The following is a 57145-nucleotide window of genomic DNA, read 5'->3' on the forward strand; positions in this document are numbered from 1 at the left end:
CGTCTTCGCTTCCGCCTGCGAGGATGACCGTATCCAGATCCACGGGCAGTTGCTCCAGCCCGACGGTCTCGCCGAACACAAGCCCTCCGGCAGAACTGCTCTTCACAGCCCCACCGGTTGGAGAAGCAAGAATGACTTCATAGGGCGCGACGCCCTGCGTCAGATGAAAGTTCGCCATCGCGAAAACTTCCATCGGACCGACAATGTCGAGCGCCTGAACGCCGTCATAACCGATGACAGCGACGCGCCTGGGATTATGTACTAGATCCTGCATTGGCGTAAACTGCGATATCTTTGACATTTCCGCCAGTCCGCCCAGCGACTATTTCTCTAGTCGAGAACATCGCAACTTCGGACAATCCCCATGTATCGCTTCTATCTGAGAGCATTCCTTCTGGCCCTGCTGGCGTTCGCAGTCGCCATCTGGGCTCCAGTCGCCTTCGCAGCGAGTGAAAACTCCCTCCAAATTCCTCAATTGAAAGCCGGTCGAACGCGGCCCCTGATCGTCATCGCCGCGGACAACCAAGGCACGGAGACGACGGATCTCGTCGTCCCCTATGGCATTATCCGCAGCGCCGGCGTCGCTGACGTACTCGTGGTTTCGACCCATGCGGGCGTGGTAGATTTGATGCCGGCCTTGAAAATCAAGCCCGACACAACGATGTCCGAGTTCGACCAGGCACATCCTGAGGGCGCCGACATTGTTATCGTCCCTGCCATGCACGATGACAGGAGCCGCGACGTCATCGCCTGGATCCGGCAGCAATCCTCGAAGCGCGCGATGGTCGTCTCGATTTGCGAGGGTGCCCGGCTTGCGGCTCGGGCCGGTGTTTTCGAGGGCAAGCGAGCCACCACCCATTGGTACGCTTTCGACGAGATGCGTCGCACCTTTCCGCACGCGCAGTGGGTCCGCAACCAGCGCTATGTCGTCGACGGCAATGTTATGAGCACCACGGGCGTCACAGCCTCCATCCCGGCCTCCCTCGCGCTGGTCGAAGCGATCGGCGGGACGGCCAAGGCGCAGTCGATCGCGGCGCGTCTTGGCGTCGACGGCTGGAGTGCGGCCCACGACGCGACGCCATTTCGAATGACGACTGGCCGGCTCTGGCGGTTCGCCGGCAACTATCTTGCCTTTTGGAACCATGAAACCATCCGCCTGCCGGCGCAGGATGGCTTCGACGAAATCGCCCTGGCGCTGACGGCGGACGCGTGGTCCAGAACCTTTCGTTCCCAGGCAGTCGTTGCGGAAAAGGCGGCATCCATCCGTTCGCGCAACGGTCTCGTGCTCGTGCCGGACTTTTCCTCCGACATCGGTGCTTCGGTTGTGGAAATTCCAATCCTTCCGTCGGCTCTAGTTCTCGACGACGCACTGTCTCAAATCTCCGAGCGTTACGGTTCACGGACGTCCGATATCGTCATGCTGCAGCTGGAATATCCGGCAAAGCATTGAGCCAAACGCAAGGAACGGCGACTTATGGGCGAGGCCGGCAGCAACGCGCAGATGCAAGACGCTTCCCGCAAAGCATGGAACAGACCAACCTTCGAGATGGCCCTAAGGTGTTTAAGCCGCACCCTTCGTGCAGTGCGGCTCGAACCCGACCTGCCCTTTAGAGCAGTTTTTCCAATGTAATCGGCAGGTCGCGAACGCGCTTGCCGGTCGCATGGTACACGGCGTTCGCGATGGCAGGTGCTACGCCGACGATACCGACTTCGCCGACACCCTTGCCGCCGAGCGCCGAGGCATGATGATCAGGCACGCCGACGGAAATCACCTGGACATCCGGAATGTCCGAATTCGTCGGCACGAGATAGTCGCCGACATTGTTGTTGACCGTTCGCCCGTTGCGAACATCGACCAAGCCTTCCTCGAGAAGCGCCTGGCCGATGCCCATGATGATGCCGCCCCGCCACTGGCTTTCGACGAGCTTGGGATTATAGAGGCGGCCGCAATCGAATGCGGAGACCATGCGGGAGACGCGCACCGTGCCGAAATCCTCGTCGACGCGCACCTCGGCAAAATGGGCGCACCAACTGTGCATGGAATAATCGCCCATGGTCGGCCCCTGAACCCTAGCCATGGTGGTCCAGGCCTGGAGCTGCTCCTGCGCGTTCGCACCATCCGGCAAAGTATTACGCCGGACTTCGATCTCCTCGCGCTTGAGCGCAGACATGAGCTCCGCCAACGTCAGCGACGGTGCCTCACCGCGGGGCGCTGCGATGCGGCCCTCGGCAAAGTTCAGCGTATTCGCACCCGTCTCGCGGAACGGCGAGTTGGCATCGCTGAGCGCAAGGCCGATGAGTTCGTCACGGGCCGCGACCGCAGCCTTGTGCACGGCCCCCATGATCGAGCCGGCGAGCATCGAACCGCCAGCGATCGCCGAGCCAGGCAGGCGTGAATCGCCGAGATGCACCTCGACCTGATCTACCGGAATGCCGAAGACTTCCGCGGCACTTTGGGCAAGGATCGTATAGGTCCCCTGCCCCATGTCGATGGCGCCACTGACGACCTCAACCCTGCCGCTGGAAAGGATGCGGATCATCGCCTCACTCGGCGCCCGGATGACCGGGAAGGTACCGCAGCCGATGCCCCAACCGATCAGGCTCTTGCCATCTCGCATGGATCGTGGCGCGTGGCTGCGCCGCGACCAGCCGAATGCTTCGGCGCCTTCGGTCAGCGCCTCGCGCAGCCGCCGCGTCGACCACGGCTTGCCGGACTGATAATCGTGATCTGCATAATTTTTCAGGCGGAGCTCCAGCGGATCCATGCCGAGCTTATAGGCGAGCTCCTCGATCGCGCATTCTATGCCGTAGGCGCTCGGATTCTTGCCCGGCCCACGCAAGGCCCCGGGGGTCACGCTATTAACAGGCACGATGCGATGCTGCGAAGAGAAATTCTCGACCTTATACAGCACCGCCGTCGCTGCTCCCGTCTGCTCCGGCCAATCGGCATAAATGGAGGTCTCGCTGGCGCCGCGATGAACAATCGCCTGCAGGATACCATCTTCCGTCGCGCCCAGCGCGATCTTCTGTCTGGTTCCGGCACGGCCGCCATAGCTGGTGAAATTCTGCGGGCGCGTCACCGCGAGCTTCACCGGCCGGCCGAGTTTTCTCGCGGCCGCGATTGCGACAGCGCCATAGGCAAGCGGCTGCCCTTTCGATCCAAAGCCGCCACCGATGAAGGGCGAGATGATACGGACATTTTCATAGGGCATATCGAACCATTCGGAATACATGCGCGCCATGCCGTGCGACCATTGGCTTGGCTCCCAGATCGTCAGCTGGTCACCATCCCATTTCGCCGTCAAACCATGCGGCTCCATCGCCACATGATATTCGCGCGGCGTGGAATATTCGGCCTCGATCCGCACCGGGGATGCAGCAAGTGCTGCCTCGGCATCGCCCCAGGCAGCCGAGAGCGGCTCCACCACCATACCCTCGCCGGCATTCGGATCGTTGAGATCGGCGACGTGCTTGCTCGCTTCGTAGGTGACGCGCACCAGCCTGGCCGCCTCCGTCGCCTGCTCGCGGCTTTCCGCCACGACAGCGGCGATCGACTGACCGTTGAACTGCACTTGTCGCGGCAGCGGATAATAGGGTCCATCGACCGGCTTGTTGCCGCCCCAGTCAGCGGACAGTTTCAGACCGAGATCGTCCTCCGGCGTCAGCACCAGAAGCACGCCCGGCATTGCGAGCGCCGCCGAAACGTCGACGTTGACGACACGGCCGGCCGGAATCGTGCTCTGGATAAGGACGGCATAAGCCAGGTTTTCGGCCGGATATTCCAGCGCATAAGTCGCCGCCCCAGTCACTTTCATATTGCCTTCGAAGCGCGACTGACGGCCGCCGACCGTACCGTCGGAAGCATCGCCATGTTTGCGTGGTTCCATCATGGTCATGCCAGGCCTCCCATCTTCAGAATGGCGCGGGCGATGACGCGCGGCGCAAGTTCGATCTTGTAACGATTGCCGCCATATGCGGCGGCGCCCTCCATGGCGAGCCGGCTGGCCTTTGCCACGGCCTCCGGAGTGAGCGCCTTGCCGACGAGCGCCTGCTCCACTGCTCGCGCCCGCCAGGGCTTGGTGGCGACGCCGCCAAGTGCAACGCGAATATCGCACACAGTCCTGCCATCCGCTTCGAGCGCAAGGCCGACGGCAGCACTCGCAGCAGCGAATTCGTAGGACTGCCGATCTCGGACCTTGATGTAGGTCGAGTTCCGGGCGGCGGCGGAAGCGGGAATGGTGACGGCGGTGATTATCTCGCCGCGCTGAAGGATCGTTTCCTTGTTCGGCGTGTCGCCCGGAACAAGGAAGAAATCGTCGACAGCAATCTTGCGGCTATCCGTCTCCACCGCCGCGTCGAATGCCACCAAAGCAACCGCAAGGTCACCGGGGTAGGAGGCGATGCAAGCCTTGCTCGTTCCGAGCACGGCGTGATTGCGTGTGACGCCGCCGATGGCAGAACAGCCGGAGCCGGGGTTGCGCTTGTTGCAGGCGGGGAAGGCGCCGGGATCGCGGAAATAGGAACAGCGCGTCCGCTGCAGGAGATTGCCGCCGATCGTCGCCATGTTGCGGAGCTGGGCGGATGCTGCAAGCGACAGCGATTCCGCAATCGCAGGGAATGCCGCGCGAATATCCCTATGGTCTGCGACCTCACTCATCCTCGCGAGCGCACCGATCGTGGCGCCAGCAGTATCGACCGTAATGTCGCTCATGCCGGAAAGATGGGTGATATCGATGACCGTCTCGGGCTCGCTGACACCGCATTTGGCAAGATCGAGCAGCGTCGTGCCGCCGGCAAGCAGCAGGGCGCCGGCCTGTTGTGCCGCTTGGCTGGCTTCAGTCGAGGAGTTCGCCCGTAAATACGAAAAGTTCCGCATTATGCCGCCTCCACAGCTTGGCGCACCGCCGCGACGATGCTGTTATAAGCCCCGCACCGACAGAGATTGCCGGACATATATTCACGGATCTCCGCATCCGAACCGGCATGACCTTCGCGGATGCAGGCGACGGCCGACATGATCTGGCCCGGGGTGCAATAGCCGCACTGGAAGGCGTCATGCTCGATAAACGCTGCCTGCACCGGATGCAGATCGCCGCCATCGCCGGCGATGCCCTCGATCGTCGTGATCTGGCGGCCCTCGGCCTGGGCTGCAAGCGTCAGACAGGAGAGCACGCGCTTGCCGTCGACATGGCAGGTGCAGGCGCCGCATTGGCCTTGATCGCAGCCCTTCTTGGTGCCGGTGAGCGAGAGATGCTCACGCAGCGCATCGAGCAGTGTCACACGCGGCTCGAGATCGAGTTCGTGTCGCTGCCCATTGATATCGAGTGCGATACGGATGGTTCGTGTCATGATAAGCTCCTGCCATCGTCACGAAGATGAGACCTACGAAATCTAGAAGAACCTGTTCGACGGTCTATCGGTTGCTGTATGATTTTCAGGAAGACGAGGCCGACGGCACTGGGACATAATGGCAGCCGCTCATCTGAATTGAGAAAATGTGCGCCCCACGTAAACGGAGGCGCCTCCGTTTAAATTAATGCCTGGCTTTATTTCGTCAAGCCCCGATGTCAGGACAAATCCGTTCGAGTTCGCCGGCGCGGCCTTGCCACGGGAGCGATACAGTTCTTCACGGAATCTGAGAACCGTTCTAACTTATTGTTTTTATGCAATTCCAGGCGGTCGGGACAAAACGACCTTCGATCATTCAGAGCTGGTGATTGTTTGGAATGAACATCTGAGAATGCGGATGCCTCGAATTGAGAGTGTATGTTTCTCAGCGTTCGGGCTGAGATCGTCCGCTTACGTGGCGACCACAGCAAGTCGCCAGTACGATTTAGCCTCATGAAAGCCGAAAGCCGGGACAAGCCCGGCTCTCAAATTTGTCATGGAATATCAACGTAATAGGAAGGCAGCGCCCGGCGGTCAGCCGTTCTGATCGCCGCTGTTGTCGGCGGCCGGCTGCTCTTCCTTTTCCTTCAGCACATCCGCCAGCTTGTTGACGCCTTCAAAGCCGGCGACCGCGGCGGCGGCTTTTGTCAGTATACCTGCATTCGGATCGACGGCTTCTATGGCGTCTTCCGCAGCGACAGCGCCTGCTACTTCTTCAATCAGCTTTCCGATACCCATTTTAAGCTCCAGATTATTTCGCTCCGCTGCTGGATTGCGACGATCGAGCGTTATGAACACCCCGCCCTCGACATCTGAAAGGTCACAGCGCCGAATACGACGGCAACCTTTCCGTCCCGGAGCGGGGCATGGTTCTCCCCGGCCCTTGCCATTTAGGCAACCAAGCTGAAAGCGGCCTTAAGCCGGAATGAAGCCAAACTGATATCGCCCGGTTGCAAGGCCGATACCGTCGACGGCTCTGGCTTCTCGCCCGTCATGCCGTCATAACCGCCTCACAGGCTCGGATTATGTTTCAGGGAATTTCGAGGAATGCCCAATCTATTTGAACAAGGGAATCTTTGTGCATGACAGTCTTCCGCCGCGTCACGGCCCTTGCCGTTTCTTTTCTTCCCCTCCTCTTCGCTCCCGCCTTTGCAGATTCCGAGGTGTTGTGGAAGATCGTGCATGACAAATGCGTCGTGCAGACCGCCCCGTGCCTCTCGGTCAACACAGCCGAGCACTATGCGATCCTCAAGGACCTGAGAGGCATCGCGCAGGTTCTTCTGATCCCCACGGACAAGATCACCGGGATTGAAAGTGCGGCGCTCCTCGATCCCGCGACACACAATTTCTTTGCCGATGCCTGGTCCGAACATGGCGATGTCGATGCCCGCCTGCCGCGGGCCGTCCCGCGGGATGGTCTGAGCCTTGCCGTGAACGCACAGCAGGCTCGTTCGCAGAACCAGCTACACATCCATGTCGACTGCCTCAGCGCCGAGGCCCAAGCCGCCCTGAAGGCGGACGCCGATCATATCGGCACGGATTGGGCGCCCCTACCCGATACCGTTGCAGGCCATCAGTTCACCGCACTGCGCGTCAAGGGGGAGACATTGGGCGATTTCAATCCGTTCCTCGCACTCGCCAAGACGCTGAAGGATCCTGCCAAGGAAATGGGCGACCACAACCTCGTTGTCGTCGGCGCAAACTTTGCCGATGGCCCCGGCTTCATCGTGCTGACGGACGTCGCCCGGCCCAGCATGGGCGGCGAAGACGTGCAAGATCACAGCTGCACGATCATGCATTAATTCCGACAACAGATAATGCGTCGGAGAGAGCGCTAAGAATTTGAAACACAGGTCGTTTCCTTGCATGATCCGCCACCTGCCCATGGCAGAAGGCGAAACCAACAGCCTGGAAACGACCGATGCCGAAGCCTTCGACCGAACAGATCAATACCGTTCTCACGCATGTCGACCGCACGATCGATGAAAGTCTGGAGCGGCTGTTCGAGCTTATCCGCATTCCCAGCATTTCGACCGATCCTGCCTATGGCGATCATTGCCGCCAAGCAGCAAAATGGCTTTCCGCAGAGCTGGCGGCCATCGGTTTCGATGCCTCCGTCCGCGGGCACCGGCGGATCGATCCCAATCATCGGCGAGTTCAAGCGTCGCCTTGGCTGCGATGCGCTATTGGTCGGCTTTGCCCGCTTCGACAACCGCGTCCACAGTCCGAACGAAAAATGCGATCTCTCGAGTTTTCATAAGGGCATCCGTTCCTGGGTGCGCATCCTCGCAGCTTTCGGCGATATTTGATTGAGGCATCTGCTGCCGAGCTATGAGATCGGGTTGGTTGCCCGATCTCACAGAGGATAGCTCTACGCCTCGATCGACACTTCCGACTGGTAGTTTACCGTCATGTAGATGACCGTTGCGGCGATGGCGATGAGGAACAGGCAGCTCGTATAGATAGTGCCGAAGCCGAGCCCTCCATATTCCGCGGGCTGCGAAAGATAATCCCCGAAGGAGGCTCCGAGCGGCCGCGTGAGGATGTAGGCCACCCAGAATGCCAGGATGGCGTTGAGCCTGAAGCCGAAATAGGCGATCGCGACTGCGACGATCACCCCTGCGAAGAGCAGACCGGTCGTTATGTAACCGAATCCGAATTGTTCCGCGATCAGGTCGCCAACCGCCGTGCCGAGCGCGAAGGTGAAGAGAATAGCCAGCCAATAGAACTGCTCGCGCCTAGCCGTGTAGATCGAGTGAATGGACAAAGTCCCTTCCATCCTCCACCAGACGAAGAAGGTGAGCGCCAGCGCAATACTGAAACCAACGGTCGACGCGGCCAGTGGCACGCCGAGATTGTCCGAGAGATTGTCGGTCAGCAGTGTTCCCACAACGCTGATCAGGACGACGGCGATCCAATAAGCCCAGGGGACGTAGCGCTCCTGCAGGAACTGGATCGCAAGCGCGCCGACGAGCACCGCAGCCATGATCAGCGACGTCAGCGTAAGGCCAAGCCCCATGTTGACGGCGAGATAATCCGCAGCGGTTTCGCCCATCGTTACCGCCAACAGCTTGATCAGCCAGAAATCGACCGTGACGCGCGGAACCCTGTTCAAGCGCGGCTCGAGGCCTGTTAGAAATTGCTGGGTCATGTTGCTTATGCCTCGCTGATCGGGATCACTTCTTCATCAGCTTCATCGCGTCGTCCAGAAAGCCATCGGCCCGCCTGTCGTCGTCGGCATTGCAGCGTTCGACCGCCTTTGCCTCGAGCGCATCGACCTTGGCCTTGTCGTCCGCGCTCAGCTTTGCGGTCGCTTTTGCGGCACGCATTTCCTTGAGCGCATCTTCGCACGGGCGGGGTGCCGCGGCATGAGCGGCAACAGGCAGCATCATGAGCCCCGCGAGAGCGACGAGGCGGACGCGTTGGGCGGCTTTGGACATATTCATGGGGATGGCTCCGGTTTGTGACCTACGGTCTCAGGTTGATCCGCCGACCGCATTTGCTGCGACGTCGACGCCATCCTTTCTATGGAGCCGCCTATACGTGGTCTTTGCGGGGAGCATACCGTTTCGTAAGGAGCCAATATTTGAGATCCGAGCGACCTTACGGATTTGTAAGCACCCGTTCAGGCTGCTGACACTTTCGGAAGCCATATTTCCGCGCGTATCACGATCAACGGAGCGCAGCCGAAGCATGAAAATACTCGTCGTCGAGGACGACCGGAAGACTGCCGATTATATCTCGCGCGGCCTCAGCGAAGCCGGGCACGTCTGCGATGTGATCCGCGATGGTACGGATGCGCTGTTCCAGGCAACCCGCGAACACTACGACGTGCTCATCGTCGATCGCATGATACCGGGGCTGGACGGCCTTTCGCTGGTCAAAGCCGCCAGGGCCGCCAAAGTCGAGACGCCGGCAATATTCCTGACCTCCATGAGCGGCGTCGAAGACAGGGTCGAGGGGCTCGAGGCAGGCGGCGACGACTACCTGACCAAGCCCTTTGCCTTTTCCGAACTGCTCGCACGGCTGAACGCGCTGGCGCGGCGACCGCCCGTACAGGATCGCAAGACGGTGCTGCGGATCGCAGACCTCGAGCTCGATGTCATAAAACGGCAAGTCAGCCGGCAAGGCACGCCGATCGATCTTCAGCCCCGGGAATTCACGCTTCTGGAGGTTCTGATGCGGGCCGAAGGCAGGGTGCTCACGCGAACCATGCTGCTCGAGCGGGTCTGGGACTTCCATTTCGATCCCAAGACGAGCGTGGTGGAAACGCATATCAGCCGCCTGCGAACGAAGATCGACAAGCCGTTTGACGTACAGCTTGTTCATACGGTCCGAAACACGGGATATTGCATGCATGCGCCGCGCTAGATTGCTGCGCAGCACGCCTTTCAGGCTGGCCCTATCCTTCGGACTTTTCTTCATCGTCGCCCTTCTGGTGGCGGGCGCGATTGCCTACGGGCTGATGGAACGGGAACTTGCCCGGGCCATCGATCGGTCCGTGGGCGACACCTATTCCGTCGTCGCTTCGACCTATTCGTCCAACGACCTTGAGGATCTCATCGCGGCCGTCGACACGTATTCCGCGCTCAAGAATGCCGAGGATCAGGTATTCCTTCTCTTGAACGAGCGAGGAGAGAAGCTCGCAGGCAACATCAGGACATCACAAATCAAGCCTGGACTTTCTACCATGCCGGCAGCCGATCTCGGACTAGGCGGCAACGACCCGATAAGGGTGATGGCGGGCAATGTCGGCGGCAACTCGCTCTTCGTCGGACAAAGCTACCGCGAGACCGACGCCATCGAACATATCGTCTTCGCAAGCTTCCTGTGGGCTTCCGGCCTCATCGTGGCCATGGTGATCGTCGGAGGCGCGCTGCTTGCCGGACGGGCGACAAAGCGGCTGGAATCCATCGAGCGCACCATGATTGAGGTCTCGGGCGGCAATCTCGCCTGCCGGATTCCGGTTCGCGGCAATGGAGACGACATCGACGTCGTTTCCACTCATATGAACCACGCGCTCGGCCGGCTCTCCAGCCTCGTGGAAAGCATGCGCCAGGTGAGCGCGGATATCGCCCATGATCTGAAAACGCCGCTCAATCGCCTGCGCATGACGATCGAGCTGGCTTTGCAGCGGCAAGGGCAGTCCGAGACCGTCGAGAGCCTGCTTCTCGACGCTCGCGAGGAATGCGACAGGATCGACGCGACATTCGGCGCGCTTTTGCGAATCTCGCAAATCGAGGCTGGTGCGGGCAAGGCCCGCTTCAAGTCTTTGGATCTACGCGAAATCATGGCCTCGGTGGCGGAAATCTATGAGCATGTTGCCGAGGACAATGCGCAGACGCTGGAATTGAAGCTGCAGGCATCCGTGCCGTCCATAATCAACGGCGACCGCGAGCTGCTGACCCAGCTCTTCGTCAATCTCATCGAGAATGCGATCACCCATTGCCCGGCCGGGACCCGTATCTCGATGACGCTGACAGTAACGGATCAAGCCTATCTCGCCTGCGTCTCGGACAATGGACCGGGTATTCCGGCAGAGGAACGCGAGCTGGTGTTCAGGCGGCTCTACCGCCTGGACAAGAGCCGCACGACACCCGGCAGCGGATTGGGATTGAGCCTGGTCAAGGCAACAGCGGACCTGCACTCAGCCCCGATCACACTGAAAGACGGCAGGCCTGGGCTCCAGGTCTGCCTGTCCTTTCCAAGAATCTGAAAATCGGCTGCCGTTTTCAGCCTATTTCACCGGCCGAACCTGCGACGCCAGGGCACGGCCGGATTTCTGTACGCTGTATTTTACCGAGACGTGCTCACCAACCTTCAGGGATTCGACTTCAATGTTTTCGGGTAGGTTGATGACCGTGCCCGAGGACAGAGTGATCTGATCCGCCTTTGCATCGATATTGGTAATCGTACCCTCTTCGTTGCGAGCCAATGCCGTGCCCGCCGCCAATCCGGCCGCAGAGATGATCCCGATCGCAAGCAACTTTCTGAACATGTTCCACTCCTTCGTGGTGAGTCTGGACTTTCGGCTCGCTTGAGCCGATGCGACCCTATCGCCCATTCCTGCCGCCCACTTTACCGGAACCTTACGGTTTCGAGATGATTGGCGAATGTGGCCAGTATAGCGGATCCCGACCAGGACTGCCCATCGAACGAGCGTCCTCTGCGCTTCAACGCCTCACCGCCGGTTAGTTGTACCCATGAAAATCCACGCGCAAATCCATCGAATTACGAAAATAATTTACATGAAGATATAAGAATTAACAAAAAGCCGTTGACAATGACGAATATCATGTCGTTATTAAGAAAAAAAATTACATAATAAGACATCAACGGGTGAACAGCGCAGCAGTAGGCCTTCCGAAAATGAACGCCGCCTAATTGCTGTCCATATTCGATCACCATGAGGCTGCGGGAGATCGCGGCGCCATGCAGGCAACGGCCACGCTTTGGCGAACCGCGATGCCTTGAACCTGACATCGACCGGGACAAAAGCCGGTTGCATGCATGCTGATTGACAAAAGCGACGGTCCTAAGAGGACGGCTGACAAAAAGGGGATGATGATGAAAAGCGCATTCGTTCTTCTCACGCTGGCTATGCTCGCCGGCACCAGCAATCTGGCGATCGCCCAGACGTCAGACGGCGTTCTGACTGTCGCCACCATCGGCGAATTGCCCACCCTTGATGCCATGCAGACGCCCACCGATATCGTGCTGACGGTCGATCAGCATATTTTCGAGACGCTCTACACCTACGATGGCCAATGGAAGTCCGTTCCGCTGCTGGCAGCTGCCATGCCGACGATTTCGCAGGATGGCCTCACCTATCGCATTCCGCTGCGCGAAGGCGTCAAGTTCCACGACGGCAGCGATTTCGGTTCCAAGGATGTCGTTGCCTCGCTGAAGCGCTGGATGAACGTCAATTCCAAGGGCAAGCAGGTTGCCACCATCGTCGACAGCCTGACGGCTGATGGCGATCACGCCGTGGTCTTCAAGCTGAAGTCGCGCTATGCGCCGCTGCTGGCGACGCTTTCCCAATCTTCGATCATCCTTCCAGCAGCCAAGGTCGCCGACACGATTACCGACTTCATCGGCACCGGCCCCTACATGCTGAAAGAGCGCAAGCCGGACCAGTATACGCAGCTCGTGCGCTTCGACGGCTACAAGTCGCCCGATGGCGAGCCGAACAATTATGCCGGCAAGCGCGAGGCCGTCGCCAAGGAAATCCGCTTCGTGCCGGTCCCTGATGCCAATACCCGCGTCGAAGGACTGATCTCCGGGCAGTTCGATTTCGCCGACTCCCTTCCCGTCAGCGCCTATGAGCGCATCGAAAAGAGCAACAACGCCAAGCCCGTCATCTTCGAGAATACCGGCTGGGTATCGCTCAACATGAACATGAAGCAGGGCCTGCTGGTCAAGAAGCCGCTGCGCCAGGCCGCGCAGGCAGCGCTGAATTCTTCCGACATGATGCTTGCCGCCTTCAACGATCAACGCTTCTTCAGCGTCGATGGCTCCATTTTCCCGAAGGGCTCGTTCTGGCACACTGAGGCCGGCGTTGCGCGCTATGGCGAAGGCGATCCCGAAACGGCGGCAAAGCTGCTGAAGGATGCCGGATACGACGGCACGCCGATCCGGCTTCTGACCAGCCGCCAGTACGAATTCCACTATAAAATCGGCGAGGTCGCCAAGGCCTATCTGGAGGCTGCGGGCTTCAAGGTCGACATGCAGGTCGTCGATTGGGCAACGCTGACGACCCGCCGCGCCGATCCGAAAGAGTGGGATATCTTCATCACCCACTCCAATTTCCCCGGCGATCCGACGACGATCAACACGATCACGGACAGCTATCCCGGCTGGTATGTCTCCGACCAGAAGGCCAAGGCCGTTTCGGCGTATATGGACGCGACGAGCGACGACGCGAAGCAGAAGGCTTGGGAAGGCATCCAGACCGTCATCTACGACGATGCGCCTCTCTACAAGGTCGGCAACTTCAACGCACTTTCGGGTATCTCCGGCTCGGTCACCGGCTACACGCCGACCTATTGGCCACACTTCTGGAACGTCACCCCGAAGAAATAAGGCTGAACGCACATGGCAAAGATCGCCCAGGCGCTTTTGCGACGTCTTGGAGGCATGGTGATCGTGCTCGCGCTCGTCGTGACGGTCGTCTTCATCATCGTCCGGGTCACCCCGGGCGATCCGGCCGCCGTCATGCTCGGGGCTGACGCCACGCCGCAGGACATTGCACAATTGCGGGCCAAGATGGGGCTGGACGCGCCGCTGCTCGTTCAATACGCGCAGTTCGTGCTCGGCCTGTTCAAGGGCGATCTCGGGCAATCGATCTTTCTCAACCAGCCGGTTACGCAGGCGCTGGCAGCCCGCGCCGAGCCGACCTTCTTCCTGACGCTGTTCTCCATCCTGATCGCCACGGCGATCGCGCTTCCCGTCGGGATCATCTCGGCGGTGAAGCGGGGAACGATCTTCGATCAGATCGTCGTCGTCCTCACCATGGTGGCTGCGAGCGTTCCGAGCTTCTGGCTCGGCCTGATGCTGATCCAGATCCTGGCCGTCGGCCAGGGCTGGTTTCCGGCTTCCGGCTATGGCGGCCCGGATACCGACTTCCTCGAGCGTCTGCATCACCTCGTCCTGCCGGCGATCACGCTGGGCGTCGTCAATTCGGCGATGATCACGCGCTTCACCCGCGCCGCCATGCTGGACGTGCTCGGCGACGATTATGTGCGCACGGCCCGCGCCAAGGGAGCGAGCGAAGGCCGCGTCATCCTGAAGCACGCATTGAAGAATGCCATGATCCCGATCATCACCGTCATCGGCCTTTCAGTCGCCATGCTCGTTGCCGGAGCTGTCGTGACCGAGACCGTCTTCGGCCTGCCCGGCGTCGGCAATCTCGTCGTCTCCGCCGTTCTGCGACGCGACTATCCGGTGATCCAGGGTGCGCTTCTGGTGGTCGCCGCCATCTACGTGCTCATCAATTTCGTCGTCGACATGCTCTATATTCTCGTCGATCCGAGGGTGCGCCTATGACCGTCGGCTCCTTCACCCTTCCTTTCGCCTCAAGCCTGCGACGTCTCTTCGGCAACCGGGCCATGCTCTTCGGCGCCATCATCCTGCTTGTCGTCATCGTCGCGGCCATCCTGGCGCCATGGATCGCCCCTTACGCGCCAAGCAAGCTTTCGATCGTCAACAAGCTGAAGGGGCCGTCGGCGGCCCATATCTTCGGCACAGACGAATTCGGCCGAGACATCTTCTCTCGTGCGATCTTTGCCGGCCGCATCTCGCTGCTGGTAAGCCTCGGTGTCGTCTGCATTTCCACCGTGCTCGGCGTGTTTCTCGGCGTTATCGCCGGATACTTCCGCCGGCTCGACGCACCGATCTCGCGCCTGCTCGATGCGATGATGTCCTTTCCCGATATTCTTCTCGCCATCGCGCTCGTCGCAGCGCTGGGACCATCGCTGGTAACGGTCATCCTGGCGCTCGGCATTACCTATGCGCCGCGTCTTGCCCGCATCGTGCGAGGCTCGACCCTGGTCCTGCGGGAACTGCCCTATATCGAGGCGGCGATCTCGATGGGCCTGCCGACCTGGCAGATTCTCGGGCGCCATGTCCTGCTCAACCTGGCGTCGCCTATTCTCGTGCAGGCGACCTTCGTCTTCGCCTCGGCGATGCTGGCCGAAGCAAGCCTTTCCTTCCTCGGCGTCGGCGTCTCCTCCGACATGCCGACCTGGGGAACCATGCTCGCCTCCGGCCGTGAATTCATGAACAACGCCCCCTGGCTCATGGTCTTCCCCGGCCTTGCCATCGTCTTCTCGGTCCTGTCGCTGCAATTGCTCGGCGACGGCCTGCGCGATCTGGTCGATCCGCGCCTTGCAAAGGAGAGCTGATCATGGCCGACACGATCCAACCGGTTCTCTCGATCGAAAACCTGACGACCTCGTTCAAGACGGCCGAAGGCTGGCGCGCGGTCATCCGCAACATCAATCTGCAGGTCTCAGCCGGAGAAACCGTCGCCATCGTCGGCGAGTCCGGATCAGGTAAGAGCGTGACAGCGCTCTCAACCATGCGCCTGCTGCCCCCGGGCAGAGCCCGATGCGTGGGCAAGATCCTGCTTGCGGGCAAGGATCTCCTCACCGTTTCGGAAGCGGAGATGCGCTCCGTCCGCGGCGGCTCGATCGGCATGATCTTTCAGGAGCCGATGACCTCGCTCAATCCGGTCTTCACGATCGGCAACCAGATCGCAGAGGCGCTGGTATTGCACCAAAACCTCTCGTGGAAGACCGCCGAGGCGGAAGCCCTGCGGCTGATGGAGCGTGTGCGCATTCCGGCGGCAAAGTCGCGGCTCAACGAGTATCCGCATAAATTCTCCGGCGGCATGCGCCAGCGCGTGATGATCGCCATGGCGCTTGCCTGCCGCCCCAAGCTGCTGATCGCCGACGAGCCGACCACGGCACTCGACGTCACCATCCAGGCTGAAATTCTCCATCTCATCCGCGAACTGCAGCGCGAAGAGAACATGGCCGTCCTCTTCATCACCCACGACATGGGCGTGGTGGCGGAAGTGGCCGACCGCACGATCGTCATGTTCCGCGGCGACATGATCGAGACCGGCCTCACGACGGATATTTTTGCGGCACCGAAGGAAGTCTATACCAAATCACTTCTTGCCTCGATCCCGCGCCTCGGCACCATGGGCGAGACCGAAGCACCGAGGCGCTTTCCGGAAGTCGATGCAAAGACCGGCGAGGCCACGGAAGGCCGCGAGATAAAGCCGGTGGCGCAAAGTGTTGCACCGATCCTCAAGGTCGACAATCTCGCCGTGCGCTTCGATCTGCCGAACGGCCGCATCCACGCCGTCGAGGACGTTTCCTTCGATCTTCGCCCAGGCGAAACGCTCTCGCTCGTCGGCGAATCCGGCTGCGGCAAGTCCACCACCGGGCGCACAATCATGCGCCTGATCGAGGCAACGGCAGGCTCGGTTGCCATCGACGGCAAGGACGTGACCAAGGCGGGAACGAAAGAGCTGCGGACCATGCGCCGCATGGCGCAGATCATCTTCCAGGACCCTTTCGCCTCACTCAACCCCCGCATGACGGTCGGCGCAGCGATCATCGAGCCCATGCTGTCGCACAAGCTGATGGGCCGGCGGGAAGCAAAGGAACGCGTGGCCGAGCTGCTCGATCAGGTGGGTCTATCGGCCGCCGTCGCCAGCCGCTATCCGCATGAATTCTCCGGCGGCCAGCGGCAGCGCATTTCGATCGCCCGGGCGCTCGCCCTCAACCCGAGATTCATCATCGCCGATGAGGCAGTGTCAGCGCTTGACGTTTCCGTCAAGGCGCAGGTCTCCAACCTGCTGCTCGACCTGCAAGAGAAGCAGGGGCTTGCATATCTCTTCATCTCGCATGACATGGCCGTCGTCGAGCGCATGAGCCATCGCGTCGCCGTGATGTATCTGGGCGAAATCGTCGAGATCGGCCCCCGCGCCGCCATCTTCGACAATCCGCAGCATCCTTACACCCGTCGCCTGATTTCGGCCGTGCCGATCCCCGACCCCACGCGACGCAGCATGCAGCCACAAACACAGCGCGAAGAGATCAAGAGTGCGATCCGGCCGCATGACTACGTGCCGCCAAAGCGGACCTATCAGGAAGTATCGCCTGGACATTTCGTGCAGGATACGGCCGCAACATGGTCAAAGAGCACCTCGGCCTGAGAACCTTGAGCCGCGAAGGACGATGTTCTTTCTGTCAGGCTGCCATTTCCACATCGAGGCCGGCTGCCTTCCACTCGGGAAAGCCGTCCTCCAGCCGACGAATGCGATAACCCTTTGCCCTTAGCGCTGCGACCGCCTCAAAGGACAGGATGCAATAGGGACCTCTGCAGTAGGCGACGATCTCCTGCTCCTTTGGCAAATCGGCAAGCCGCCGTTCCAACTCTTCCAGCGGGATATTGATCGCACCGGGCAGATGGCCGAGGGCAAACTCGTCATCCGGCCGAACGTCGAGAAGAGTGACATCCTTGTCTTTTAGCCGACTAACCAGCTCGACGCGCGTAACTGGCTCCAGCGCGTCGAGCTTGCCGAAATAGTCGGCAGCGATCTCGCGTACCTCCGCGCTGTTGCGCTCGGCATAACAGCGCAACGCCGAAAGCAGATCAAGAACGGGCCCATCGGCAAGTCGATAGAGAACATGCTTGCCGTCGCGGCGCGTTTTGACGAAGCCGCCTCTGCGCAGCTGCTGCAAATGTGCCGAGGTGTTGGCGACGGATAGGCCGGAAAGCTCTGCTAGCCGCTCGACCGGCCGTTCGCCCTGCGAAACATGCTCCAGAAGCTCCAATCGATGCGCATGACCCAGCACACGCGCCAACGCGGCGAATTGCTCGAACATCTGAATCTTTGCGCTTGTCATTGACGTGGAACCTAGCATTCTCTAAACATTCAAACAAGTCTTTGATCGTTTAAGTGATAGTCAAACATTTCGAGGAGACCGCCATATGACAGGCAATACGACGCACCGGCAGGTCTTGCTACTCGCGATCGCTCAGGCGCTATTTCAGACCGCGTCTGTCCTTGTCATGACTGTGGGAGGACTTGCGGGCGGGCAGATCTCGCCACGCCCGGAGCTCGCGACCATGCCGATCGCGGCGATGTTTCTCGGGACCGCAGCCTTCACCTTTCCGGCATCTATCTGGATGACGCGCGTCGGTCGGCGCACCGGTTTCGTCATCGGCGCATTGTCCGGCGTTGCCGGCGGCCTCTGCGCGGCATTCGGCATTTGGCTCAGCTCGCTGTCGCTGCTGTCCTTCGGCACCTTCCTCGCCGGCGCGTATCAGGCATTCGCGCAATTCTATCGATTTGCCGCCAGCGAGGTCGCGGACGAAGCCTTCAAACCACGGGCAATTTCCCTCGTGCTTGGGGGCGGTGTCGTCGCGGCACTGGCAGGCCCGATGCTCGGCCGTCTCGGCGGGCCGCTCCTTCATCCGGAATATGTCGGCTCTTTCCTGTTGCTGGCCCTCGTCTCCATGGTGGCTGCCGGCGTGCTGTTCGGACTGCACATACCGAACACAAAGACCACGCAAAATAGCCGCCAGAAAGGTCGGCCTTGGGCCACGATCATCACGCAACCCACCTATCTTGTCGCGCTTTTCGGCGCGGCAACAGGCTATGGCATCATGATCCTGGCGATGACGGCGACGCCGATCGCCATGACGCACCACCACCATGATCTCTCAGCCACCGCCACGGTTATCCAATTCCATGTGCTCGGCATGTTCCTGCCGTCCTTCTTCACCGGCTCGTTGATCGCCCGCTTCGGTGTGCTGCGCATCATGCTGGCGGGGCTCGCCCTGCTTGCCGGCCATGTCGCGATGTCGCTGACCGGCACCGGTTTCAGCTCCTTTGCCGGCGCGCTCGTGATGCTCGGGATAGGCTGGAACTTCCTCTATATTGGCGGGACCACGCTGCTGACAACGACATATGCGCCGGAAGAGAAAGGGCGCGCGCAAGCGACAAACGACATGACGATCTTCGCCGTCGGCCTTGCCTGCTCATTCAGTGCCGGAGCGCTGTTGCAGCATTTCGGATGGCAAACCCTCAACATGCTGCTGTTGCCGTGGATGGGCCTTGCCGCAGTCACGCTGATCTGGCTCGATTACCGTCAGCGACGAAGCCTCCGATCGGCCGCCGCTTGACGTCGCAATGGTGCTGCGTTCAGCTATAATATCGGGATGATCGTTGCGACGTGACGCCATGCGCACGCCCGGTTCAACCATCGGCGGAGATCGAAAATGAATGAGGCTTTTCCGGCGACCTCGATGCCGGATCGCGACTGGTGGTCGACGCTTTGGCCCGACCCGCAAGACATGTTTCAGAAGCTACGGATCACGCCGGAAATGACGATTCTCGATCTTTGCTGCGGCGACGGATACTTCACTGCGCCTCTGGCAAAGTTGGTGGCCGGGAAGGTCTGCGCGCTCGATCTGGATGAGGCCATGATCGAAACGGCAAGGGCCGAATGCCTGCGGCAAGGCGTGTCCGCAAAGGAATGGATATGCGCCGATGCACGCGATGTCGCGACATATCTTCCCGAAAAGGTCGACTATGTCCTGATGGCGAATACGTTCCATGGTGTGCCCGACCAGCCGGCACTTGTGCGCGTCATTCGCTCGGTTGTCAAATCCACAGGGCTGTTCGGCATCGTCAACTGGGTCAACAGGCCGCGGGAAGAAACGATAGTGCTTGGCCAGCCGCGCGGGCCCAGGACTGACATGCGCATGGCGCCCGAAGACGTCACGACTATCGTCGAAGCCGGCGGCTTCAGATTGCTGGCCGCTATAGAGCTGCCGCCCTATCACTATGGTGTCGTCTTCGCCGCCTCGTAAGAAATTGCCAAGCCTCGCTCCTCGACATCAAAAGGCAGCTGATCAACTCCATGGATCGCAGAATACAACGCAAGGTCTAATAATCTAGCTTCGTACAAGTTATGGAAGATATCAACTTGCGCGGGATGACGCACCCGCCCTCCCGGGAAGGGAAGTCCTCAAGCTAGACGATCACTGATGGCCGTTAGCGCAGACCTGGAGATTCGGCATGGTGAACAACATCAATTCACTGCGGTTTCACAATACGCATGTCGTATCGCGGACGCCGCGCGCTGGACAAACGACGAACAACGACACATCACAAATATCGAGATCTACAGGTTCGGTCTTGGGCGGCTCCGTCAGCCCGGCTCATTCGAACAGCAAATTCAGCATCCTCCTTGCAGGGTTGTCGAAAAACACCGGCACAACGAAGGCCGCTACGCCGGCGGCTGCCCCGAAAGTGGTCAATGAGGTCACGTCGAGCGACTTCATGAAATCGCTCACCGCAAAGCTGAAGGCTTCGGTCAACGATCCCGTCAGCGGTCCGCAAGCTAAAGCGATGCTGGCCGCTCTCAAGAACGGTACTCTGTCCGTGTCTGACCCGACCAAGGGCGTGACGATCAAAGCGTGGAACCCGGACGACAAGGCCAGCAAAGCGGCCAAGCCCGAGAAGATCGCCACCGACAATTGGAACGAGTTCCTGAAGGACCATCTGAAGCGGAGCGACAAGGGAAGCCTGATAAGGACGAGCGACGGAAGCTACATCGACAAGCCGACCGCGCGGAACGCCTTCTTTGGCTCTCTCAACGGCAAATACTACTACGTCACCTGGCCGGCGGAAGTCACGGCAAGCGGAAAGCCGGCATCGGCCTGAAAAAAGGAGCGGATGGCCCCGACCAGGCGGCAGGGACCATCCATTCGATCAGCTGAATGCGGTTGCCCGCGCTCGCAGAAGCGAGAGAGCGATCAGCAGACCGGCGGCGGCGGCAACCGCGCCGATCAGGAACACGCTGTCATAGCCGGCACGGTCGGCGAGCAGACCGGCAAGAGGACCCGTCAGCCCGTAGGCAAGATCCTGAAAGGCCGAAAAGCCCCCCAGGGCCGTACCGCGCAGATGCGGCTCGACAAGGCGCACGACCTCCCGCCCCATGGCCGGGAAGATCATCGAGCATCCAAGCCCCGTCAGGAACGCACCGACCAGGGCAAGGGCCGGATCGCTCGCACTCCAGATCAGGAATTGCCCCACGGTTTCGATAGCGAGCGATCCGGCTGCCACCGGCAGGCCGCCAATGCGATCCGGCAGATGGCCGAAAAGCACACGCACCAGAACGAAGCCGCCGCCGAAAGCCGTCAGGCCCAGACCGGCATAACTCCAGCCACGGTCTAGAAAATAGAGCGTGAAGAAGGCGCCGATCGCAGCAAAGCCTATGCCCTGAAGGCACACGATGAACCCGTGCATCCATACCCTGCCAATGACGCTCCCGAACGGCGGGCGCGCCGCACCCGGATGAGCTGCAACGGCGGGAAGCCGCCAGATCGCCAGCAAGCCGAGGCAAGGCAGAACAGCACCGATCGCCATGGCGCCGGCGAATCCGAACCGCTCGAGTAAAGCCAGTCCGATCGGGCCGCCAAGGGCAAGAGCGCCGTAGATGGCCGCGCCGACCAAGGCCAGGACCTTGCCGGAGCGGGCCGGGCCGACGAGCCCTATTCCCCAGGCGATCACTCCAACCGCAACCAGGCTTTCGCCCAGCCCGAGCAGCAAGCGGCCGGCAAGAAGGAACAGATAAGACGTCCAGGGGGTATGAACCAGGAGGCCGGCGCCCAATGAGTCCAGCGCGCCTGCGGCATAGAAGGCAAGCCCTCGCACAACGGCGAGCTTGGGGCCTCGGTGATCCGACAGACCGCCGGCATAGCCGCGCGTCAGGATCGTCGAGAGAAATGCGATGCCGACACCGAGCCCCGCCCAGCCATTGCCGAGCCCGAGCTGCCCGGTCACATAGATCGGCACGATCGGCAGCGACATGCCGATGCAAAGGTAGGACATGAAAAGAATGGCGCTTAGCAGCAGAAGGCGGCCTTGTGCCGCTTCACTTGTCGATTTGAAAGCCATGATGATCTCCAGGCTTTTCTCGATCGACAGAGGCACAAAAAAACGCACTCCGACCGACGAGGATCGTTGAGTGCGTTGCTTGACGTCAAACGCTTACGGACGGATGGAACCGGCTGCCTTCCCATAGGCGCTTGGGGAAAAGGTGTCAACTGACGGGCGCCATCGCGCGCGAGCCCATCATGCCCGGAGTGCGCCATTCGCGAACATTGTTACCCACGGCACCAAGTATCATCGACGCCGTGCGCTTGGCTGAGTGGCCTATTCGGCAACCGGACCACACCAGCCGGGCAGATAATCCGCATCCCTGCTCTTCGCATATTCAAGCGCTTTCGCCAGCGCAGCCTCGAAATCCCGGTCGAGATCCTTACGCTTAACGCGGCGGCGCAGGAAATCCGCCCAGAGGAATTCGCTGAACGGCGTCGTATCCTTGGCATAGCCGCCAACTTGCCGCAATTCGCCCGCCAATGAACGATAGGGATCGTCGATCAGATCCTTGATGCTTTTCGGAATGTCCTCATAGCCTCGCCGTTTTCCCTCCCCATCGAAGGGATGCATCCAGTCATGACAATCCATCACGAACCAGAAGGATTCACGATCGAGCCGCGAGAGATCCGCGACTGTCGTCACCAGCACATCCTTCACGCCTTCCTCGTGGAGCGCCAGAGAAAGATGATGATGATCGATGACGTAGTATCGACCGCGTGGACCGCGTATGGCAGGGATCATGTGATTTCCGAGGAACTCACCGGCCTTGTCGCCGTCGGTCTTCGCCTTTGCTCGCCACGCCTTTCGCTTGGCCTTGACCTCACGCATCCCGACCGTGATCTGGGTGGGCCTCAATTCTTCGATCGGAACAGGTTTCAGGATCGGTTCGCGCACCATAACCATTGGAAGACTCTCCGTACGGGAAATGTCACGGCAGACTAACACAACGACCGGAGCCGACAAGATCGTCTGCAAGCATCAATTTAGAACAAAGCTATATATCGTCATGGGTGCATATGCCGCTTCTGATAGCGACCACATCGACGCTGCCTATGATATCTCTCGCGCCTGTGCTTACATTGCGTTCGTGCGGACCAGCTTGAACTGAGAGCGTCGGTAAAAGACCACCATTTCCCGCTCAAAGCTTTCCATGGCGTGTACAATCCATGGCTCGTAATGGCTCCTGCGCGCGCGCCCTCTACATCGGTTATCCATGTCGGCCAAGCCGCGTAGCGCCCAATCTACCAACCCCATCCCGTCACTCTCACCCGAAAGCCCCTGCCGCAAGCCCTAGCATCGTGCGCCGCACGGGCCTGTGCCGCATTCGACGGTGCGGCCAACGCTAGATAGGTAACTCCTAATTAAAGGAAAGGTGAACAAACGTTCTGTTAAGACCTGTAACATGCCTCCGGCTGGTAGCGCCCCACCCCAGAGAGCAGGGTGCCTCGTCCGATGATCACGCCGTTCTGGCCGGCAATCATGGAAGACGTCGCGCGAGGATAAAGTCCTGCCGCCACCACGGCGGAAATAGTCGAATGCCTGCTGCAAACTGAACTCACCTGGATGTCAGGCGCGAAAAGAACCGATCGATCACCTTCGCATTCAGGTCGACCCAGCGCCAAATCCACGCCATGGCAAAGACCGTCAGCAGCCAGCCCAGCATCACGTCGGACAGGAAATGCGCTCCGAAAACGACGCGATTGAACGCGACCAGCATCAGGCATGGCGTGATAACGGCCGCGGTACCCCATCTGTATCGTTCAGGCACGAACACCAGCAGGGAAAGCGCCGCGGCGGCAACCGCGGTTTCACCCGAAGGGAAGGAGCAGTTGCTGCTGCATGCCGTGGAAAACTGCCACACGGGCGTAAAATCCGCATTGCCGCCGAACTCGACGAGTTCGCGGGGGCGCACGCGTCCGATCACGACCTTCAACGTTTGCACGATGGCAAGCGGCCCGGCGGCAAAACTCAGAAGCACGAATAGAGGCTTGTGCGGGGCGCAGAACCTGAGCCGCTTCGGCAGGAAGACATGCAATACAATAAGCAGCACCATGCCGGAGAGGAGGTAAACCTGGCCCCCGCGCGTGACATCCCTCACCGCCTTCAGGAAAGGGTTCTCCGCCAACCAGAACGCATGCCCTTGGAAGAACAAACGCGCCACGGCAAGATCGAGCCTGGGGAAGACCACGAAGATGAAGCTGGTCCAGACGATCAGCATCCCGAGGACGGCCAGCCCCCCGTCAGTATTCGATTGCGTTTCCGGTTGACGCAGACGCGTTGCACCGGAGACGGAACTCCAAGAACGCGATGCAAATTTCCACATGCCAAATCTCCCGAAGCTGGACGACGGCAAGCTGGCGCCCGATTGTCAAGAAATGGCGAAGATTGCATGAAGGCCATGTTCAGACTCGGCCAAAGGACTGTTTGGAATTTGCAGAAGCCGGTTTTGTCCGCAATAGTGCGTCTCCACGGCGGCAAGGCCGACAGGAAAATCAGGGGCATAAGGCACTAGAGTGGACAACAGTCTCGTTCTCATCGTGGAGGATGAACCGGCCATCGCGCAGATATTGGAAGCCTATCTGACGCGGGACGGCTTTCGCACCGTGCGCGCCGGCGATGGCGAGACCGCACTACAGCATCATGCGCTTTTGAAGCCAGATATCGTGCTGCTGGACGTTCGCCTGCCGAAGCTTGACGGCTTCGGGGTGCTCGGCCGTCTGCGCCAGGTCGGCTCGACGCCGATCATCATGGTCACCGCTGTCGCCGACGATATAGACCGCCTGAGCGGACTGCGGCTCGGAGCCGATGACTATGTCGTCAAACCGTTCAACCCGCAGGAGGTCGTCGCACGCGTCCGAGCCGTCTTGCGCCGGACGCAGGGGGACCGCGCTGAAACGGTTCGCCGTTTCGGCGCTCTGGAAGTCGATTTCGGCAGCTACACAGCCTTCATCAATAACGACGGGCGTCGCGTTCCGCTGCCCCTGACCCTGAGCGAATTCCGGATTCTTGCCTATATGATCCGACACCCGACCCAAGCTTTCGCGCGCTCTGACATCCTCGATGCTTGCCTGCCGGAAAGCGACGCCCTGGTGCGTACCGTCGATACGCACATCTCAAACCTTCGGCGCAAACTGGAGGATATGGGGCAGGACGGCTTCTTTCCTGCTGTACGCAGCATTGGCTACCGCTTTTCGGATCCGAGATGAAGAAGTTCAGATTCCCCTGCGTCTCCCTCGCCACGCTTACCGCCATCGTCACAACCATCATGCTGCTTCTGAGCGTCGGTCTGACCTACATGGGGGTCAGCTGGTATGCCTCCTATCTGGAAGAGAGCATCACCGAAGCCCTGCCGCCAAAGGCCTCTGCCGCTTATAAGATGCTGAGTGAAGGCAAGGTTCCCGACGGAGACTCTCTTACGTTGCTTTTCGAACACCTCAATGCGCTGACGGGACCGACGGATCTGAAAGTTCAGCTTTCCGTTCTGGTCTGCGGCCTGCTTTCGGCCGTGGTCTGCGCCCTCATCGGCGTCTTTCTGGCGCGGCGGCTCGCGAGCCCTCTCGGAGAACTCACCTCCGCTGCCGAAGGCCTGAAATCCGGGGACTTCTCGGTTCGCGTTGCCGAGCCCTATCGCAGCACGCGGGAAGTCGCGAGCCTGGTCACGACCTTCAACGCGCTTGCGACAGGTCTCGAAACCATGGAAAAGAGATTACGCTTCAACAACATGGCGGTCGCACACGAACTGCGGACACCGCTGACGATCCTGCAAGGATCGTTGCAGAGCATGCTCGACGGCGTCTTTCCGATGGACCGGAAAATAGTATCCGACCTACTGCTTCAGGTCGAAGGATTGGGGCGTATCGTCGAAGATCTGCGCACTCTTTCCCTGGCCATTGGCCAAAAGCTCGTCATCGAGCGCCAGCGGATCGATGTTTCCGATGTGGTTGAGACAGTCCTTGCCTCGGCCAAACCGATGCTGGATGCCAGCAAGCTGCAGGTTGAAACCAACCTGCGGCCCGCCCGGATCTCGGCAGATTCGCCAAGGGTCCGTCAGGCGGTCCTGGCACTCCTCCAAAATGCCTGTCGCTATGCTGCGGACGGCGGCTGGCTGAGATGCGAGACGGAGCGGCTGCGGGATGGAAGCGTCGTCATCCGCATTCTCGATCGCGGTCCCGGATTTCCGGAGGGCATGGATGCGATCGACACCAATCCCTTCTGGCGTGGCGAATCCTCCCGGTCACGCGCAACCGGCGGCACCGGACTGGGGCTCTCCGTGGTGCAGGCCATCGCCGTCGCCCATGGCGGGCGGCTGGAATTTGGAAACCGGCCGGAAGGCGGGGCAATGGTCGCAATCCATTTGACGGACAAGGACGTCTAGAAGACCGTCACCCCAACGTTCGGTCTTGGTGGTTCGCTAGCTCAAGTTCCGCTGAATGCGAGCGTGCGTACTTCTCGAGCTCCCTGCTAGCTCACAGCTGACAAATCCAGCCGGACCCACACCACTTGCACTCGCTCTTCAATAGAAGAGTTCACCGACATTATAGAACCACAGCTTGCTCTGGCTGCGCTTGTCCGCGCCGTAGGTTTTCGAGTGCGGAACAAGGAAGCCGAAGGTGTCGTCCGGTTCGCCGGAGCGTTCCGCCCAGAAGGCGTCGATATTCGACATCATCATCGATTGCTTGCTGCCGCGCCGATAGTGGATCGGATGCTTGGCCTGCGAAATGGCAAGGAAATGCTGCGCACGGCCTTCGACGGTCAGGCCTTGCAGCACGACCAGGATCGCCTCCTTCGGCCGCAGGCCGGAGAGGTCGCGGGTCACCTCGACCACGCGCTGCTTGGCATTGCGCGGGCCCTGCATGCTGCCAACGACGATTGTATAGCGGCCTTCCGCCCCATGATGGACAAACATGAACCGCGCCGTGCAGAGAACAGCCTTGTCGCGCATGCGAACGAGCTTGATGGCAAAAGCACCCTCATGGCGTCCGCCGCTGCGATCGGCAAGCGCGATAAGACATGCATATGCTTCGCTGCGCCCCTGGACAGTGCCCATGTCGAGCCACTCGCCACGCCAAAGGCTGATCATGCTTTCGCGTGACAGAATCCGTTCCGCAATCGAGAAATGGTCGATGAGAAGTGCGAGCCGCTTGGAACTGTTCAAGCCGTAGACGAGAAATTTCGACAACGGCTTCTGCAACAATTCATCGTGCGGAGCCGGGAACGCCCGCGTTGCTGTAAATTTCGCGAGGAAATGCCACCATCGCATCGTCAGCAGCGGATTGGCAGCAAAGCGAAACCAAAAGAGAAACGCACGCTTCCAGCGCACCCGCAGGCCAAAGGTCAATATTCTCAAGAGCAGCAGATAGCGGGAGCGCAGCGGTTCGCCTGATGTCGGCAGCATCGTCCCGCGAAGAGCAACGCTGGACATGGCGCCATCCGGCGCAGTTGCGATCGATGTGTTCTGATTCATCCCAATACTCGGCGCATCTTGTTACGCCGGATCATCTGCGCCGGGATTGTCAAGGTAGCGTCAAGACGAGGTCAGTCTTTCATGGGGAGTGCCCTGACAGGGCGAAGCCGGTCCTGCGGAAACGCGCGTTTTCGTCCCCTCGATCCTTAGCAAAAGGCTTCGTCACGACTAGAAGAGAGCGTCGGCGAACAATTCCTCGTCATTCGACGAAGCCGGGCCGCTTTCGGCTGCCGGGCTTTCCATGCCGAAGATCGCCGCATGGATCTCGCGTTCGGCGGCCATGGTGTAGACCTTGAAGACGCGCTCGGAAATGACCGCCATGTGTGCTTCCAGCCCGCTTTTGTCCAAATTTGTACGGCGCGCAAGGCCGACCTCTCGTGTGCAGGACGCCAGTGTTTCACCGATTCCTGCCCGGAAATCGAGGCTGCTGACGATCTCTGCGACTTGGGAGGTCATGTCCTCACCACAGCGGCGGAGCTCCTTCACGTTCATGTCCATGGAAGCGCCGGCTTCGGTGATGTGCAGCAGCGCAGCGTCGATATGGGCGCCGAGACCGGAGGCATTGTCCGCCTCGTTGGTCTGCCGCCAGTCCTTCAGGCCTGTCGCTTGCGTTTCGAGCTTGCCGAGCCCGGTAAGAATCTTCTCGGCATCTTCATCGAGCAAGGATGCGAATGAGCGCAGCTCACCGGCGACGACGTTGATTGCGCGCCCCTCTTCTCCAAGCTTGCCGCAGCGCAGATTGGTGTTGAGGGCCATATATTGGATGTCGCGACGCACGAGCTGGATAGTCTGGATGCTCGTGGTCAGCTCCTTGACCATCTCCGACGTCTTTTCGCTCAGCCGGTTTGCCCCCGCTGCTGCGGCATCGATGCGGTCGACGACACCGCGAGCGGCGGAAAGATCGCCGCGCAACGAATTGATCGGGCTTTTCCCATCCTCGCCGCTCTGCGCCATCATGGTCTGATAGAGGCCGAGAAGGGTGCGGATGTCGCCGCTGAAGCTTCGAATATTCTCGACAATCTTGCCTGTCTCGCGGTTGAACCCTCCGGTCGTCTCATTGAGCAACTCGAAGATGAGAGTCATCGCCAGCCCGGAAAGGCGCTGACAATCCGTAGCCGAAAGGTCTGCCGGAGCTTCAGCGGCAAGATAGGCCTCCGTGATCGCGTGAGCAGTCTGGCAATGCTCGACCCTCTGACGAGTGATATCGCCGATCTGCATGGCGGAAAGCGTGTGGGCAACCTTGTTCTGGATTTTTCGCGCAAGGCCGGAAACGGTATCGGCCAGTTCCGACAGGTTGCGCCGCTGGACCTGGATCTCATCGGCATTCGACACCAGACGTAGGGCGATGGATGGAATGCCGTCGAGATATTGTCCGAGCGAACTGTCTTCGCCGGCCGCGGCGGATTCGATTTGCGCCTCCAACGAGCGGATCTGCACCGATAGTGCCCTGACTTCCTTGGTTGCAAATTCGATGCGTTCGACGATCTCGCTGGCAAAGCTGGAGAAGTCCGGAATCCTTGCGCCTGCAATTTTTGCTGTCGCAGCAAAGGTTCGCAAATAGCGCAGAGTCTCTTCCATCGACAGCACATGTACGCCGAGCGACCGACCGGTCTCGCCGATGATTGCGACGCTATCCTGGCGGCGCACTTCGGCGGGCGGCAGCTGATGCAGCAGATCGACCGTCTGAAGCAGGCGACCGGTGGCTTCGGCGGCGTTTTCCTCCTTCAGCGAGTTGCCAATATGCTCCAGCAGACCCACCAGCTTGGTCAGCGCCTCCGTCACAGTGATCAGAACCGCGCCGCCGTCCAGGAAGCGCTGCTCGATCTGCAATCGGGCGCCTTCCAGCCGGTCGATAAAACTATCTGCGGAAACGGAGGTTTCCGCAGAAGTTGCAAATGTTCGGTTCGCCACCGCATACGCCATACTGTTGGACCTCACCTGAAACCGTCTCGGGGAAACTAAGGCGGAGTCAGAAATACGGAGTTAACAGCCGAGACAAAACTGGCAGTTGTCCCAAAGTTGCGCCTTTTTATCGACCCAGAGTAAAGCTTTGGGCAAGACCGGGTCCTTATATCTACCACCGGGCGTATATGCACCGACTTGAAGGCCATCGATTCTACTTGCGATTTAGATCGTGGCGAGCCCGCTGAAGCTGATCGAACAGAAATGAACATTGCCGTTGACAAATATGCATGGTCGTCCTGCGAGCCCACGGAGCTTCAGGAAAAGCTGAGTGCTGCCGATATATCCGTCGTTTTCGATCAAGGATCGGAAAACCCGCGGTTTCACATCGACGTCACCGTGGCGATGATCCGGGAAATGGCGGCCTGGAAGATATTTTCGGAGACGGGCTACGAAATCCAATACCTGTTTCGCCCTGCCGATCGCATCGAGCTGCACTTCGTCGAAAGCGGCACCTTCGAGGTTGAAACGGAGGAGCAGGAATTCACCGCGACTGCGGGGACGGCCTTCATGCTGCTGTCATCCGGACCCACAAGGCTCAAAGCCTCCCGGAGTGCCTGCAAGATCGCGCTCGCCATACCCCGCTCTCTTTGCCTGCCGCTGATCCATCTCGAGAATGGCGATCCCGAGGCCTTCTTCCGGCGCTTCGATGCGATGGCCGACCTCACGGAAAAGGGCGTGCGCACAATTCACCTCATGGCGGCCTTGCTTCTGGAATCGGGCGATCACCCATTTGCCGGCTCGCCGCTGGGCGCATCCCTTTTCCAGGAAGCGCTTATCACCGCATTCCTGCAATCATGGCCGACATCGGCCCAGAAGACCATGATTCAGGCCGCACGGCCTCGCAATCTGAAACGAGCGCTGGACTGGATCCAGGCGCATCTCGGCGAAGAATTCACCGTGTTGGATATCGCGCGAAATGCCGGGCAAAGCGTGCGCAGCCTGCAGCTATCCTTTCAGCAGAATGTGGGGATGAATCCTCTGAACTACGTTCAACGCCTGCGGCTTCAGCAGATCCATCACGAGCTGCTCCATGGCGATGCCGACGAGAATATATCGGATATTGCCGCACGCTGGGGTTTCAGCCATATGGGATACTTTGCTGCGCGCTATCGCGCCCTCTACGGCGTATCTCCATCATCGACGCGTGCCAGCCGCCGTCGCCTGAGCCCCCCTTCAAATATTTAATATCAGAAATACGCAATTCTATCACTATATCGCAGTTAATTGCGAAAACGATCACAGGTTGAAGCCGGATTTAATACACCGTTAGCCATTTAACGATTTCGTTGAGCCAGCCAAGACTCACAATCATTGTGACGCGGCCCTTTCGTCCGAAAGGTCTCCAAACATCCAAACCGATAAACGTGAGCGAACCCGCATATTTGCCGCGGGCGCTCCGCGGGGTAACTATGCGCGTCTTCGTCATAGATGACAGTCCTTCTGTCGTGGCCACGCTTCGCCGAGCGGTCGAAGCCATCAGTGGCAGCGAGGTCTTGTCGTTCCTGCATCCTCGCGATGCACTCGAGCGGCTGGAGGATCAGGCGCCGGATCTCATTCTCGTCGACTACATGATGCCCGACATGAACGGCATCGACGTTATTTCCCATGTGCGCAAGAATTCCCATACGGCGCATGTCCCCGCCATCATGATCACGTCCCGCAAGGAAGCTGACATCAAGCTGGCGGCGATGAAAGCCGGCGCTACCGAATTCCTGAACAAGCCGATCGATGAGGCGGAGCTGACGATCCGTGTCCGCAACATTCTCAGCATCGGCGAAGAGCGGCTGGCACTTGCGACCAAGGCAGCATCGCTGCAGCGCGATTTCGATGCCGCCATGAAACGGATCGAGCGGCACGAGGAAGAAATCATATGGCGCCTCTCCAAGGCAATCGCCTGCCGCCACGGCGAGACGGCGGATCACCTGGACCGGGTCGCCATTGTTGCCCGCATGATTGCCGAAGAAGTCGGTCTGGACGAGCGCCGCTGCCGCACGGTCTTTCTTGCCAGCGCCCTGCACGATATCGGCAAGATCGGCCTGCCCGACGCCATTCTTTCCAAGCCCGGCACGCTGACCGCTGAAGAACGTTTGCAGATGCAGCAGCACACGGATTTCGGCGGAGAAATATTGAGCGACAGTTCCAGCGAACTGATCGAGGTCGCGCGCAAGATTGCGGAAAGCCACCACGAGAAATGGGATGGCACGGGCTACCCAAGGGGCATCGCCGGAGCCTCGATTCCGATCGAAGCGCGCGTCGTCGCCATAGCCGATGTCTTCGATGCGCTATGCTCCAAACGATCCTACAAGGCTGCCTGGCCGATCGCCGACGCCTTTCGCGAGATCGTCAACAGCAGCGGGACGCATTTCGACCCCGGCTGCGTGGCCGCCTTCTGCCGGCGTTGGGTCGACATCAAAGGCCTCTTCGAACAAGAGCGCGGCGACGGCTCCAAGACGACAGTTCCAACACTTCAGCTATCTCGGGGTTCGGCATGAGCGGACAGACGGAAATCCTGCGCCTTCATGGCCCTTTGACGATCAAGACCATCGCCAATGTGAGAGACATCATCCAGGTCTATCTTCAAGAGGCGGCCTCGCTTCGCCGATCCCTGGTTATCGACATCGATGGCAGCGAGGAGATCGACCTCACCCTGCCCCAACTGCTCCTGTCCGCACGGCAAACGGCCGACCGGACGGGCGTGAGGATTGCATTGAACAAACCCGCGGACGGCAATCTTCTGACCGTCCTGCAACGGGCCGGCCTCCTTTGCGGCGACCGGCACAAGGATAGCTTCTGGCTAGAAGGAAAAGCAGCATGAGCGCAAATATTCTCACCGTCGACGATTCCGCCAGCATTCGGCTGACCACGCGCATTGCCCTTACCAACGCCGGATATGCGGTAACCGAAGCGGTCGACGGTGCCGATGGCCTCGGCAAGATGAAGATGGGCAATTTCGACCTGATCGTCACCGATCTCAACATGCCGAACATGGACGGCCTGACCATGATCCGCGGCTTGCGGCAGCTGCCGGCCTATATGGGAACACCGGTCATCTTCCTGACTACGGAATCGGACGGCGATCTCAAGCAGCAGGCAAAGGCGGCAGGTGCTACCGGCTGGCTGACGAAGCCATTCGATCCCGAGAACCTCATCAAGATCGTGCGCAAGGTTTTGGGCAGATGAACGAACTCGATCCGATCGCCGTTTTCAGGACGGAGGCCGCCGAGCAACTCGAACTGATCGAGGCCGGCCTCCTCGATCTGATGCGCGATCTGAGCGACAGGGCTCAGATCGATACGGTCTTCAGAGGGCTCCATACCCTCAAGGGATCCGGCTCCATGTTCGGCTTCGATCAGCTGGCCGCCTTCACCCATCATTGCGAAACCGCCTTCGACCGCGTTCGCAAGGGCGAAGCTCCCGCCACGAAGGAGCTGGTGGGTGCCGTTCTCGATGCGCAGGGCCACATGCAGGCGCTGCTGGAAAATCCGAACGGCGATCACGAGACCATGAGCTCCGTTCTGCTGGAAAAGCTGCGTCTTGCGGTTGGCGCAAACGGCGCGGCAGCATCTGCTGCCGCGCCGACGGTTGCAGCGACAGTAAACGCCGGCTCCCCCGTAGGCAGCACCAAGACATGGCATCTGAAATTCAGCCTGCCGGCCAACGCCATGGCCAATGGCACCAATCCGCTCGGCCTTCTCGATGAACTGCGCGATCTCGGCGAATGCCGCATCGAAGCCGATATCGATGCCATCCCTCTGCTTCAGGATCTCGACCCCCGTGACCTCCACATCGGCTGGACGGTTCATCTGACGACCGAAAAGCCTCGCTCTGAGATCGAGGATGTCTTCATCTTCGTCATGGACGACATGACAATGGAGCTTCGCGAACTCCAGGCTGCGCAACAGGCGAGCCTCGCACCTTCAATCTCGCCTCCACAAAAGGCGGCGGCAGAAGCACCATCGAAATCGGCCGGCGAGAAGGTTGATGCAGGCAAAGTTCAGCCCGCGGACGCTAAGTCGCAGAAGCAGGCAGACAATGTCCGCATTCCGGCATTGCGTCTCGACGAAATGATGGATCGGGTTGGAGAGCTGGTCATAGCCCAGTCGCGGCTGAGCCAGATGGCAAATTCCGTGGCCGATCTCGGCCTGCGTTCCGTTTCGGAAGAGATCGAGCGGCTCGCCGGCGAGCTGCGGGACACGATGATGGTCCTGCGTATGATGCCGGTCGCGAGCCTTTTCAGCCGCTTCCGCCGACTGGTCCACGATCTTGCCCGCGAGACCGGCAAGGATATCGAGCTTATCACCGAGGGCGAAGGCACCGAAGTCGACAAGACCGTCATCGACCGGCTCGCTGATCCGCTCGTCCACCTCGTGCGCAACTCGATCGACCACGGGCTGGAAAGCCCGGATGATCGCGTCGCAGCCGGCAAGCCGGTGACCGGCCGCGTCATCCTCTCCGCGCACCAGACGGGCAGCGAAGTCATCATCTCCATCAAGGATGACGGGCGCGGCATCGACAGGCAAAAGGTGCGTGCAAAGGCGGAAGCCAATGGCCTCATCCAGCCAGGTACCCAGCTCACGGACAAGGAGCTGTTGCAGCTCATCTTTCAGCCTGGTTTTTCGACAGCGGAGAAGGTCACCAATCTTTCCGGCCGCGGCGTCGGCATGGATGTGGTGAAGAAAACCATCGAGACGCTGCGCGGATCGATCGACATCGCCAGCGAGTTCGGCAAGGGCTCCGACATCGCGCTGAGGATCCCGCTGACGCTTGCGATCATCGACGGGCTTCTCGTGCGGGTGGGCAATGGCCGTTACGTGATCCCGCTGGCAGCCGTCGAGGAATGCCTCGAGCTTTCGGTCGAGCAGGATCTGCGCTCGCGCGGCCGCAGCTTCATTTCGCTTCGCGACGACCTGGTGCCCTTCCTGCGGCTTCGCGAGCTGTTCCGGACCGGCACCGAGCCGGACCCCTATCAGAAGGTCGTGGTGATCTCGACCGGAAGCCAGCGGGTCGGCCTCGTCGTCGACCAGATCATCGGCGACCACCAGACCGTCATCAAGTCGATGTCGAAGCTGCACGACCACGTCTCCACCTTTTCAGGCGCGACCATTCTCGGTGACGGCAACGTGGCGCTGATCCTCGACGTCGTGCACCTGATCGCCGCCGGACAACATCAGGAGGCGCAATTGCGGGCAGCAGGATGATGGAAGCAGAGGTAAAATCAGACTATCGCGCCGTCTGGAAGGATGCGGAGGAACTCTCCGTCCTGACCTTCAGCCTGAATGGCGAGACCTTCGCCATCGAGGCGGTCATCGTTCAGGAAATCCTGGATCTGCTGCCCGAAACCAATGTTCCCGGCAGCCTGCCGTTTGTCGGCAGCGTCATCAATTTCCGCGGCAAGGTCATTCCGCTGGCCGATATCCGCGTCGCCTTCGGCATGGAGCCGGGCAACGTGACGATCGACAGCCGCATCGTCGTGACGGGGCTCGAACTCGATGGCGAGACGACGCTAATCGGCATTCGAACCGACAAGGTCTACGAGGTCACGCAGCTGTTGCAGTCGGCGAGCGAGCCACCGCCGATCATCGGCATGCGCTGGCGTCCGGACTACGTCCAAGCGCTCGTGAAACGAGGCGGCGAATTCATCATCATCCCGAACCTCCAGGCGATCTTCTCTTCGCAACGCGCAGGTGCGGCCAGAGCAACAGCATGAATTTTCAAGGCAAGGGGGCTACCAGATGCACTTTACGATCAAGCTCAAGCTGCTTCTAGCATTTGCTGTCGTGATTGCCATGCTTCTCGGCACGGCTGTCTACAGCATCACCACACTCGGCCAGGTCAATGACAATTGGTCCGATACATTGACGGGGCCGGCCGAAAGGCTGCGCCTTGCTCAGAATCTCGACATCGCTGTGCTGCAACAGCTGCGGCAGCAGAAGAACATGCTGCTATCGGCGTCGGTCGACGAGACCAAAGGTTACATTGCCAAGAGCGATGTAGCACGCGCAGAGTTTGACGCCGATCTTACAAAGATCCTCGCAAGCGCCACCGAGCAGGACATGGCCTATTGGTCGCAGATCAAGGACCTCGCAGTCACTTGGCGCACGGCGGACGACCATATTCGGACGATGATTCTCGCGGGCAACAGCGCCGGCGCACTGCAAATCTCGTCGACCGAAGCCCGCGAAACGAGCACGAAGATCGACCACGCCCTGGCACAGGTCTTCGAAGCCGAGCGCGCGCGGTTGAAGCAAGCGGATCAAGATGCGGCAAACGCCTATGCGCATGCACGCTCGATCCTGATCATCATTGCCTCAGCGGCGTCGATCCTCGCGCTTATTTCGGCAATCTGGATCATCATCTCGATCAACAAGGGCATCAACCGCGCCGTCAGGACGGTCCAGACGGTGGCCGAAGGCGATCTGACGGAATTTGCTGTTATCACCACCAAAGACGAAATCGGCGATCTGCTTGGCCACGTCAATTCGATGATCGAACGGCTGCGCGGCGTCGTCGCCGATGCGCTGTCGGCATCCGACAACGTCTCGTCCGGTAGCCAGCAGCTGTCGGCTGGCTCCGAGCAGCTGTCGCAGGGTGCGACCGAACAGGCTTCGTCCGCTGAAGAGGCCTCCGCCTCGATGGAAGAGATGGCCGCCAACATCAAGCAGAATGCCGACAACGCCGCCCAGACGGAGAAGATCGCCCGTCAGTCCGCCAAGGACGCAGAGGTCAGCGGCCAGGCCGTCGACCGTGCCGTCAACGCCATGCGCACCATTGCCGAGAAGATCTCCATTGTTCAGGAAATCGCCCGACAGACCGATCTGCTTGCGCTCAATGCCGCCGTCGAGGCGGCCCGTGCCGGCGAGCACGGCCGCGGCTTTGCCGTCGTCGCCTCCGAAGTGCGCAAGCTTGCCGAGCGCAGCCAGGCGGCAGCCGCCGAAATCTCCAGCCTCTCGGGCGAGACCGTTACGGTCGCAACCGAGGCCGGCGACATGCTGTCGCGGCTGGTGCCCGATATCCGCAAGACGGCCGAACTGGTCGCCGAAATCTCGGCTGCCTGCCGCGAGCAGGATATCGGCGCATCGCAGATCAACGAGGCGATCCAGCAGCTCGACAAGGTGACGCAGCAGAACGCCGGCGCTTCCGAAGAAATGTCGGCAACGTCAGAAGAGCTTGCCGCCCAGGCCGAGGAACTGCAGGCTTCGATTGCCTTCTTCAAGGTGGACCAGGCCAATACGCGCAAGGCGCAGCCGGTGCACAATCCCATCCATCAGGCGATGGGCGCCGCCAAGGCCAAGCCTGGCGCCAAGGTAACGGCTGCCAGGGCACCTGCCGCTCGCGCCGACAACAGCATCGTCGCGCAGCAGGCTCGTCTCAAGGGCTTCACTCTCGACATGTCCATGGGTGGGCCGGATGCCGATGACAACGACTTTCGCCAGAGCGCCTAAGCGGATGGCTTGATGCCAAGAGGATCCGGCGCCGGAAGGCGCCGGATCAGAGGCTGGCGAATGCTACCGCAGGCCTCAAGAACTGATCCTCGGTTCGCGGAAGGGTGAATGTATCGGTCTTCGCGCATCCAGACGGTCTCCGTCTGACTTTTCAAACTTAGATCATCGAACCTCTCTTCCCAGGATTTTTTTGAGATGCGCTTTACCATCAAGCTGAAATTGACTCTCGCATTCGGCCTCCTGATCCTGCTGTCGACCGGCATGTCCGTCCTGGCAATCATGAGCCTGTCCTCTCTCAACACAGCGGTTTCCGAGATCATCCAGGGCCCAGCCGCCAATCTGCGCAGTTCCGGCGATCTCTCCAGTGCCGTGTTGAACGCCATCCGCAACGAGAAGAATGCCATTCTCAACACCGATCCGCAGGCGATCGCCAATTACGTCAATGAGATTCACGTAAACGAGACGAAAATCGATCAGCTCCTGCAGACATTGTCCCAGAGCAAGGACGAGGCCGTCCTTGCCAGAACCAGGGAATTCTCGAAGCAGTTTCCGGCCTGGAAACAGGTGGACGAGCAAGCCCTGAAGCTGGCGACGGAGAACACGGACGAAAGCGACCGCAAAGCGGCGGAAATCTCCATGAATGAAGGCCGCAAGGCGACCGCGGTTCTCCTGGAGGCGGTCGACGGCATCAATCAGGCGATTGTTGCTAATCTGCAGGAGACCGACCAGGCAACCGATGCGCAATATGCCTTTGCGCGAAATCTTCTGCTCACCTCGCTGGCAGTCATGTTCGTGCTCTCGACTGCCGTCGCCATCTGGATTGCGCTCGGGATCAATCGCGGCCTGAAGAAGATCCAGACCGTCGCCGAAGGCGTGGCGATCGGCGATCTCAACCAGAATATCGAGATCAAGACCAACGACGAGATCAAGGATCTTGTCGACACTATCAACATCATGACTGGAAATCTGCGCAGCACAGCAACGATCGCCGACCAGATCGCCAATGGCGACCTGACGGTCAAGCCGAAGCCGATGTCGGACAAGGACACGCTCGGCGTTTCGCTCCAGTCGATGGTCGAGCGGCTGCGTGGTGTCGTTTCGGATGCGCTGTCGGCATCGGACAACGTCTCGTCCGGTAGCCAGCAGCTGTCGGCCGGCTCCGAGCAGCTGTCGCAGGGTGCGACCGAACAGGCTTCGTCCGCTGAAGAGGCCTCCGCCTCGATGGAAGAGATGGCCGCGAACATCAAGCAGAACGCCGATAACGCCGCCCAGACGGAGAAGATCGCGCGTCAGTCCGCCAAGGATGCGGAGATCAGCGGCCAGGCCGTCGACCGCGCCGTCAATGCCATGCGCACCATTGCTGAGAAGATCTCCATCGTTCAGGAAATCGCGCGACAGACCGATCTGCTTGCCCTCAATGCTGCTGTCGAAGCGGCCCGTGCCGGCGAACACGGCAGAGGCTTTGCCGTCGTCGCGTCCGAAGTGCGCAAGCTTGCCGAGCGCAGCCAGGCGGCAGCCGCCGAAATCTCAAGCCTCTCGGGCGAGACCGTCACGGTTGCAACCGAGGCCGGCGACATGCTGTCGCGCCTGGTGCCGGATATCCGCAAGACGGCCGAACTGGTCGCCGAAATCTCGGCGGCCTGCCGCGAGCAGGACATCGGCGCATCGCAGATCAACGAGGCGATCCAGCAGCTCGACAAGGTGACGCAGCAGAACGCCGGCGCTTCCGAAGAAATGTCGGCAACGTCGGAAGAGCTTGCCGCCCAGGCCGAGGAGCTGCAGGCTTCCATCGCCTTCTTCAAGGTCGATCAGGCCAATGCCCGCAAGGCGCAGACAGTCCACAACCCTGCCCATCAGGCGATGGGCGCCGCCAAGGCCAAGCCTTCAGCCAAGGCACCTGCAAGAGCATCGGTTGGCCGACCTGACAACAGCATTGCCGCGCAGCAAGCCCGTCTCAAGGGCTTCAGCCTCGACATGTCCATGGGTGGACCGGACGCCGATGACAACGATTTCAAGGAGAGCGCATAAATGGTCGCGATCGGCACCGAAGCTCAATATGTGACGTTCGGCCTCGGTGAAGAATGCTTCGCCGTTCCGGTCGAGGTGGTTCGCGAAATCCTGGACCATCAGGATGCCTTTCGTATTCCGCATGGGCCGGACTATCTGCTGGGCCTGCGCGACGTACGCGGCCAAGGCGTGCCGGTCATCGACCTGCGCCTCCGGCTTGGCATGTCCGCTACCGCCAAGACCCCGTATACCCGCATTCTGGTGATCGACATCCCGATCACCGACAAGGTGCTGACGCTCGGTCTGGTCGCCGATCGTGTTTTCGAGGTTACCTCGTTCAAACACCAGGCGATCGAAAGCGCCCCCGACATCGGGGTGCGCTGGCCCTCCGAGTATATTGCGGGCGTAGTGCGCAGGGAGAACGGCTTCGTTGTCATCATCGACCTCGCCAAGCTCTTCTCCTCCTCCGACAAGGTATCGTTGATGGGAGTAGGCGCTGGTCGAAGCGCTTCAGAATTTGCCGCCATTTGAGTGAGACCTAACGTGTCAGTGCAGGATGCAAGAGACTACAGTGAAAGGGGACTTAGCCGGCGAAACTTCGACCAGCTTGCCCGCTACATCTACGACTATAGCGGCATTAAGATGCCGCCGGCAAAACGCACCATGCTGGAGGGGCGATTGCGGCGTCGGCTGAGGGCGACGGGGATCGTCGATCTCGATGACTACTGCGACTATCTCTTCAAGCACGGCGGCATCGACCGGGAAGCCATTCACCTCATCGACGCCGTTACCACCAACAAGACGGATTTCTTCCGCGAGCCGAAGCACTTCGAGCACCTCGAACAATCCGCCCTACCCGAACTCGTGGCAGCCGGCCATAGCCGCCTGCGCATCTGGAGCGCCGCCTGCTCGGTTGGCGCCGAGCCCTACACGATCGCCATGGTGCTTGAGGACTATCGCGAGGCTCGCGGCACTCCAGACTACAGCATTCTTGCCACGGATCTTTCCACGGACGTCCTCAAGGCGGCGCGCAAGGGCATCTACCCGATTGGGATGATCGATCCGGTCGATCGCCAGAAACGGATCCGCTACATCATGGAGCCGCGCGATCCGCAACGCGGCGAAGTTCGCATCCATCCGAAGCTGCGCGCGAAGATCGGCTTTGGCCGTCTCAACCTGATGGACCGGGCCTACGAGATCGGCGACAAGGTTCATATCGTCTTCTGCCGCAACGTCCTGATCTATTTCGACAAGCCAACTCAGGAAAAGGTGTTGGCGAGGCTCTGCGAGAAGCTGGTGACGGGAGGCTTCCTCTATGTCGGCCACTCCGAGACGATCAGCGGGCTCAATTTGCCGGTGAAGCAGGTTGCCAACACCGTTTTCAGAAAGGTATGAGGTGCATGGCCAAGAAGATCCGTGTGCTCATCGTCGACGATTCCGCCAGCGTTCGACAGGTCATGACGCAGGTTCTATCGGCTGATCCCGATATCGAGGTCATGGGCGCCGCCGCCGATCCGTTCATGGCCGCAAAGAAGATCCAGGAAGAAATCCCCGACGTCATCACGCTCGATGTCGAAATGCCGCGGATGGACGGCATCACCTTCCTGCGCAAGCTGATGACGCAGCGCCCCATCCCCGTCGTCATGTGCTCGTCCCTGACCGAGGCAGGTTCGGAAACGTTGATGCAGGCGTTGGAGGCAGGCGCCGTCGATATCATCCTGAAACCCAAGATCGCCGCCGCCGACCATCTGGCGGAGGCAGCCGCGATGATCCGGGAAACGGTTAAGGGTGCTGCGGCAGCGCGGCTCGGAACGGCGCGCAAACGCGTGATCGCTTCGGCGGAGCCGACGGCCAAGCTGACCGCCGATGTCGTGCTGCCCCCGCCCACCGGCAGGGCCATGGCGAAGACCACCGAGATGGTCGTTTGCGTGGGAGCGTCCACGGGCGGCACCGAAGCGTTGCGCGAATTGCTGATGGCGCTACCGGCGAACACGCCCGGCATGGTCATCGTGCAGCACATGCCGGAGAAATTCACAGCTGCCTTTGCCAAGCGCCTGAACAGCCTTTGCGAGGTGGAGGTCAAGGAAGCGGAACATGGCGATGCGGTGTTACGGGGCCATGTGCTTATTGCTCCTGGCGGCAAGCATATGCTGCTGGAACGGCAGGGCGCACGCTATGTCGTTGCGATCAAGGACGGTCCGCTCGTCTCCAGGCATCGCCCCTCCGTCGACGTGCTCTTCCGGTCCGCCGCACGGTCTGCCGCAGGCAACGCCATGGGCGTCATCATGACCGGCATGGGTGACGATGGCGCGCGCGGCATGAAGGAGATGCACGAGGCCGGCGCCTTCACCGTCGCCCAGGACGAGGAAACATCCGTCGTCTTCGGCATGCCCAAGGAAGCGATCGCCCATGGCGGCGTCGACCGGACCGTGGCTCTCGATCAGATCGCCCGCGAAATCCTGGCCGCTGACAAGCGGCATTGACCTGTTATCAAGGCAGCGGCGGGGCCGGCCGGAAACTCATTCAAAATGGTTTGTTAACCATAAATGCGTAACGATCTCCCCAAGCCATGACAGCCCCTCGCCACCCCATTGAGTTGCCAAACCGATCAGCCCAGGGAGTCCCCATGGCCGTTCTGACCTTTGCCAATACCAAAGGCGGCGCCGGCAAGACCACCGCCGTCGTCATCGTCGCCTGCGAACTCGCCAGAATGGGCTTTTCCGTGGCCGTGCTGGATGCGGACCCGCAGTTGTGGATTTCCAAATGGCATGAGCGACTGGGCGACAGGGCACCAGCCTCGCTCTCGGTCGTCCCCTATGTGACCGCCGCCAATCTCGGCCAGCATGCGCGCAAGCTGCGCGATGAGGTCGATTTCCTGCTCATCGACCTGCCCGGCGCACGCAGCCCGCTGCTGGCCCAGGCGCTCGGCTATTCCAACTACGTACTCATTCCCGTGCAGGGCTCCGCCATGGATGCGGAGGGTGCGACTAACGTCATCGAGCTTCTGCAATATCTGGAAGACCGCGCCGATATCCGCATTCCGCACTCGGTCGTGCTGACGCGCGTCAATCCGATGGTGACGACACGCGCGCTGCAATCGGTGAAGGAACTGCTCTCCAGCCGGCGCGTGCATGTGCTGTCCACGCCGATCATCGAACGCGCCGCCTACCGCGAAGTCTTCGGCTATGGTCAGACCCTTTATTCCATCGCTCCGGAAAGCGTCAGCAATCTCGACAAGGCTCAGCAGAATGCGCAGGCTCTTGCTCAGGAGGTTCTGCGCCGGGTTCTGCCCTATAGCAGTCGCAGCGATCAGACCAAGTCTGAAAGCTTGAAGCTCTCGGCCTGACGCCCACGCCCATCAAAGGCACCAACCGCGGCGGGAAGAACCGACGTCGAGGCATCGTGACTTGACATGCGCGGCACAGGCCGAAACATGGCACGGCTTTGTATTTGCCGATCTCCTCAAACAGATAGGTGTGAAAAGTGCGCCCGTTCCTCCTGTTTCCCCTTTTGCTTTCGCTCGTTCCTTTTTCCACCGCGGCAGCCGAAACGCCGTGTGCCGACCTCGTCAACGGCAGCGAAGTCATTCAGCATGCGGATGGCTTTACTGTGTCCGAACTGCATGACGGCTGCGGCGTGACGAATGGACTTTTCAAGTCCGGCAGCCGACTGGGATGGACGTTTGAACATGCGGAAATGAAGGGCGACGATCTGGTTGCCTTCCTCAAGGCCATTACGACCAAGCCAGACCATATCCCCACCTGGGGGCGCTTCTCCGTCGAGGGCATACGCTTCACACCGCTGCTGGATAATGCTTTTGCGAACTACATTGCCACGGTCCAGCAATGGCCGATGGATATTTCCGGCTCATTTCACTTCGAACCCAAGGACGGCTATCTCGACATTCAGGAGCTGCAGCTCACCAATCTGCGGCTTGGCAAGGCGTCGCTATCGGCTGAGCTTACCCTGCCCAAGAACACGAATGTGCAAGCACTGGCCGAGGGGGGCTCTGCCGGCCTGACGCATTTGCGCTTCCGGCTCGACAATCAGGGACTGTTCGAGGGCATGGCCGTACCGTCGCTGGCCTCGTTTCTGCAGCAGATTGGCGGCTCGGACGATCCGGCGCAAGGCATCAACCAGCTGCGCGACAATGCCTCGACGGCGCTGCAGATCCTCCCGGACAGCCAGATCGACGCGGACTCGAAGAAGGCCCTGCTCCGCTTCCTGCAGGATCTTCCCCATCCCACTGGTTTCTTTACCCTCGATCTCGCCTTCGCCAAGCCGTTGCAGATCGGGTCGCTCGGTCTCGACGCCACACAGCTGGCGCAAACTGCCCTGGCGAGTGTCAGGATTTCGGTCAGCTACAAAGCTCGCTGATACGGCCAGCAACGTAGACCAGATCGACTTCACCTCACAGCCATTCAGCGCGAGATGAAGCTGGTCATCCTATGTGAGCCGACCGGTGCGGCTTCAAAGGCTGTGTCAGCAAACGGCATGGGTTAGCAAGCACTTCCCCACACTGCCGGCCTCCCCCTCAAAACGGGTCTTCGCGATGCAGGTCGTGGATCGCCACGGCGTCATCAGTCAGCGGCGGCAGCAGCCATTCGGAATGGCGTAGCGTGCGCTTGGTGTCCTCCAGCCCCATGTCCCAATGTTCGCGCATAGAGGTGCCGGAGAACTCGTAGTCTTTGGCATGACCTTCATAGTTCTTGTGCTGATAGATGAGGTGAACGATGTTGACCACGCCTGCATCGGAATAGTCGGCCATCAGCTCTTGCTCGTCCGGTGTCAGCTGGTCCTTCGGTACCCGCTTCAAGGCTCCCAGCAGCTTCATCTTCAGCCCGTGGATGCGCTTGAAATTGTCTGTATTCTGCCGGGTACGGCTCGAATACATGATGTCCTTGTGGCGCGACAGCACATCCGGCATGCTGCGCGGCAGGACACCGCGTGCGCTGAACAGATCCACCTGGAACACCAGCGAGCTGCGGTCTTCTTTCTGATCGAGCAGATATTGCAGCGGCGTGTTGGAGACGATGCCGCCGTCCCAGTAATATTCGCCTTCGATGCGGATGGCCGGCAAGGCGGGCGGCAAGGCGCCGCTCGCCATGATGTGTTCGGGGCCGATGCGGATATTGTCGGTATCGAAATAGACGAAGTTGCCGGTGCGGACATTCACCGCGCCGACGCTGAAGCGCTTCTTGCCGTCGTTCAGCACGTCAAAATCGATCAGCATCTCCAGCGTCTTCTCCAGCTCGGCGGAATCGTAGAAGCTGGTCGCACCTTCGGCACCCGGCAGCTCGAACCAGGGGTTCGGAAAGCGCGGCTTGAAGAAGCCGGGCTGCCCCATCGTCATGGTCATCCAAGAGCTGGTGCGGTTGCGGATATCGCGGAAGACATCGCCTTCCGGCGTGTAGGCCCAGATCTTGCGCCCGGAAATGATCTGCCAGAATTGCTCGAGGCGCTGCAGTCGGCGGCTCGGCTCATTGCCGGCAATGATCGCGGCGTTGACGGCGCCGATCGACACGCCTGAAAGCCAGGTCGGCTCGCATCCTGCTTCGGCCAGCGCCTGATAGACGCCGGCCTGATAGGCGCCGAGTGCGCCGCCGCCCTGAAATACGAGGGCGACGCGATCGTATTGCTCAGCAATTTCAGGGATTGTGGGCACTGCGGGCTTGGTGTTTCGTTCGAGCACGGTCCGTCTCCTGCAAGGGGCAAAAATAAGGCTCTGTTACCTGCGCTCAGCGAGGTAGTCGTGAACGACTTCGCCAAGGCCGAGCGTCAGATCCGCGGTGAAATGAACGGCGGAAACCACTTCGAGAACCGGCAGCCGCGCGACGTCGGCCATGACATGCGGACGGAGATCGAGTGCCGCCGGCGAAGTCCAGGCTTCCTTGATGGTGATATCGGTGAGGTAGTAGCGCACCAGCTCGCAGATGCGTGGCGTTGCGTCTACATGCGGCACGATCTTGATGAGGAAATTCGGTTCAGAGAGAGAGGCGAGCAGCGGCCCCTGATCGACCGGCTTGTGCTTGTAACCCATCGTTCCGGTCGCGCAGAGAACGCTGCCATAGTGCAGCGTGCCGACGATGACTTCACCTTCGTTGACGATCTTCGGATTGGCAAGCTTCTTCGGGAAGCCCCAGATCTCTCGGCCGCCGGTGATCGGCGCATCGTCGTCGAGATACATCGAATGGACATAGCCGCCGGCCTGGCCGCGATATCTGACCGGAATGACCTGCCCGGTCTCGGTATAGTCGCCGAAGCCGGTCGAGTCAGGCATGCGAATGAATTCGTACTTCACCAACGGCTCGTCGATTTCGAGCGGCGCGGGCACCACTGCCTCCAGCGCCTCGCGTGTCGTGCGGTAGGTGATGATGACGTATTCGCGATCGAAGAACCGGTAAGGCCCAGGAGGGTAGGAAGGATTGGTCAGCGGCATCGCATAGGCATGCTTGAGAATGTCTTCGACCTTCATCGTATTTTCCGTCGTTGGAGAAAACAGCCGGGCGCCCGCGACGAAAACTTGCACGGTTGCATGACAGTGAAGTGTCAGTTGCCGATGGTTGCCGCGGGCGCCCGACCGCACCTGTTATCAAAGCGACATATGACACTGGCAGTGTGCGCTCACCTCGGCATTTTCAATTTGCTCAACCTTGTCATAGAGATTGCGGGAGTTGCATCATGGGTTCGTTGACTTCGAAGAATGCACTGGTCACCGGTTCGACGAGCGGCATCGGGCTTGCGATCGCGCGCGCCTTTGCCGCCGAAGGCGCGAATGTCACCATCAACGGCCTCGGTGACGCCGACGCGATCGAAAAGGAGCGCGCCGCCATCGAAGCCGACTTCGGCGTGAAGTGCCGCTACTCCGGTGCCAACATGATGAACGGCGAGGAAGTCACTGCCATGGTGCGTGACGCTGAAGCCGCCTTCGGCAGCCTCGACGTCCTGGTCAACAATGCCGGCATCCAGTTCGTCGCCCCCATCGAGGAGTTTCCGGACGATAAGTGGGAAGCGATCATCCGCATCAACCTGCTTGCAGCCTTCTACGCCATCAAGGCCGCCATTCCCGGCATGAAGGCGCGCAAATGGGGCCGCATCATCAACACGTCGTCGGCGCATGCCCTGGTCGCCTCGCCGTTCAAGTCGGCCTATGTCTCGGCCAAGCATGGGATCACCGGCCTTACCAAGACCATCGCTCTCGAAGCCGCGCGGGACGGCGTCACCGTCAACTCCATCGCGCCCGGCTATGTCTGGACGCCGCTTGTCGAAAAGCAGATCCCCGAGACCATGAAGGCACGCAACATGACGGAAGAGCAGGTCAAGCACGACGTGCTGCTGGCCGCCCAGCCAACGAAGGAATTCGTGACCGTCGACGAAGTCGCCGCCATCGCCGTGTTCCTGTGCGGCGACGCCGCCAAGCAGATTACGGGCACGACGCTTTCCGTCGACGGCGGCTGGACCGCAGAATAATACCGAGAGATAGCCGGCGCATGTTCGCAGAACGTACGGCCCTTTGCGGTCGCAGGCCGCAGCAGAATCAATATGAAACAGAGCAGGAGGCGCGCAATGACCGACGAAACCCTGGACCCGCTCAGCTGCATCAAGGACGAGATCGTCGACAGCTTCGACGAAGAGCTTGAGATGCAGCTCGAGGAAGATCGCTTGGATGAGCTGGTCGCCGAAGGCCTTATCAGCGAGGGCGAGGCAACGCTGGACCGCCGGCTCTATTTCCGCGAACTCTTCCGCCTTCAGCATGAGCTGGTGCGCCTGCAGGACTGGGTACAGTACAAGAAGCTTAAAGTCGTGGTGTTGTTCGAGGGCCGCGATTCCGCCGGTAAGGGCGGCGCCATCAAGCGCGTCACCCAGCGTCTCAATCCGCGCGTCTGCCGCGTGGTCGCGCTGCCGGCACCGACCGAGCGCGAACAGCATCAATGGTATTTCCAGCGCTATACGGCCCATTTGCCCACCGCCGGCGAAATGGTGCTGTTCGACCGCAGCTGGTACAATCGCGCCGGCGTCGAGCGCGTCATGGGCTTCTGCTCGTCGGAGGAGCTGGAAGAATTCTTCCGCTCGGTGCCGGATTTCGAACGCATGCTGGTGCGTTCCGGCATCATCCTGATCAAGTACTGGTTCTCCATTACCGATGAAGAGCAGGAGTTCCGCTTCAGCATGCGCATCCAGGATCCGCTGAAACAGTGGAAACTGTCACCGATGGACCTGCAGAGCCGCGTGCATTGGGAAGAATACACCAAGGCCAAGGAAGAAATGCTGGAACGCACGCATATTCCCGAAGCGCCTTGGTGGGTCGTCCATGCCGTCGACAAGAAGAGGGCGCGCCTTAACTGTATCGCCCATCTCCTGAAGCAGATCCCCTATGAAGCCGTGCCGAAGCCGGAGATCATCCTGCCGGAGCGCATGCGCAACGCCGACTACCACCGCACACCGGTGCCGCCGGAAATGTACGTACCGGAAATCTACTGAGGAAATCGACAAGGCGAGCCCGCCTCGGGCGGCTCGCCGCCGGCGCAAAGACTATGGCGCGCAATCACCTCAACTAATGATATGATGCGAATCTAATGTTCGTGTCGTCGGCTGAGGAGACCGTCATGACTGCGCCGCATCCCTCGAAAACGCATATCGGTAATCACGCCCTTCACCCCGAAACCCAGATGCTGAACTATGGCTACGACCCGGAACTCTCCGAGGGCGCGGTCAAGCCACCCGTTTTCCTGACCTCCACTTTCGTCTTCAAATCGGCCGAGGATGGGCGCGATTTCTTCAACTACATATCCGGCCGAAACGAGCCGCCGAAGGGCACAGGCGTCGGTCTCGTCTATTCGCGCTTCAACCACCCGAACAGCGAAATCGTCGAAGATCGCCTTGCCGTTTACGAGCGAACGGAGAGCTGCGCACTGTTCTCTTCGGGCATGTCGGCAATTGCCACAACCCTGCTCGCCTTCGTTCGACCTGATGATGCGATCCTGCATTCGCAGCCGCTTTATGGCGGCACGGAAACGCTGATTGCCAAGACGTTCCTCAATCTCGGCGTTTCCGCAGTCGGTTTCGCAGATGGTGTCAACGAAGCCTCGGTAGCGGCGAGCGCGGAGGACGCGATGGCCAAGGGCCGCGTCTCGCTCATTCTCGTGGAAACGCCCGCCAATCCGACGAATAGCCTCGTCGACATCGCCATGATCCGCCGCGTTGCCGATGCCATCGGCGAAAAGCAAGGCCACACGCCGATTGTCGCCTGCGACAACACCTTGCTGGGGCCGGTCTTCCAGCGGCCGATCGAGCACGGTGCCGATATTTCCCTCTATTCTCTGACCAAATATGTCGGCGGCCATTCCGACCTGATCGCCGGCGCTGCACTCGGCTCCAAAGCTGTTATGAAACAGGTCAAGGCGCTGCGCGGCGCGATCGGCACGCAGCTCGATCCACATTCCTGCTGGATGCTCGGCCGCTCGCTGGAAACGCTGCAGATCCGCATGGAGCGGGCAAACAGCAACGCTCGAGCTGTCGCCGATTTCCTGCGTGACCATCCTAAGGTCGAGCAAATTCACTATCTCGCCTATGCGGATCCGGCATCGGCGGCCGGCCGGACTTTCGCCAAACAGTGCAGCGGGGCGGGCTCCACCTTCTCCTTCGACATCAGGGGCGGCCAGCCGGCTTCGTTCCGGTTCCTGAACGCACTGCAGATCTTCAAGCTGGCCGTCAGCCTGGGCGGTACGGAATCGCTGGCCTCCCATCCCGCGACGACAACGCATTCCGGCGTACCGATAGATGTTCGCCACCGCATCGGCGTGCTGGAATCGACGATCCGCCTGTCGATCGGGATAGAGCATCCAGACGACCTGATCGCCGACCTGGCAGCGGCCCTCGAAATCGCATGATTTTGGTATCTCGCTAAGCTGACAATGAGCGGCGGGGTGGCTCGGTATCGGGCGGCCACCACCGCCGTCAGTCGTCCGGCCAAGCTTCGATGTCCGGATCGACGACATAGTGCGACCCATCGTGCCAGACATAGGTGATGATAAGGTACTTGTTACCAAAGCCGGTGACGACCTCATAGCGGCACATCAAGCGGTATAGCCCTTTCTTGTCGCGAAGCATGCCCCGCTCGTCCGTGAAAAGACCCTCGCCATCGTCAACCTCTCCGATGACGTTCAACCCCGCATCCCCGCGCAATTTTCGAAAGGCAGCCTGGGCAATATCAAGGGGTGCGCATGCCCCCTCGATTGTCGGCGGTGCTCCGGTTTGATCCAGAACGACGTCCCATCGTCCGTTGTCGAACCTGAATGGCAGGCTATCGACGAAGTCGCGCCCTTCGGCCATCGTCGCGCAGAGGCGAACGGTCTCCGGCTGACCGAAAGCGGGAACACAGCCAAGAAGCTCGCGGATTCGGGGAGCGCCGGGTTTCACGCGATCCATGGCCTGCTGCAGTTGCGCCGTGGTCGGAAGGACAGGCAAAATCGCTTCGGGCGCGGCACGCGCTTGAGCCAAGGCCAAATTGATGCCCATGGCAAGCGCACAGGCCAGGAGAAAGACACGGGAAAGCAAAGTCCTTGGGTCCATCGCTCAGATCAAAGCAGTGCAGGCGCTCAAACTACGTCGCCGTTCGCGACGAGAGCAAGACATTCGGAGCCGGTGGTCAGCTTTCGAAATCGCCAAACACATCCTGCAGACGGGTCAGCAATTCGACACGCTCACCCACCTTGCCGCTCAGAACGACGATGATGTTGGCGAGAAGAAGATCCATCACGGCGGTCATGGTCGCCGCTCCATCCCAGAGCGGACCGTGCGAGCCGGGTATGACGAGCGAGATATCCGACACCTCTTTCGCCCAGGGGCAGAATTCATCCGTCAGCAGAATGACCTTCACGCCAGCGCGGCGTGCCTCCTCGGCGAGCGGTCTCGCCTTGGCGGCGAAGCGGCGAACATCGTGAAGGAAGAGCACGCGGCCCTCGACGGCGCCGTCGAGCAATTCGGCATAGGTGCCGTTCAACCCGTCCATGAAAGCGACGCGCGACCTTGTATAGGAGAGCTGGGCGGCGAAATACTGGGCGATGCCACGGACGTTCTGGTAGGCGGCAACATAGACTTCGCTGGCCGAGATCAGCGCATCGATGGTCTGCTGCCATTGCGGCGCGGTCGTCAGCTCATAGATCAAGCCGAGATTTTCGACCTGCTGCTGCAGCAACCCGGCGAGAAATTTGCCGTCGCGCAGGTCCTCCTGGAAACGATCCAGGGAGCCTTTGATCTGCCAGGCGGGATTGGAGCGGCTGCCGCGGCGCAGGGCCGCCTTGAGCTCATCGAGACCATCGAAGCCGAGCCGCCGCAGATAACGACCGACGGTCATCTGCGAGATCTCCAACCTGGCCGCAATGGATTTCGCTGTCTCGAAGGGAAGTTCTGCGATGTTGCGCTCGATATAGCTGGCTATCAGCTTGTCGGATTTCGACTTGCGCATTTCCGCGCTCTGCACAAGCTTCAATAGATCCTTCGACAATCTTCCCTCCGCTGAAGCTCCGCCCGGAACCGGGCGGAGTATCGCATCCTGACATTACTGCGCTGTCTTGACTTTCGTCCATACGCGATCGAATTGACGGAGCCCCGGTCCCAGATTCTCAAAGATCTGCAGACGCTTCATGGTTTCGTCAGTCGGATTGATTTCCTTGCTATTCTTGATGTTTTCCGGCGTCAATTGGCGAGCCGGCACATTGGGGGTGCCGTTCGTCTGCTGCGCGACATTCAGTGCAGGGACTTCCGGACGGGTATAGAATTGCAGGAACTTGATCGCGTTCGCCTTGTTGGGAGCCGTTTTCAGCACGCACATATCTTCCTGATACATGGTCGCGCCTTCTTCCGGAATGACGTAGCCGAGGTCCTTCGGATTGCCGAAGACGTTGATCATCGAACCGACGAAGAAGTGGGCAGCGGCAATGTCGCCGGACTCCACCATCGGGCGCGAGTCATAGGTGAAAGCTGCAACATAGGGCTTCATGTCGATGACCGTATCGGCCGCCTGCTGAAGGTCTTCCGACTTGGTCGAATTGACGGAGTGACCGTTGAGGATCAGGCCGACCCCGAGCACTTCACGCATATCGTCGAGCAACGTGAACTTCAGGTGCTTGGCCTTCACCGTTGCGACCAGATCCTTCCAGCCGGTGATATCCTTGCCGAGGACGCGGCGGTTGTAGAGAATGCCGACCGTGCCGAAGGCGTAAGGCAGGCAATACTCGCCCTTCGGATCGCTCTTGGCACGCAGGAACTTGGGATCGATGTTCTTGAAACCCTCATAGGTATTGATGTCGGTCTTCTCCAGAAGATTGAGCTTGGCCATGATCTCCTGCATGTGCACCGACGGGAAAACGATGTCGTAGCCGGTGGCGCCACCCTGGATCTTGGCAAGCATTTCCTCGTTGGAGGAGTAGGTCGACAGATTGACCTTGATCTTGCTTTCCTCCTCGAACTTCTGGAGCACGGCCGGATTGATGTATTCGCCCCAGTTATAAATATTGAGCTCGTCGGCAAGAACCGCAGTCGGCAGCAACGCCGTAAGCGCAACAAGACCCAGGCGTCTGAACACGCCTTTCAAAATCGTCATTTTGGTTCCCCTTGATAGGATTATTATCCCCTCGGCGCGCCAGGCTCGGCCTCTGTGGAAGCTGTAACCGACCGCGTTGAGGCCGTTGACTTCGACAGAAAAATGATATCAACATATCGAAATCGCGCAAGAGTTAATTTAATAACATTTCGGGGAACGAAGCATGCGAGATGCAATCGTGCGGCTGGTCTCAGCCGCAAAGGCCTTTCCGACTCCCGAGGGTCGGCAGGTCAAAGCGCTTGACGGTATCGATCTTGAAATCGGCCGTAATGAGTTCATCACACTTCTGGGACCATCCGGCTGCGGCAAGACCACGCTGCTGCAGGCGATCAGCGGCTTCGCCGAGCTTGATGCCGGCCGCATCGTGATTGACGGAGAAGACATGACGGATCGGCCGCCGTATCGTCGCCCGGTCAACACCGTCTTCCAGAACTACGCGCTTTTCCCGCACATGAGCGTCGGCGAGAATATCGGCTATGCCCTGGAGGCCGCCGGCGTCGGCAAGGCCGAACGGATCGAGCGGGTCCGCGCGGTGCTGAAGATGGTCGGCCTGGAAGACATGGAAAGCCGTCTGCCGCGGCAATTGTCGGGCGGCCAGCAACAGCGCGTGGCGCTTGCCCGCGCCATCGTGGCGCGCCCCAAGGTGCTGCTGCTCGATGAACCGCTTTCGGCCCTCGACCGTCACCTGCGCGAAGCCATGCAGCTCGAGCTGAAAAACCTACAGCACGAGCTAGGCATCACCTTCATCTTCGTGACGCATGACCAGCAGGAAGCCCTGACGATGTCCGACCGCGTTGCGGTGCTCAACGGCGGTCGGATCCAGCAGCTCGACTCGCCGCGACAGATCTACGACCACCCCGCCAACACTTTCGTCGCAAGCTTCATCGGTGCAAGCAACCTGTTCGAAGGGCGCAGCGACGGCCAGGATTTCGTCACCGGCGAAGGCACCGCGATCAGGCACGCACCGAATGTGGCAATTGCGGATAAGCAACCGGCAGTCGCGCTGATCCGCCCGGAGAATTTCTTCCTGGCCACCTCTACCAGCACTTGCCCGGCCATCGACGTCACTGTGGAGCAGATTGTCTATGTCGGCTCGTCCTTCGAAGTCTTCGGCAGAACGGCAGGCGGCCGCAAGCTTCTGGCCCATGTTCCAGCCGCCCAGCGCGCAGCGGTCGGCCTACTTGCTGCAGGCCAATCCGCACGCTGGCACTACGATCCGGCCAGCGTCCACCTGATCGCCGCGAGAGGGGAAGCCTGATGACCATTGCTGCGCGCCAGCGTTTCCAGCTCGGGCTGCTGCTCGGGCCGGTCACGCTCTTCCTCTTGATCTTCTTTATCGTTCCGCTCGGCATCATGGTGGTAACGAGCTTCCTGGCGCCGGGCCTTTATGGCGGCGTCGAATGGAGCTTCTATCCCGATAATTTCGGCCGCATCCTCGGCTTCGCCAATCCGGAATTCGAGGAATACGACCCGGTCTATATCGGCATCTTCCTTCGCTCGCTGAGGATCGCGGCCATGACGGTGGTGGCGACGCTTGTCGTCTGCTACCCGGCGGCCTTCTATGTTAGCCGGCTACCGGATAAATGGAAGAGCTTCTGCCTCTTCCTGATCACTCTGCCGTTCTTCTCCAGCCTGATCGTGCGGCTCTTCGTCTGGGTGATGATCTTGCGCCCGACGGGACTGATCAATAACGCACTGATAGCGACGGGCGTGATCTCGACGCCGCTGGAGATGATCTATACAGACGGCGCGATCATACTCGGCATGGTCTATGTCTTCATTCCGTTCATGTTCATGCCGGTCTATGCCAGCATCGAGAAGCTCGACTGGCGGCTCATTCAAGCATCGCTCGATCTCGGCGCCGGCCCGATCCGGACCTTCTTCCGTATCGTCCTGCCACTCACCACGCCGGGGATCATTGGCGGCTCCGTCATCGTCTTCATCCCCGCGCTCGGCAATTTCGTCGTGCCGGCCGTGTTGGGCGGCGCCAAGGTGATGATGCTCGGCAGCCTCATCGAAGCGCAGTTCCTTTCCGCCCGCAACTGGCCGTTCGGCTCGGCGCTCGCCATGATGGTCATGGCCGTGATGCTGGTGCTGCTCGTCGCCTATGTTATCGTCTCCGGCCGCCGCAACGCGACCGCAGCACTGACGGTATGAGGAGGGATTCATGAAGATCGCACGCACCCTCTTCAACGGCGGACTGGCACTTTACACGATGCTGTTCTTCGCCTTCATCTATATTCCGCTCGTCCTGATCGCCGTCTATTCGTTCAATTCGAACCCGGTCAACATGATGAGCTGGAGTGGCTTCACCACGGACTGGTACGCTAAGGTCTTCGGCTTCAAGACGGCCTCTTCCGAGAGCGCTCTCTATATCGAATCGACCGATCAGCTGATTGCTGCCGTCTTCAACAGCCTGAAGATCGCTATCTCCACCACGGCGATCTCGACCGTGCTCGGGACTGCCATGGCAATTGCGCTCCACCGGTTCAATTTTCTCGGCAAGCGCTTCTATCAGGTCGCCATGTTCATGCCGATGCTGATGCCCGACATCGTTCTCGGCATCGCGCTTCTGATCTTCTTCGTCAGCGCCGGCATAAAGCTCGGCCTGATGACCATCATTATCGGCCAATGCACCTTCCTGATCTCCTATGTCTTTATCGTCGTCTCGGCACGACTGGCAGGCATGGATCGGACGCTGGAAAATGCTTCGGCCGATCTTGGCGCCAACGAGTGGATGACGTTCCGCCGCGTGGTGCTGCCACAGCTCATGCCGGGCATCCTCGGCGGGGCGCTGCTTGCCTTCATCATCTCGATGGATGACCTGGTGATCACCTACTTCATCGCCGGCGTCGACGTCACGACACTGCCGATGTTCATCTTCGCCATGCTCCGTCGCGGCATCAAACCCGAGATCAATGCAATCGCGGTGATGATGCTGACCTTCTCCTTCCTCGTGGCCTCGCTTGGCCTTTATCTTCGCTCCCGGCAGAAATGACATGACCATAAAAACAAACCCCCGCAGACCACGCGGCCGCCAGCTTGGCCTGCCCTTTACCGGCCACACCGGCGCAAACAATGCCATCACGGACGTGGCCGGCATCGGCGTCGGCTTCCGCACCATCATCGAGGACGAGCCGCGTCCCGGCCGCCCGCGCCCGACGCGCACCGGGGTGACCGCCATCCTGCCGCATATGCACTCGGAGACACCCGTCCCCGTCTACGCCGGCGTCCATCGCTTCAACGGCAATGGCGAGATGACCGGCACGCACTGGATCGAGGACGGCGGCTATTTTCTCGGCCCTGTCGTCATCACCAATACCCATGGCGTCGGCATGGCACACCACGCCACCGTCAAATGGATGATCGACCACTATGCCTCGACCTACCAGACAGACGACTTCCTCTGGATCATGCCTGTCATCGCCGAGACCTATGACGGCGCGCTGAACGATATCAATGGAATGCACGTCAGCGAGGCCGATGTGCGCGCCGCGCTTGATAGCGTTGCGGCCGGCCCGGTGCAGGAAGGCAATTGCGGCGGCGGCACCGGCATGATTACCTACGGCTTCAAGGGTGGAACGGGCACGTCCTCCCGCATCCTCGAGTTCGATGGACGCAGCTACACGATCGGCACGCTGGTACAGGCCAATCATGGCCAGCGCGACTGGCTGACGATATCGGGCGTGCCGGTCGGTCGGCACATGCGGGATGGCACCCCGCAGAGCCAGCTTCAGGAGCGCGGTTCGATCATCGTCGTCATCGCCACCGACTTGCCGCTGGCGCCGCACCAGCTGAAACGGCTAGCACGGCGTGCCGCCATCGGCATCGGCCGCAACGGTACGCCGGGCGGCAACAATTCCGGCGACATCTTCCTGGCGTTCTCGACCGCCAATGCACATCCGATGGCGCACAAGGCCAACGGGCATCTGCCCCTGCAGATCGTCAATGACGAACCCCTCGACCCCGTCTATATGGCAGCCGTCGACAGCGTCGAAGAGGCCGTTGTCAACGCGATGCTGGCGGCCGAGGATATGGGTGGCACGCCGCATGATCGATTCCGAATCCAGGCCATTTCTCACGACCGGCTTGCCGAGCTGATACGGCAATATGGAAGGATGGAGCCGGAAAGGGCACATTCGTAGGCCGATAGATCTGCAAACAGATCGTCAGCGCCATTGGGTTTCCCGCGGCGCTGATCCCTTTTGCGACGGTGTGCCGGGCTCGACAAGCTCCCCCGTCGGAATAGGGGCCGCGGAAGTCTCCTCAACTCGTGGCACTATGCTTCGTTCGCCGCCGGAAACACGATGGGCACCGTCGCCTCGCCGCGGCACCGCGTCTGGACAAGGCCGTTATCGCGACCTGAGCTGGGCGATCGACAGCAGCAAGTCCGCACTCATACCGATATTGGACCCGCCTGTCAGGATCGCCGATCCCGGCGAATTCGTGTTCACGCCATTTGCCGCATCGTAAACGGCGGAGAAGCGCTTGAGCAGGTTGTTGACCTTGGCGGGATCATGCAAATCCTTCACCGGAAACAGCTTTTCCAGCATTTTGGCCTGACGGGTCACGTCCATATTGGACATGGCGGACGGCAAGGAGAATGTGGTTTTGATCACATTGTAGAGCGCTGGATCCGCCATGATATCGTAGACGGAATTGACCTGCGGCGCCTTTCGCTGGAAGTAGAGCGCCAGCCGGATGCCGTCGTTGGAAGCACCCTGCTGAGATTCCAGGCTTTGATGGAGATAAAGATCGTCCGTGGCAAGACGCGTGCCCTTGTTTTGGCTCGTCGATATCTTGGAGTTGGTCAGATTCCCCTTGGAGTCGAAATTGAAGACACTGACCATCGCCTTGAACTTCTGACCGGCCGGCGAGTTCAGGAATCCCTTCGCATCCTCCGGATCGGAGGTGAAAGCCTTCTTCAGTGTGTTCTTGTCGACTGTCTTGGGATCGATGTTGTTGGCGACGAGGATGAAATCCGTCAGCTTCTTGTCCGCCAGAAGATCGTCGACGCTCTTGACCTTGCCGATCGACTTGATGAAATTGTTGGCCGCGTCCTTCACATCCTTGACGGCCTTTTCCCGCATCTGGCCCGTCAATCCGAAGGTCTTTGCCTTGGAATAGGCCGATACGAAGCTGTTCATCGAGGCGAGTGGCAGAGCCTCGACAGCCGGGCGAAGATGGCCTTTGCTGTCGAAATTAAACGCCTTCGCGAGATCGACAAATCTCTGGTCCTTGAGGGATCCGACATAGCTCTTGCTGTCGTATGGATCGCTCTCCAGTATCTTTCGCAGCTGCTCTCTCGACAATTCGTTCTTGTCTATCCCGTAGGCCCGAAGCGCCATCTCCTGCACAGTCGGAAGATCTTTGGACTGAAAGTCGTTGGCGGCGAAGAAGTCGTTGATCGTCTTTATCTTGCCGACCACCGCGGCGTAGTGGGTTTCGGCGTCCTTGAACAAGGTCTGCCGGGCATCCGCATAGTGCGCCATGTATTTATCGGAGGTCGTCTTGATGCTGGCGTCCGTCTGCGCCGGCTGGCCGGCGGGAAGCGATCCGTCCGGCGAAAAATTGAACGCGGAAACCATTTCAGTCATTCCGGTCACGAACGCATAGTTTTTGTCGGAAACGGCCAGGCTGAATTGCTTGGCCGTGACTTTCGAATTCACCCCGAAAGCGCTCTTTACGTAGGAGAACAGTCTGTTATCGCCGGTGATGTCATCAGCCGATCGGACCTTCCCAATCTGCTGGTGATAATACTGGTCGTTGCTGGTCGCCGAAGCCAAGGTGGTCAGGGTCGGCAC

53 protein-coding genes and 1 pseudogene (2 of these 54 only partly in view) are annotated in these 57145 nt (G+C 60.1%); 34 read left to right on the forward strand and 20 right to left on the reverse strand.

Annotated features, from left to right (window positions below; all coding sequences use genetic code 11):
• Positions 1-274, reverse strand: the start of a protein-coding gene (locus GA0061102_RS03460) for a GlxA family transcriptional regulator (RefSeq protein WP_092844038.1). Its footprint begins 725 nt before the window's first position; only the first 274 of its 999 coding nucleotides appear in the window; its start codon is at positions 272-274; its stop codon lies off the left edge, out of view.
• Positions 275-364: 90 nt separating this feature from the next.
• On the opposite strand from GA0061102_RS03460, the gene GA0061102_RS03465 reads away from it, so the two are divergent.
• Positions 365-1450 (forward strand): DJ-1/PfpI family protein, encoded by a 1086-nt coding sequence (locus GA0061102_RS03465; RefSeq protein ID WP_092844040.1) that lies wholly within the window; start codon positions 365-367, stop codon positions 1448-1450.
• Positions 1451-1607: 157 nt separating this feature from the next.
• Here the strand turns inward: GA0061102_RS03465 and GA0061102_RS03470 are convergent, their stop codons facing one another.
• The 4 genes from GA0061102_RS03470 to GA0061102_RS03485 all read right to left on the reverse strand — a co-directional run bounded on the left by GA0061102_RS03470 (position 1608) and on the right by GA0061102_RS03485 (position 6126).
• Positions 1608-3896: a xanthine dehydrogenase family protein molybdopterin-binding subunit gene (locus tag GA0061102_RS03470; protein WP_092844042.1), complete on the reverse strand. Its 2289-nt coding sequence runs from the start codon at positions 3894-3896 to the stop codon at positions 1608-1610.
• Positions 3893-4876 (reverse strand): FAD binding domain-containing protein, encoded by a 984-nt coding sequence (locus tag GA0061102_RS03475; protein ID WP_092844044.1) that lies wholly within the window; start codon positions 4874-4876, stop codon positions 3893-3895. Before GA0061102_RS03475 ends, GA0061102_RS03470 begins: the two co-directional genes overlap by 4 nt.
• Positions 4876-5349, reverse strand: coding sequence for a (2Fe-2S)-binding protein (locus GA0061102_RS03480; RefSeq protein WP_092844046.1), 474 nt, complete (start codon positions 5347-5349; stop codon positions 4876-4878). The genes GA0061102_RS03475 and GA0061102_RS03480 overlap by 1 nt, the downstream gene beginning before the upstream one ends.
• A 573-nt stretch (positions 5350-5922) precedes the next feature.
• Positions 5923-6126, reverse strand: a complete 204-nt coding sequence (locus GA0061102_RS03485; protein ID WP_167667886.1) for a hypothetical protein — start codon at positions 6124-6126, stop codon at positions 5923-5925.
• 344 nt (positions 6127-6470) lie between these two features.
• On the opposite strand from GA0061102_RS03485, the gene GA0061102_RS03490 reads away from it, so the two are divergent.
• Together GA0061102_RS03490 and GA0061102_RS03495 are read left to right on the forward strand one after the other, a co-directional pair.
• On the forward strand, positions 6471-7190 hold the full coding sequence (locus GA0061102_RS03490; RefSeq protein ID WP_092844050.1) for a CDP-diacylglycerol diphosphatase: 720 nt from the start codon (positions 6471-6473) through the stop codon (positions 7188-7190).
• Positions 7191-7508: 318 nt separating this feature from the next.
• Positions 7509-7697: pseudogene (locus GA0061102_RS03495) on the forward strand (hypothetical protein); the annotation flags it as partial.
• 62 nt (positions 7698-7759) lie between these two features.
• On the opposite strand, the gene GA0061102_RS03500 reads toward GA0061102_RS03495, so the two are convergent.
• On the reverse strand, positions 7760-8539 hold the full coding sequence (locus GA0061102_RS03500) for a COG4705 family protein (RefSeq protein ID WP_092844052.1): 780 nt from the start codon (positions 8537-8539) through the stop codon (positions 7760-7762).
• A 25-nt stretch (positions 8540-8564) separates the two neighbouring features.
• Positions 8565-8834 (reverse strand): hypothetical protein, encoded by a 270-nt coding sequence (locus GA0061102_RS03505; protein ID WP_092844054.1) that lies wholly within the window; start codon positions 8832-8834, stop codon positions 8565-8567.
• Positions 8835-9081: 247 nt separating this feature from the next.
• Between GA0061102_RS03505 and GA0061102_RS03510 the strand changes: the two genes are divergently transcribed.
• Together GA0061102_RS03510 and GA0061102_RS03515 are read left to right on the forward strand one after the other, a co-directional pair.
• A complete protein-coding gene (locus GA0061102_RS03510) occupies positions 9082-9759 on the forward strand; it encodes a winged helix-turn-helix domain-containing protein (protein WP_092844056.1) in 678 nt (225 codons plus the stop codon).
• On the forward strand, positions 9746-11104 hold the full coding sequence (locus GA0061102_RS03515; protein WP_092844058.1) for a sensor histidine kinase: 1359 nt from the start codon (positions 9746-9748) through the stop codon (positions 11102-11104). The genes GA0061102_RS03510 and GA0061102_RS03515 overlap by 14 nt, the downstream gene beginning before the upstream one ends.
• Before the next feature lie 21 nt (positions 11105-11125).
• Here GA0061102_RS03515 and GA0061102_RS03520 read toward each other — a convergent pair whose 3' ends face one another.
• The gene (locus GA0061102_RS03520) at positions 11126-11386 is read right to left on the reverse strand and encodes a DUF1344 domain-containing protein (RefSeq protein WP_159432139.1); all 261 of its coding nucleotides are present in this window, start codon (positions 11384-11386) and stop codon (positions 11126-11128) included.
• A gap of 563 nt (positions 11387-11949) precedes the next feature.
• Here GA0061102_RS03520 and GA0061102_RS03525 point away from each other — a divergent pair.
• From GA0061102_RS03525 to GA0061102_RS03540, 4 genes are read left to right on the forward strand one after another with little or no spacing between them, the layout of a single operon-like run.
• Complete coding sequence (locus GA0061102_RS03525; protein ID WP_167667888.1) at positions 11950-13470, forward strand: ABC transporter substrate-binding protein; 1521 nt, start codon at positions 11950-11952, stop codon at positions 13468-13470.
• Positions 13471-13491: 21 nt separating this feature from the next.
• Positions 13492-14433 carry an ABC transporter permease gene (locus tag GA0061102_RS03530; RefSeq protein WP_092844256.1) on the forward strand — a complete coding sequence of 314 codons (942 nt, stop codon included), beginning with the start codon at positions 13492-13494 and terminating at the stop codon, positions 14431-14433.
• Positions 14430-15290 (forward strand): ABC transporter permease, encoded by an 861-nt coding sequence (locus tag GA0061102_RS03535; protein ID WP_092844064.1) that lies wholly within the window; start codon positions 14430-14432, stop codon positions 15288-15290. The genes GA0061102_RS03530 and GA0061102_RS03535 overlap by 4 nt, the downstream gene beginning before the upstream one ends.
• A gap of 2 nt (positions 15291-15292) precedes the next feature.
• Positions 15293-17116 carry an ABC transporter ATP-binding protein gene (locus tag GA0061102_RS03540; protein WP_092844066.1) on the forward strand — a complete coding sequence of 608 codons (1824 nt, stop codon included), beginning with the start codon at positions 15293-15295 and terminating at the stop codon, positions 17114-17116.
• Positions 17117-17150: 34 nt separating this feature from the next.
• Here the strand turns inward: GA0061102_RS03540 and GA0061102_RS03545 are convergent, their stop codons facing one another.
• The gene (locus GA0061102_RS03545; RefSeq protein WP_092844068.1) at positions 17151-17810 is read right to left on the reverse strand and encodes an ArsR/SmtB family transcription factor; all 660 of its coding nucleotides are present in this window, start codon (positions 17808-17810) and stop codon (positions 17151-17153) included.
• Between the two features lie 85 nt (positions 17811-17895).
• Here GA0061102_RS03545 and GA0061102_RS03550 point away from each other — a divergent pair, with 85 nt between their 5' ends.
• The 3 genes from GA0061102_RS03550 to GA0061102_RS32880 all read left to right on the forward strand — a co-directional run bounded on the left by GA0061102_RS03550 (position 17896) and on the right by GA0061102_RS32880 (position 20638).
• The gene (locus GA0061102_RS03550) at positions 17896-19092 is read left to right on the forward strand and encodes an MFS transporter (RefSeq protein ID WP_092844070.1); all 1197 of its coding nucleotides are present in this window, start codon (positions 17896-17898) and stop codon (positions 19090-19092) included.
• Between the two features lie 96 nt (positions 19093-19188).
• A complete protein-coding gene (locus tag GA0061102_RS03555) occupies positions 19189-19782 on the forward strand; it encodes a class I SAM-dependent methyltransferase (RefSeq protein WP_092844072.1) in 594 nt (197 codons plus the stop codon).
• A gap of 208 nt (positions 19783-19990) precedes the next feature.
• Entirely contained in the window at positions 19991-20638 is a 648-nt protein-coding gene (locus GA0061102_RS32880; RefSeq protein WP_092844074.1) for a hypothetical protein, read from the forward strand.
• A 48-nt stretch (positions 20639-20686) separates the two neighbouring features.
• On the opposite strand, the gene GA0061102_RS03565 is transcribed toward GA0061102_RS32880, so the two are convergent.
• The 3 genes from GA0061102_RS03565 to GA0061102_RS03580 all read right to left on the reverse strand — a co-directional run bounded on the left by GA0061102_RS03565 (position 20687) and on the right by GA0061102_RS03580 (position 24182).
• Positions 20687-21874 carry an arabinose transporter gene (locus GA0061102_RS03565; RefSeq protein WP_092844258.1) on the reverse strand — a complete coding sequence of 396 codons (1188 nt, stop codon included), beginning with the start codon at positions 21872-21874 and terminating at the stop codon, positions 20687-20689.
• A gap of 258 nt (positions 21875-22132) precedes the next feature.
• On the reverse strand, positions 22133-22762 hold the full coding sequence (locus GA0061102_RS03570) for a ParB-like protein (protein WP_092844076.1): 630 nt from the start codon (positions 22760-22762) through the stop codon (positions 22133-22135).
• 652 nt (positions 22763-23414) lie between these two features.
• Positions 23415-24182, reverse strand: coding sequence for a phosphatase PAP2 family protein (locus tag GA0061102_RS03580; protein WP_092844080.1), 768 nt, complete (start codon positions 24180-24182; stop codon positions 23415-23417).
• Between the two features lie 190 nt (positions 24183-24372).
• On the opposite strand from GA0061102_RS03580, the gene GA0061102_RS03585 reads away from it, so the two are divergent.
• A complete protein-coding gene (locus GA0061102_RS03585; protein ID WP_092844083.1) occupies positions 24373-25065 on the forward strand; it encodes a response regulator in 693 nt (230 codons plus the stop codon).
• Positions 25062-26234 (forward strand): ATP-binding protein, encoded by a 1173-nt coding sequence (locus GA0061102_RS03590; protein WP_092844085.1) that lies wholly within the window; start codon positions 25062-25064, stop codon positions 26232-26234. Before GA0061102_RS03585 ends, GA0061102_RS03590 begins: the two co-directional genes overlap by 4 nt.
• A gap of 138 nt (positions 26235-26372) precedes the next feature.
• Here the strand turns inward: GA0061102_RS03590 and GA0061102_RS03595 are convergent, their stop codons facing one another.
• Complete coding sequence (locus GA0061102_RS03595) at positions 26373-27323, reverse strand: DUF535 family protein (RefSeq protein WP_092844087.1); 951 nt, start codon at positions 27321-27323, stop codon at positions 26373-26375.
• A 168-nt stretch (positions 27324-27491) separates the two neighbouring features.
• A complete protein-coding gene (locus GA0061102_RS03600; RefSeq protein ID WP_139115018.1) occupies positions 27492-29234 on the reverse strand; it encodes a hypothetical protein in 1743 nt (580 codons plus the stop codon).
• Positions 29235-29489: 255 nt separating this feature from the next.
• Here GA0061102_RS03600 and GA0061102_RS03605 point away from each other — a divergent pair, with 255 nt between their 5' ends.
• The 13 genes from GA0061102_RS03605 to GA0061102_RS03665 all read left to right on the forward strand — a co-directional run bounded on the left by GA0061102_RS03605 (position 29490) and on the right by GA0061102_RS03665 (position 43114).
• Entirely contained in the window at positions 29490-30473 is a 984-nt protein-coding gene (locus tag GA0061102_RS03605; RefSeq protein WP_092844091.1) for an AraC family transcriptional regulator, read from the forward strand.
• A 224-nt stretch (positions 30474-30697) separates the two neighbouring features.
• Positions 30698-31780 (forward strand): HD-GYP domain-containing protein, encoded by a 1083-nt coding sequence (locus tag GA0061102_RS03610; protein WP_092844093.1) that lies wholly within the window; start codon positions 30698-30700, stop codon positions 31778-31780.
• Complete coding sequence (locus GA0061102_RS03615) at positions 31777-32103, forward strand: STAS domain-containing protein (protein WP_092844095.1); 327 nt, start codon at positions 31777-31779, stop codon at positions 32101-32103. The genes GA0061102_RS03610 and GA0061102_RS03615 overlap by 4 nt, the downstream gene beginning before the upstream one ends.
• Positions 32100-32468: a response regulator gene (locus GA0061102_RS03620; protein ID WP_092844097.1), complete on the forward strand. Its 369-nt coding sequence runs from the start codon at positions 32100-32102 to the stop codon at positions 32466-32468. The genes GA0061102_RS03615 and GA0061102_RS03620 overlap by 4 nt, the downstream gene beginning before the upstream one ends.
• Positions 32465-34486, forward strand: a complete 2022-nt coding sequence (locus GA0061102_RS03625; RefSeq protein WP_092844099.1) for a chemotaxis protein CheA — start codon at positions 32465-32467, stop codon at positions 34484-34486. Before GA0061102_RS03620 ends, GA0061102_RS03625 begins: the two co-directional genes overlap by 4 nt.
• Complete coding sequence (locus tag GA0061102_RS03630; protein ID WP_092844101.1) at positions 34483-34995, forward strand: chemotaxis protein CheW; 513 nt, start codon at positions 34483-34485, stop codon at positions 34993-34995. The genes GA0061102_RS03625 and GA0061102_RS03630 overlap by 4 nt, the downstream gene beginning before the upstream one ends.
• Positions 34996-35020: 25 nt before the next feature.
• Positions 35021-36730, forward strand: a complete 1710-nt coding sequence (locus tag GA0061102_RS03635) for a methyl-accepting chemotaxis protein (RefSeq protein WP_092844103.1) — start codon at positions 35021-35023, stop codon at positions 36728-36730.
• A 195-nt stretch (positions 36731-36925) separates the two neighbouring features.
• On the forward strand, positions 36926-38758 hold the full coding sequence (locus GA0061102_RS03640; protein WP_092844105.1) for a methyl-accepting chemotaxis protein: 1833 nt from the start codon (positions 36926-36928) through the stop codon (positions 38756-38758).
• The gene (locus GA0061102_RS03645; protein ID WP_092844107.1) at positions 38759-39268 is read left to right on the forward strand and encodes a chemotaxis protein CheW; all 510 of its coding nucleotides are present in this window, start codon (positions 38759-38761) and stop codon (positions 39266-39268) included.
• A gap of 12 nt (positions 39269-39280) precedes the next feature.
• Positions 39281-40132: a CheR family methyltransferase gene (locus tag GA0061102_RS03650; protein WP_245297909.1), complete on the forward strand. Its 852-nt coding sequence runs from the start codon at positions 39281-39283 to the stop codon at positions 40130-40132.
• Positions 40133-40137: 5 nt separating this feature from the next.
• Positions 40138-41220, forward strand: coding sequence for a protein-glutamate methylesterase/protein-glutamine glutaminase (locus tag GA0061102_RS03655; protein WP_092844111.1), 1083 nt, complete (start codon positions 40138-40140; stop codon positions 41218-41220).
• Positions 41221-41363: 143 nt separating this feature from the next.
• The gene (locus tag GA0061102_RS03660) at positions 41364-42083 is read left to right on the forward strand and encodes a ParA family protein (protein WP_092844113.1); all 720 of its coding nucleotides are present in this window, start codon (positions 41364-41366) and stop codon (positions 42081-42083) included.
• A gap of 137 nt (positions 42084-42220) precedes the next feature.
• Positions 42221-43114 carry a hypothetical protein gene (locus GA0061102_RS03665; RefSeq protein ID WP_139115019.1) on the forward strand — a complete coding sequence of 298 codons (894 nt, stop codon included), beginning with the start codon at positions 42221-42223 and terminating at the stop codon, positions 43112-43114.
• Between the two features lie 157 nt (positions 43115-43271).
• On the opposite strand, the gene GA0061102_RS03670 is transcribed toward GA0061102_RS03665, so the two are convergent.
• Together GA0061102_RS03670 and GA0061102_RS03675 are read right to left on the reverse strand one after the other, a co-directional pair.
• A complete protein-coding gene (locus tag GA0061102_RS03670; protein WP_092844117.1) occupies positions 43272-44429 on the reverse strand; it encodes a patatin-like phospholipase family protein in 1158 nt (385 codons plus the stop codon).
• A gap of 36 nt (positions 44430-44465) precedes the next feature.
• Positions 44466-45212, reverse strand: coding sequence for an acetoacetate decarboxylase (locus tag GA0061102_RS03675; RefSeq protein ID WP_092844119.1), 747 nt, complete (start codon positions 45210-45212; stop codon positions 44466-44468).
• A gap of 206 nt (positions 45213-45418) precedes the next feature.
• On the opposite strand from GA0061102_RS03675, the gene GA0061102_RS03680 reads away from it, so the two are divergent.
• From GA0061102_RS03680 to GA0061102_RS03690, 3 genes are all read left to right on the forward strand, one after another.
• Positions 45419-46207, forward strand: a complete 789-nt coding sequence (locus GA0061102_RS03680) for a 3-hydroxybutyrate dehydrogenase (RefSeq protein ID WP_092844121.1) — start codon at positions 45419-45421, stop codon at positions 46205-46207.
• 96 nt (positions 46208-46303) lie between these two features.
• Positions 46304-47218, forward strand: a complete 915-nt coding sequence (gene ppk2 / locus GA0061102_RS03685) for a polyphosphate kinase 2 (protein ID WP_092844123.1) — start codon at positions 46304-46306, stop codon at positions 47216-47218.
• A 125-nt stretch (positions 47219-47343) separates the two neighbouring features.
• Positions 47344-48627, forward strand: coding sequence for a cystathionine gamma-synthase family protein (locus GA0061102_RS03690; protein ID WP_092844260.1), 1284 nt, complete (start codon positions 47344-47346; stop codon positions 48625-48627).
• 67 nt (positions 48628-48694) lie between these two features.
• Here the strand turns inward: GA0061102_RS03690 and GA0061102_RS03695 are convergent, their stop codons facing one another.
• From GA0061102_RS03695 to GA0061102_RS03705, 3 genes are all read right to left on the reverse strand, one after another.
• Positions 48695-49309: a hypothetical protein gene (locus GA0061102_RS03695; protein WP_092844125.1), complete on the reverse strand. Its 615-nt coding sequence runs from the start codon at positions 49307-49309 to the stop codon at positions 48695-48697.
• A 76-nt stretch (positions 49310-49385) separates the two neighbouring features.
• Positions 49386-50243, reverse strand: a complete 858-nt coding sequence (locus GA0061102_RS03700; protein WP_092844127.1) for a MurR/RpiR family transcriptional regulator — start codon at positions 50241-50243, stop codon at positions 49386-49388.
• A gap of 54 nt (positions 50244-50297) precedes the next feature.
• On the reverse strand, positions 50298-51341 hold the full coding sequence (locus GA0061102_RS03705; RefSeq protein ID WP_092844129.1) for a polyamine ABC transporter substrate-binding protein: 1044 nt from the start codon (positions 51339-51341) through the stop codon (positions 50298-50300).
• Between the two features lie 163 nt (positions 51342-51504).
• Here GA0061102_RS03705 and GA0061102_RS03710 point away from each other — a divergent pair, with 163 nt between their 5' ends.
• Genes GA0061102_RS03710 through GA0061102_RS03725 form a run of 4 tightly spaced genes read left to right on the forward strand, consistent with a single transcriptional unit; the run spans position 51505 to position 55486 of the window.
• A complete protein-coding gene (locus GA0061102_RS03710) occupies positions 51505-52599 on the forward strand; it encodes an ABC transporter ATP-binding protein (RefSeq protein ID WP_092844131.1) in 1095 nt (364 codons plus the stop codon).
• Positions 52599-53498: an ABC transporter permease gene (locus GA0061102_RS03715; protein ID WP_092844133.1), complete on the forward strand. Its 900-nt coding sequence runs from the start codon at positions 52599-52601 to the stop codon at positions 53496-53498. The genes GA0061102_RS03710 and GA0061102_RS03715 overlap by 1 nt, the downstream gene beginning before the upstream one ends.
• A 10-nt stretch (positions 53499-53508) precedes the next feature.
• Complete coding sequence (locus GA0061102_RS03720) at positions 53509-54339, forward strand: ABC transporter permease (protein ID WP_092844135.1); 831 nt, start codon at positions 53509-53511, stop codon at positions 54337-54339.
• A 1-nt stretch (position 54340) separates the two neighbouring features.
• Positions 54341-55486, forward strand: a complete 1146-nt coding sequence (locus GA0061102_RS03725) for a DmpA family aminopeptidase (RefSeq protein WP_092844137.1) — start codon at positions 54341-54343, stop codon at positions 55484-55486.
• Positions 55487-55693: 207 nt separating this feature from the next.
• Here GA0061102_RS03725 and GA0061102_RS03730 read toward each other — a convergent pair whose 3' ends face one another.
• Positions 55694-57145, reverse strand: the 3' portion of a protein-coding gene (locus GA0061102_RS03730; RefSeq protein WP_092844139.1) for a DUF1217 domain-containing protein. The gene runs 753 nt beyond the window's last position; 1452 of the gene's 2205 nt are visible here — the last part of the coding sequence; the start codon falls outside the window, past its right edge; it ends in the stop codon at positions 55694-55696.

The organism is Martinezella miluonensis (assembly GCF_900094545.1).
GTDB classification, from domain to species: domain Bacteria; phylum Pseudomonadota; class Alphaproteobacteria; order Rhizobiales; family Rhizobiaceae; genus Rhizobium; species Rhizobium miluonense.

What these genes read in the sequence shown, in the direction of transcription:
- GA0061102_RS03615 (WP_092844095.1), top strand. Translation starts at nt 31,777, where the DNA reads ATGAGCGGACAGACGGAAATCCTGCGCCTTCATGGCCCTTTGACGATC.
- GA0061102_RS03590 (WP_092844085.1), top strand. Translation starts at nt 25,062, where the DNA reads ATGAAGAAGTTCAGATTCCCCTGCGTCTCCCTCGCCACGCTTACCGCC.
- GA0061102_RS03705 (WP_092844129.1), bottom strand. Translation starts at nt 51,341, where the DNA reads ATGACGATTTTGAAAGGCGTGTTCAGACGCCTGGGTCTTGTTGCGCTT.
- GA0061102_RS03525 (WP_167667888.1), top strand. Translation starts at nt 11,950, where the DNA reads ATGATGATGAAAAGCGCATTCGTTCTTCTCACGCTGGCTATGCTCGCC.
- GA0061102_RS03475 (WP_092844044.1), bottom strand. Translation starts at nt 4,876, where the DNA reads ATGCGGAACTTTTCGTATTTACGGGCGAACTCCTCGACTGAAGCCAGC.
- GA0061102_RS03480 (WP_092844046.1), bottom strand. Translation starts at nt 5,349, where the DNA reads ATGACACGAACCATCCGTATCGCACTCGATATCAATGGGCAGCGACAC.
- GA0061102_RS03485 (WP_167667886.1), bottom strand. Translation starts at nt 6,126, where the DNA reads ATGGGTATCGGAAAGCTGATTGAAGAAGTAGCAGGCGCTGTCGCTGCG.
- GA0061102_RS03595 (WP_092844087.1), bottom strand. Translation starts at nt 27,323, where the DNA reads ATGAATCAGAACACATCGATCGCAACTGCGCCGGATGGCGCCATGTCC.
- GA0061102_RS03680 (WP_092844121.1), top strand. Translation starts at nt 45,419, where the DNA reads ATGGGTTCGTTGACTTCGAAGAATGCACTGGTCACCGGTTCGACGAGC.
- GA0061102_RS03465 (WP_092844040.1), top strand. Translation starts at nt 365, where the DNA reads ATGTATCGCTTCTATCTGAGAGCATTCCTTCTGGCCCTGCTGGCGTTC.
- GA0061102_RS03660 (WP_092844113.1), top strand. Translation starts at nt 41,364, where the DNA reads ATGGCCGTTCTGACCTTTGCCAATACCAAAGGCGGCGCCGGCAAGACC.
- GA0061102_RS03710 (WP_092844131.1), top strand. Translation starts at nt 51,505, where the DNA reads ATGCGAGATGCAATCGTGCGGCTGGTCTCAGCCGCAAAGGCCTTTCCG.
- ppk2 (WP_092844123.1), top strand. Translation starts at nt 46,304, where the DNA reads ATGACCGACGAAACCCTGGACCCGCTCAGCTGCATCAAGGACGAGATC.
- GA0061102_RS03500 (WP_092844052.1), bottom strand. Translation starts at nt 8,539, where the DNA reads ATGACCCAGCAATTTCTAACAGGCCTCGAGCCGCGCTTGAACAGGGTT.
- GA0061102_RS03565 (WP_092844258.1), bottom strand. Translation starts at nt 21,874, where the DNA reads ATGGCTTTCAAATCGACAAGTGAAGCGGCACAAGGCCGCCTTCTGCTG.
- GA0061102_RS03520 (WP_159432139.1), bottom strand. Translation starts at nt 11,386, where the DNA reads ATGTTCAGAAAGTTGCTTGCGATCGGGATCATCTCTGCGGCCGGATTG.
- GA0061102_RS03720 (WP_092844135.1), top strand. Translation starts at nt 53,509, where the DNA reads ATGAAGATCGCACGCACCCTCTTCAACGGCGGACTGGCACTTTACACG.
- GA0061102_RS03570 (WP_092844076.1), bottom strand. Translation starts at nt 22,762, where the DNA reads ATGGTTATGGTGCGCGAACCGATCCTGAAACCTGTTCCGATCGAAGAA.
- GA0061102_RS03605 (WP_092844091.1), top strand. Translation starts at nt 29,490, where the DNA reads ATGAACATTGCCGTTGACAAATATGCATGGTCGTCCTGCGAGCCCACG.
- GA0061102_RS03655 (WP_092844111.1), top strand. Translation starts at nt 40,138, where the DNA reads ATGGCCAAGAAGATCCGTGTGCTCATCGTCGACGATTCCGCCAGCGTT.
- GA0061102_RS03540 (WP_092844066.1), top strand. Translation starts at nt 15,293, where the DNA reads ATGGCCGACACGATCCAACCGGTTCTCTCGATCGAAAACCTGACGACC.
- GA0061102_RS03510 (WP_092844056.1), top strand. Translation starts at nt 9,082, where the DNA reads ATGAAAATACTCGTCGTCGAGGACGACCGGAAGACTGCCGATTATATC.
- GA0061102_RS03470 (WP_092844042.1), bottom strand. Translation starts at nt 3,896, where the DNA reads ATGACCATGATGGAACCACGCAAACATGGCGATGCTTCCGACGGTACG.
- GA0061102_RS03490 (WP_092844050.1), top strand. Translation starts at nt 6,471, where the DNA reads ATGACAGTCTTCCGCCGCGTCACGGCCCTTGCCGTTTCTTTTCTTCCC.
- GA0061102_RS03640 (WP_092844105.1), top strand. Translation starts at nt 36,926, where the DNA reads ATGCGCTTTACCATCAAGCTGAAATTGACTCTCGCATTCGGCCTCCTG.
- GA0061102_RS03625 (WP_092844099.1), top strand. Translation starts at nt 32,465, where the DNA reads ATGAACGAACTCGATCCGATCGCCGTTTTCAGGACGGAGGCCGCCGAG.
- GA0061102_RS03690 (WP_092844260.1), top strand. Translation starts at nt 47,344, where the DNA reads ATGACTGCGCCGCATCCCTCGAAAACGCATATCGGTAATCACGCCCTT.
- GA0061102_RS03580 (WP_092844080.1), bottom strand. Translation starts at nt 24,182, where the DNA reads ATGTGGAAATTTGCATCGCGTTCTTGGAGTTCCGTCTCCGGTGCAACG.
- GA0061102_RS03545 (WP_092844068.1), bottom strand. Translation starts at nt 17,810, where the DNA reads ATGACAAGCGCAAAGATTCAGATGTTCGAGCAATTCGCCGCGTTGGCG.
- GA0061102_RS03645 (WP_092844107.1), top strand. Translation starts at nt 38,759, where the DNA reads ATGGTCGCGATCGGCACCGAAGCTCAATATGTGACGTTCGGCCTCGGT.
- GA0061102_RS03550 (WP_092844070.1), top strand. Translation starts at nt 17,896, where the DNA reads ATGACAGGCAATACGACGCACCGGCAGGTCTTGCTACTCGCGATCGCT.
- GA0061102_RS03715 (WP_092844133.1), top strand. Translation starts at nt 52,599, where the DNA reads ATGACCATTGCTGCGCGCCAGCGTTTCCAGCTCGGGCTGCTGCTCGGG.
- GA0061102_RS03675 (WP_092844119.1), bottom strand. Translation starts at nt 45,212, where the DNA reads ATGAAGGTCGAAGACATTCTCAAGCATGCCTATGCGATGCCGCTGACC.
- GA0061102_RS32880 (WP_092844074.1), top strand. Translation starts at nt 19,991, where the DNA reads ATGGTGAACAACATCAATTCACTGCGGTTTCACAATACGCATGTCGTA.
- GA0061102_RS03610 (WP_092844093.1), top strand. Translation starts at nt 30,698, where the DNA reads ATGCGCGTCTTCGTCATAGATGACAGTCCTTCTGTCGTGGCCACGCTT.
- GA0061102_RS03635 (WP_092844103.1), top strand. Translation starts at nt 35,021, where the DNA reads ATGCACTTTACGATCAAGCTCAAGCTGCTTCTAGCATTTGCTGTCGTG.
- GA0061102_RS03725 (WP_092844137.1), top strand. Translation starts at nt 54,341, where the DNA reads ATGACCATAAAAACAAACCCCCGCAGACCACGCGGCCGCCAGCTTGGC.
- GA0061102_RS03535 (WP_092844064.1), top strand. Translation starts at nt 14,430, where the DNA reads ATGACCGTCGGCTCCTTCACCCTTCCTTTCGCCTCAAGCCTGCGACGT.
- GA0061102_RS03515 (WP_092844058.1), top strand. Translation starts at nt 9,746, where the DNA reads ATGCGCCGCGCTAGATTGCTGCGCAGCACGCCTTTCAGGCTGGCCCTA.
- GA0061102_RS03630 (WP_092844101.1), top strand. Translation starts at nt 34,483, where the DNA reads ATGATGGAAGCAGAGGTAAAATCAGACTATCGCGCCGTCTGGAAGGAT.
- GA0061102_RS03555 (WP_092844072.1), top strand. Translation starts at nt 19,189, where the DNA reads ATGAATGAGGCTTTTCCGGCGACCTCGATGCCGGATCGCGACTGGTGG.
- GA0061102_RS03620 (WP_092844097.1), top strand. Translation starts at nt 32,100, where the DNA reads ATGAGCGCAAATATTCTCACCGTCGACGATTCCGCCAGCATTCGGCTG.
- GA0061102_RS03695 (WP_092844125.1), bottom strand. Translation starts at nt 49,309, where the DNA reads ATGGACCCAAGGACTTTGCTTTCCCGTGTCTTTCTCCTGGCCTGTGCG.
- GA0061102_RS03505 (WP_092844054.1), bottom strand. Translation starts at nt 8,834, where the DNA reads ATGAATATGTCCAAAGCCGCCCAACGCGTCCGCCTCGTCGCTCTCGCG.